The sequence below is a fragment of the Kitasatospora sp. NPDC098652 genome, from assembly GCF_044760155.1.
Taxonomy (GTDB): Bacteria; Actinomycetota; Actinomycetes; order Streptomycetales; family Streptomycetaceae; genus Kitasatospora.
The window spans coordinates 172,518-227,605 of the sequence record NZ_JBIWAQ010000009.1 but is presented as its reverse complement, the minus strand read 5'-3'; the positions used below and the strand labels follow the sequence as shown (position 1 = coordinate 227,605).

The 55,088-nt window shown below is 71.3% G+C and carries 57 protein-coding genes and 1 pseudogene (2 of these 58 cut by a window edge); 23 read left to right on the top strand and 35 right to left on the bottom strand.

Annotated elements, in window-relative coordinates; translation table 11 throughout:
* From sufD to ACIQWA_RS21395, 3 genes are all read right to left on the bottom strand, one after another.
* A protein-coding gene (gene sufD / locus ACIQWA_RS21405) for a Fe-S cluster assembly protein SufD (protein ID WP_402484579.1) crosses the window boundary here: on the bottom strand, positions 1–28 show its 5' end (the start). It extends 1,205 nt beyond the left edge of the window; the window shows 28 of its 1,233 coding nt (coding positions 1–28); it begins with the start codon at positions 26–28; its stop codon lies beyond the left edge, outside the window.
* Positions 29–90: 62 nt separating this feature from the next.
* On the bottom strand, positions 91–1,506 hold the full coding sequence (gene sufB, locus ACIQWA_RS21400; RefSeq protein WP_360236173.1) for a Fe-S cluster assembly protein SufB: 1,416 nt from the start codon (positions 1,504–1,506) through the stop codon (positions 91–93).
* A gap of 49 nt (positions 1,507–1,555) precedes the next feature.
* A complete protein-coding gene (locus ACIQWA_RS21395) occupies positions 1,556–2,371 on the bottom strand; it encodes a transcriptional regulator (RefSeq protein ID WP_360236170.1) in 816 nt (271 codons plus the stop codon).
* A gap of 164 nt (positions 2,372–2,535) precedes the next feature.
* On the opposite strand from ACIQWA_RS21395, the gene ACIQWA_RS21390 reads away from it, so the two are divergent.
* Positions 2,536–3,465: an ABC transporter ATP-binding protein gene (locus ACIQWA_RS21390; protein WP_402484576.1), complete on the top strand. Its 930-nt coding sequence runs from the start codon at positions 2,536–2,538 to the stop codon at positions 3,463–3,465.
* Between the two features lie 41 nt (positions 3,466–3,506).
* A complete protein-coding gene (locus tag ACIQWA_RS21385; RefSeq protein WP_402484745.1) occupies positions 3,507–4,241 on the top strand; it encodes an ABC transporter permease in 735 nt (244 codons plus the stop codon).
* Between the two features lie 79 nt (positions 4,242–4,320).
* Here ACIQWA_RS21385 and ACIQWA_RS21380 read toward each other — a convergent pair whose 3' ends face one another.
* Both ACIQWA_RS21380 and ACIQWA_RS21375 read right to left on the bottom strand, forming a co-directional pair.
* Positions 4,321–5,013, bottom strand: a complete 693-nt coding sequence (locus ACIQWA_RS21380; RefSeq protein ID WP_402484574.1) for an LAETG motif-containing sortase-dependent surface protein — start codon at positions 5,011–5,013, stop codon at positions 4,321–4,323.
* Between the two features lie 351 nt (positions 5,014–5,364).
* Positions 5,365–6,675 carry a choice-of-anchor A family protein gene (locus tag ACIQWA_RS21375; protein ID WP_402484572.1) on the bottom strand — a complete coding sequence of 437 codons (1,311 nt, stop codon included), beginning with the start codon at positions 6,673–6,675 and terminating at the stop codon, positions 5,365–5,367.
* Positions 6,676–6,862: 187 nt separating this feature from the next.
* Here ACIQWA_RS21375 and ACIQWA_RS21370 point away from each other — a divergent pair, with 187 nt between their 5' ends.
* Positions 6,863–7,843: a heme A synthase gene (locus ACIQWA_RS21370; protein WP_402484570.1), complete on the top strand. Its 981-nt coding sequence runs from the start codon at positions 6,863–6,865 to the stop codon at positions 7,841–7,843.
* Between the two features lie 65 nt (positions 7,844–7,908).
* Here the strand turns inward: ACIQWA_RS21370 and ACIQWA_RS21365 are convergent, their stop codons facing one another.
* From ACIQWA_RS21365 to ACIQWA_RS21350, 4 genes are all read right to left on the bottom strand, one after another.
* A complete protein-coding gene (locus ACIQWA_RS21365) occupies positions 7,909–9,057 on the bottom strand; it encodes an IS30 family transposase (protein ID WP_402484743.1) in 1,149 nt (382 codons plus the stop codon).
* A gap of 165 nt (positions 9,058–9,222) precedes the next feature.
* Positions 9,223–9,690, bottom strand: coding sequence for an NUDIX domain-containing protein (locus ACIQWA_RS21360; RefSeq protein ID WP_402484740.1), 468 nt, complete (start codon positions 9,688–9,690; stop codon positions 9,223–9,225).
* A gap of 89 nt (positions 9,691–9,779) precedes the next feature.
* Positions 9,780–10,214, bottom strand: coding sequence for an NUDIX domain-containing protein (locus ACIQWA_RS21355; protein WP_402484568.1), 435 nt, complete (start codon positions 10,212–10,214; stop codon positions 9,780–9,782).
* A complete protein-coding gene (locus ACIQWA_RS21350) occupies positions 10,211–10,765 on the bottom strand; it encodes a flavoprotein (RefSeq protein ID WP_402484566.1) in 555 nt (184 codons plus the stop codon). Before ACIQWA_RS21350 ends, ACIQWA_RS21355 begins: the two co-directional genes overlap by 4 nt.
* 82 nt (positions 10,766–10,847) lie before the next feature.
* On the opposite strand from ACIQWA_RS21350, the gene ACIQWA_RS21345 reads away from it, so the two are divergent.
* The 6 genes from ACIQWA_RS21345 to tgmC all read left to right on the top strand — a co-directional run bounded on the left by ACIQWA_RS21345 (position 10,848) and on the right by tgmC (position 15,268).
* Positions 10,848–12,032, top strand: coding sequence for a helix-turn-helix domain-containing protein (locus tag ACIQWA_RS21345; RefSeq protein ID WP_402484564.1), 1,185 nt, complete (start codon positions 10,848–10,850; stop codon positions 12,030–12,032).
* Positions 12,033–12,136: 104 nt separating this feature from the next.
* Positions 12,137–12,607: an ATP-binding protein gene (locus tag ACIQWA_RS21340; protein ID WP_402484562.1), complete on the top strand. Its 471-nt coding sequence runs from the start codon at positions 12,137–12,139 to the stop codon at positions 12,605–12,607.
* The gene (locus ACIQWA_RS21335; protein ID WP_402484560.1) at positions 12,604–12,765 is read left to right on the top strand and encodes a hypothetical protein; all 162 of its coding nucleotides are present in this window, start codon (positions 12,604–12,606) and stop codon (positions 12,763–12,765) included. Before ACIQWA_RS21340 ends, ACIQWA_RS21335 begins: the two co-directional genes overlap by 4 nt.
* A gap of 115 nt (positions 12,766–12,880) precedes the next feature.
* The gene (gene tgmA, locus ACIQWA_RS21330; RefSeq protein ID WP_402484558.1) at positions 12,881–13,153 is read left to right on the top strand and encodes a putative ATP-grasp-modified RiPP; all 273 of its coding nucleotides are present in this window, start codon (positions 12,881–12,883) and stop codon (positions 13,151–13,153) included.
* A 1-nt stretch (position 13,154) separates the two neighbouring features.
* The gene (tgmB, locus tag ACIQWA_RS21325) at positions 13,155–14,129 is read left to right on the top strand and encodes an ATP-grasp ribosomal peptide maturase (RefSeq protein ID WP_402484556.1); all 975 of its coding nucleotides are present in this window, start codon (positions 13,155–13,157) and stop codon (positions 14,127–14,129) included.
* Positions 14,126–15,268 (top strand): ATP-grasp peptide maturase system methyltransferase, encoded by a 1,143-nt coding sequence (tgmC, locus tag ACIQWA_RS21320; RefSeq protein WP_402484554.1) that lies wholly within the window; start codon positions 14,126–14,128, stop codon positions 15,266–15,268. The genes tgmB and tgmC overlap by 4 nt, the downstream gene beginning before the upstream one ends.
* 39 nt (positions 15,269–15,307) lie before the next feature.
* Here tgmC and ACIQWA_RS21315 read toward each other — a convergent pair whose 3' ends face one another.
* Positions 15,308–15,454, bottom strand: coding sequence for a hypothetical protein (locus tag ACIQWA_RS21315; protein ID WP_402484552.1), 147 nt, complete (start codon positions 15,452–15,454; stop codon positions 15,308–15,310).
* Between the two features lie 284 nt (positions 15,455–15,738).
* Between ACIQWA_RS21315 and ACIQWA_RS21310 the strand changes: the two are divergent.
* Together ACIQWA_RS21310 and ACIQWA_RS21305 are read left to right on the top strand one after the other, a co-directional pair.
* Positions 15,739–16,293: pseudogene (locus ACIQWA_RS21310) on the top strand (XRE family transcriptional regulator); the annotation flags it as partial.
* Entirely contained in the window at positions 16,286–16,753 is a 468-nt protein-coding gene (locus ACIQWA_RS21305; protein ID WP_402484550.1) for an NUDIX hydrolase, read from the top strand. The pseudogene ACIQWA_RS21310 and the gene ACIQWA_RS21305, both read left to right, overlap by 8 nt.
* On the opposite strand, the gene ACIQWA_RS21300 is transcribed toward ACIQWA_RS21305, so the two are convergent.
* From ACIQWA_RS21300 to ACIQWA_RS21290, 3 genes are all read right to left on the bottom strand, one after another.
* Positions 16,735–17,304, bottom strand: a complete 570-nt coding sequence (locus tag ACIQWA_RS21300; RefSeq protein WP_402484548.1) for an HD domain-containing protein — start codon at positions 17,302–17,304, stop codon at positions 16,735–16,737. The genes ACIQWA_RS21305 and ACIQWA_RS21300 overlap by 19 nt on opposite strands.
* A gap of 134 nt (positions 17,305–17,438) precedes the next feature.
* Complete coding sequence (locus ACIQWA_RS21295) at positions 17,439–17,585, bottom strand: hypothetical protein (RefSeq protein WP_402484546.1); 147 nt, start codon at positions 17,583–17,585, stop codon at positions 17,439–17,441.
* 117 nt (positions 17,586–17,702) lie between these two features.
* Positions 17,703–18,041, bottom strand: a complete 339-nt coding sequence (locus tag ACIQWA_RS21290; RefSeq protein WP_360236128.1) for a hypothetical protein — start codon at positions 18,039–18,041, stop codon at positions 17,703–17,705.
* Between the two features lie 72 nt (positions 18,042–18,113).
* Here ACIQWA_RS21290 and ACIQWA_RS21285 point away from each other — a divergent pair, with 72 nt between their 5' ends.
* Positions 18,114–18,755, top strand: coding sequence for a DUF2461 domain-containing protein (locus ACIQWA_RS21285; protein ID WP_402484544.1), 642 nt, complete (start codon positions 18,114–18,116; stop codon positions 18,753–18,755).
* Between the two features lie 59 nt (positions 18,756–18,814).
* Here ACIQWA_RS21285 and ACIQWA_RS21280 read toward each other — a convergent pair whose 3' ends face one another.
* The gene (locus ACIQWA_RS21280) at positions 18,815–19,762 is read right to left on the bottom strand and encodes a heme o synthase (RefSeq protein WP_360236122.1); all 948 of its coding nucleotides are present in this window, start codon (positions 19,760–19,762) and stop codon (positions 18,815–18,817) included.
* A gap of 463 nt (positions 19,763–20,225) precedes the next feature.
* On the opposite strand from ACIQWA_RS21280, the gene tkt reads away from it, so the two are divergent.
* The 5 genes from tkt to pgl all read left to right on the top strand — a co-directional run bounded on the left by tkt (position 20,226) and on the right by pgl (position 27,048).
* Positions 20,226–22,325 (top strand): transketolase, encoded by a 2,100-nt coding sequence (gene tkt / locus ACIQWA_RS21275; RefSeq protein WP_402484541.1) that lies wholly within the window; start codon positions 20,226–20,228, stop codon positions 22,323–22,325.
* A 90-nt stretch (positions 22,326–22,415) separates the two neighbouring features.
* A complete protein-coding gene (gene tal / locus ACIQWA_RS21270) occupies positions 22,416–23,558 on the top strand; it encodes a transaldolase (RefSeq protein ID WP_360236116.1) in 1,143 nt (380 codons plus the stop codon).
* 63 nt (positions 23,559–23,621) lie between these two features.
* Complete coding sequence (zwf, locus tag ACIQWA_RS21265) at positions 23,622–25,178, top strand: glucose-6-phosphate dehydrogenase (RefSeq protein WP_360236409.1); 1,557 nt, start codon at positions 23,622–23,624, stop codon at positions 25,176–25,178.
* Positions 25,175–26,263 (top strand): glucose-6-phosphate dehydrogenase assembly protein OpcA, encoded by a 1,089-nt coding sequence (gene opcA / locus ACIQWA_RS21260; protein ID WP_402484539.1) that lies wholly within the window; start codon positions 25,175–25,177, stop codon positions 26,261–26,263. Before zwf ends, opcA begins: the two co-directional genes overlap by 4 nt.
* Entirely contained in the window at positions 26,260–27,048 is a 789-nt protein-coding gene (gene pgl / locus ACIQWA_RS21255) for a 6-phosphogluconolactonase (protein ID WP_045702778.1), read from the top strand. The genes opcA and pgl overlap by 4 nt, the downstream gene beginning before the upstream one ends.
* Before the next feature lie 66 nt (positions 27,049–27,114).
* Here the strand turns inward: pgl and ACIQWA_RS21250 are convergent, their stop codons facing one another.
* The 11 genes from ACIQWA_RS21250 to uvrA form a co-directional block, all read right to left on the bottom strand.
* Positions 27,115–27,402 carry an RNA polymerase-binding protein RbpA gene (locus ACIQWA_RS21250; protein WP_030308030.1) on the bottom strand — a complete coding sequence of 96 codons (288 nt, stop codon included), beginning with the start codon at positions 27,400–27,402 and terminating at the stop codon, positions 27,115–27,117.
* Between the two features lie 205 nt (positions 27,403–27,607).
* The gene (gene secG / locus ACIQWA_RS21245) at positions 27,608–27,844 is read right to left on the bottom strand and encodes a preprotein translocase subunit SecG (protein ID WP_360236107.1); all 237 of its coding nucleotides are present in this window, start codon (positions 27,842–27,844) and stop codon (positions 27,608–27,610) included.
* Positions 27,845–27,930: 86 nt separating this feature from the next.
* A complete protein-coding gene (gene tpiA / locus ACIQWA_RS21240) occupies positions 27,931–28,716 on the bottom strand; it encodes a triose-phosphate isomerase (protein WP_402484536.1) in 786 nt (261 codons plus the stop codon).
* 4 nt (positions 28,717–28,720) lie between these two features.
* Positions 28,721–29,923 (bottom strand): phosphoglycerate kinase, encoded by a 1,203-nt coding sequence (locus ACIQWA_RS21235; RefSeq protein WP_402484534.1) that lies wholly within the window; start codon positions 29,921–29,923, stop codon positions 28,721–28,723.
* A gap of 152 nt (positions 29,924–30,075) precedes the next feature.
* Complete coding sequence (gene gap, locus ACIQWA_RS21230) at positions 30,076–31,080, bottom strand: type I glyceraldehyde-3-phosphate dehydrogenase (RefSeq protein WP_360236098.1); 1,005 nt, start codon at positions 31,078–31,080, stop codon at positions 30,076–30,078.
* Positions 31,081–31,408: 328 nt separating this feature from the next.
* Positions 31,409–32,389: a DNA-binding protein WhiA gene (whiA, locus tag ACIQWA_RS21225; protein ID WP_188308910.1), complete on the bottom strand. Its 981-nt coding sequence runs from the start codon at positions 32,387–32,389 to the stop codon at positions 31,409–31,411.
* Positions 32,380–33,465, bottom strand: coding sequence for a uridine diphosphate-N-acetylglucosamine-binding protein YvcK (gene yvcK, locus ACIQWA_RS21220; protein ID WP_402484737.1), 1,086 nt, complete (start codon positions 33,463–33,465; stop codon positions 32,380–32,382). Before yvcK ends, whiA begins: the two co-directional genes overlap by 10 nt.
* A gap of 64 nt (positions 33,466–33,529) precedes the next feature.
* Positions 33,530–34,414, bottom strand: coding sequence for an RNase adapter RapZ (rapZ, locus tag ACIQWA_RS21215; RefSeq protein ID WP_360236094.1), 885 nt, complete (start codon positions 34,412–34,414; stop codon positions 33,530–33,532).
* Between the two features lie 118 nt (positions 34,415–34,532).
* Positions 34,533–36,590, bottom strand: coding sequence for an excinuclease ABC subunit UvrC (uvrC, locus tag ACIQWA_RS21210; RefSeq protein ID WP_402484531.1), 2,058 nt, complete (start codon positions 36,588–36,590; stop codon positions 34,533–34,535).
* A 42-nt stretch (positions 36,591–36,632) separates the two neighbouring features.
* Positions 36,633–37,076: a Rieske (2Fe-2S) protein gene (locus tag ACIQWA_RS21205; protein ID WP_360236088.1), complete on the bottom strand. Its 444-nt coding sequence runs from the start codon at positions 37,074–37,076 to the stop codon at positions 36,633–36,635.
* Positions 37,077–37,199: 123 nt separating this feature from the next.
* Positions 37,200–40,208 (bottom strand): excinuclease ABC subunit UvrA, encoded by a 3,009-nt coding sequence (gene uvrA, locus ACIQWA_RS21200; RefSeq protein WP_402484529.1) that lies wholly within the window; start codon positions 40,206–40,208, stop codon positions 37,200–37,202.
* A gap of 268 nt (positions 40,209–40,476) precedes the next feature.
* On the opposite strand from uvrA, the gene ACIQWA_RS21195 reads away from it, so the two are divergent.
* On the top strand, positions 40,477–41,211 hold the full coding sequence (locus ACIQWA_RS21195; protein ID WP_402484527.1) for a maleylpyruvate isomerase family mycothiol-dependent enzyme: 735 nt from the start codon (positions 40,477–40,479) through the stop codon (positions 41,209–41,211).
* A 57-nt stretch (positions 41,212–41,268) separates the two neighbouring features.
* Positions 41,269–41,922 (top strand): MBL fold metallo-hydrolase, encoded by a 654-nt coding sequence (locus ACIQWA_RS21190; RefSeq protein ID WP_402484525.1) that lies wholly within the window; start codon positions 41,269–41,271, stop codon positions 41,920–41,922.
* Between the two features lie 72 nt (positions 41,923–41,994).
* On the opposite strand, the gene ACIQWA_RS21185 is transcribed toward ACIQWA_RS21190, so the two are convergent.
* The 5 genes from ACIQWA_RS21185 to zapE all read right to left on the bottom strand — a co-directional run bounded on the left by ACIQWA_RS21185 (position 41,995) and on the right by zapE (position 47,610).
* The gene (locus ACIQWA_RS21185) at positions 41,995–42,975 is read right to left on the bottom strand and encodes a TerC family protein (protein ID WP_402484523.1); all 981 of its coding nucleotides are present in this window, start codon (positions 42,973–42,975) and stop codon (positions 41,995–41,997) included.
* Between the two features lie 205 nt (positions 42,976–43,180).
* Positions 43,181–43,759 carry a TerD family protein gene (locus tag ACIQWA_RS21180; RefSeq protein ID WP_360236073.1) on the bottom strand — a complete coding sequence of 193 codons (579 nt, stop codon included), beginning with the start codon at positions 43,757–43,759 and terminating at the stop codon, positions 43,181–43,183.
* Between the two features lie 247 nt (positions 43,760–44,006).
* Positions 44,007–46,097: an excinuclease ABC subunit UvrB gene (gene uvrB, locus ACIQWA_RS21175; RefSeq protein ID WP_402484520.1), complete on the bottom strand. Its 2,091-nt coding sequence runs from the start codon at positions 46,095–46,097 to the stop codon at positions 44,007–44,009.
* Positions 46,098–46,141: 44 nt separating this feature from the next.
* Positions 46,142–46,450, bottom strand: a complete 309-nt coding sequence (locus ACIQWA_RS21170) for a helix-turn-helix transcriptional regulator (protein WP_360236067.1) — start codon at positions 46,448–46,450, stop codon at positions 46,142–46,144.
* 113 nt (positions 46,451–46,563) lie between these two features.
* Positions 46,564–47,610 (bottom strand): cell division protein ZapE, encoded by a 1,047-nt coding sequence (gene zapE / locus ACIQWA_RS21165; protein ID WP_360236403.1) that lies wholly within the window; start codon positions 47,608–47,610, stop codon positions 46,564–46,566.
* Between the two features lie 175 nt (positions 47,611–47,785).
* Here zapE and ACIQWA_RS21160 point away from each other — a divergent pair, with 175 nt between their 5' ends.
* From ACIQWA_RS21160 to msrB, 4 genes are all read left to right on the top strand, one after another.
* Entirely contained in the window at positions 47,786–48,577 is a 792-nt protein-coding gene (locus ACIQWA_RS21160; RefSeq protein WP_402484518.1) for a pyrimidine reductase family protein, read from the top strand.
* Between the two features lie 51 nt (positions 48,578–48,628).
* Positions 48,629–49,090 (top strand): indole-3-glycerol phosphate synthase, encoded by a 462-nt coding sequence (locus ACIQWA_RS21155; protein WP_360236061.1) that lies wholly within the window; start codon positions 48,629–48,631, stop codon positions 49,088–49,090.
* Between the two features lie 124 nt (positions 49,091–49,214).
* The gene (murC, locus tag ACIQWA_RS21150) at positions 49,215–50,603 is read left to right on the top strand and encodes a UDP-N-acetylmuramate--L-alanine ligase (RefSeq protein ID WP_402484734.1); all 1,389 of its coding nucleotides are present in this window, start codon (positions 49,215–49,217) and stop codon (positions 50,601–50,603) included.
* 22 nt (positions 50,604–50,625) lie between these two features.
* On the top strand, positions 50,626–51,036 hold the full coding sequence (gene msrB / locus ACIQWA_RS21145) for a peptide-methionine (R)-S-oxide reductase MsrB (protein WP_360236058.1): 411 nt from the start codon (positions 50,626–50,628) through the stop codon (positions 51,034–51,036).
* Positions 51,037–51,096: 60 nt separating this feature from the next.
* On the opposite strand, the gene ACIQWA_RS21140 is transcribed toward msrB, so the two are convergent.
* The 5 genes from ACIQWA_RS21140 to ACIQWA_RS21120 all read right to left on the bottom strand — a co-directional run.
* On the bottom strand, positions 51,097–52,290 hold the full coding sequence (locus tag ACIQWA_RS21140; RefSeq protein ID WP_402484516.1) for a cytochrome P450: 1,194 nt from the start codon (positions 52,288–52,290) through the stop codon (positions 51,097–51,099).
* The gene (locus tag ACIQWA_RS21135; RefSeq protein ID WP_402484731.1) at positions 52,287–52,847 is read right to left on the bottom strand and encodes a GTP-binding protein; all 561 of its coding nucleotides are present in this window, start codon (positions 52,845–52,847) and stop codon (positions 52,287–52,289) included. Before ACIQWA_RS21135 ends, ACIQWA_RS21140 begins: the two co-directional genes overlap by 4 nt.
* 136 nt (positions 52,848–52,983) lie before the next feature.
* Positions 52,984–53,337, bottom strand: coding sequence for a DUF742 domain-containing protein (locus tag ACIQWA_RS21130; RefSeq protein WP_360236052.1), 354 nt, complete (start codon positions 53,335–53,337; stop codon positions 52,984–52,986).
* Complete coding sequence (locus ACIQWA_RS21125; protein WP_402484514.1) at positions 53,334–53,780, bottom strand: roadblock/LC7 domain-containing protein; 447 nt, start codon at positions 53,778–53,780, stop codon at positions 53,334–53,336. The genes ACIQWA_RS21130 and ACIQWA_RS21125 overlap by 4 nt, the downstream gene beginning before the upstream one ends.
* Positions 53,777–55,088: the 3' portion of an ATP-binding protein gene (locus ACIQWA_RS21120; protein WP_402484512.1), read on the bottom strand. Its footprint extends 584 nt past the window's final position; only the last 1,312 of its 1,896 coding nucleotides appear in the window; the start codon falls outside the window, past its right edge; it ends in the stop codon at positions 53,777–53,779. The genes ACIQWA_RS21125 and ACIQWA_RS21120 overlap by 4 nt, the downstream gene beginning before the upstream one ends.

The window sequence follows — 55,088 nt, the reverse complement described above, 5'->3', positions numbered from 1 at the left end:
AGCCGGTGGTGTTCTGAACGTCAGCCATGGCTGTTCGTAGTGCTCTCTTCCTCAGAAATTCCGGATGGATGGCGGCGGTACGGCCGGTCGTCAGCCGACCGCGCCCTCCATCTGCAGCTCGATCAGCCGGTTGAGCTCCAGCGCGTACTCCATCGGCAGCTCGCGCGCGATCGGCTCGACGAAGCCGCGGACGATCATCGCCATCGCCTCGAACTCGGTCATGCCGCGGCTCATCAGGTAGAACAGCTGGTCCTCGCTGACCTTGGAGACGGTCGCCTCGTGGCCCATGGACACGTCGTCCTCGCGGACGTCCACGTACGGGTAGGTGTCCGAGCGGGAGATCGTGTCGACCAGCAGCGCGTCGCACAGCACGTTGGACTTGGCGCCCTTGGAGCCCTCACCGATCTCGATCAGACCGCGGTAGGAGGTCCGGCCGCCGCCGCGCGCCACCGACTTGGAGACGATATTGGACGAGGTGTTCGGCGCCATGTGCACCATCTTGGCGCCGGCGTCCTGGTGCTGGCCCTCGCCCGCGAAGGCGATCGACAGGGTCTCGCCCTTGGCGTGCTCGCCCATCAGGTAGACGGCCGGGTACTTCATGGTGACCTTGGAGCCGATGTTGCCGTCGACCCACTCCATGGTCGCGCCCTCGTACGCCACGGCGCGCTTGGTGACCAGGTTGTAGACGTTGTTCGACCAGTTCTGGATGGTCGTGTAGCGGCAGCGGCCGCCCTTCTTGACGATGATCTCGACGACCGCCGAGTGCAGCGAGTCGGAGGAGTAGATCGGCGCGGTGCAGCCCTCGACGTAGTGGACGTAGGCGTCCTCGTCGACGATGATCAGCGTCCGCTCGAACTGGCCCATGTTCTCGGTGTTGATCCGGAAGTAGGCCTGGAGCGGGATGTCGACGTGCACGCCCTTCGGCACGTAGATGAACGAGCCGCCGGACCACACCGCCGTGTTCAGCGCGGCGAACTTGTTGTCGCCGGCCGGGATGACGGTGCCGAAGTACTCCTTGAAGATCTCCGGGTGCTCGCGCAGCGCGGTGTCGGTGTCCAGGAAGATGACGCCCTGCTCCTCCAGGTCCTCGCGGATCTGGTGGTAGACGACCTCGGACTCGTACTGGGCGGCGACACCGGCGACCAGGCGCTGCTTCTCCGCCTCCGGGATGCCCAGCTTGTCGTACGTGGCCTTGATGTCCGCGGGCAGGTCCTCCCAGGACTCGGCCTGCTTCTCGGTGGAGCGGACGAAGTACTTGATGTTGTCGAAGTCGATGCCGGTGAGGTCGGAGCCCCAGGTCGGCATGGGCTTCTTGCCGAACAGCTTGAGGCCCTTGAGCCGCAGGTTCAGCATCCACTCGGACTCGTTCTTCTTCGCCGAGATGTCGCGGACGACCTCCTCGCTGAGCCCGCGCTTGGCCGCGGCACCGGCGGTGTCCGGGTCGGCCCAGCCGTACTCGTAATTGCCGAGGCCTTCGAGCTCGGGGTGCGAAACGGTGTCAGTCATGCGAGCTTCCTAACGCGCGGACGCTGAATCTTCGGTGGACGCGGAGTTTTCATGTACTGGCAGTCGGCGCCGCATCGGAACCGTGGCCCGCGGTGCGCTGGGCGGGCGACGATGCGGCACCGGGTGCCGGCACATAGGTGGTGCAGACCCCGTCGCCGTGGGCGATGGTGGCCAGCCGTTGCACATGGGTGCCCAGGAGCTGGGAGAAGACCTCGGTCTCCGCCTCGCAGAGCTGCGGGAACTGCTCGGCGATGTGCGCGACCGGGCAGTGGTGCTGGCAGAGCTGGGCGCCCGCCGGGGCCTTGGCCACGGCCGACGGGACACGCCGCACCGTGGCAGCGTACCCGTCCGCGCTCAGCGCCTGGGCAAGGGCCTCCGGGCGGTCCTGGACCTCGGCCTGCCGCAGGGTCTCCAGGTACTTCTCGGCCTGCTTGCCGAAGCGGGCGCGGGCGAAGGCGGCGACCGCCTCCTCACCCGCCTCGCCGCCGCCCACCGAGTCCGCGATCCAACGCAGGGCGTCGGCGGCGAGCTGGTCGTACGCCTGGTAGAAGGCGTCCCGGCCGGCGTCGGTGAGGGCGAAGACCTTGGCCGGGCGGCCCCGGCCCCGGCTGCCGTAGACCCGCTGCTCGCGGGACTCGACCAGACGGGCGGCGGCTAGGCCGTCCAGGTGGCGGCGGACGGCGGCGGCGGTGAGGCCGAGCCGGGTCGCCAGGTCGGCGGCGGAGGAGGGGCCGTGGTCCAGGATCGACCGGGCGACCCGGTCCCGGGTGGCCCGGTGGCCCTCCAGCAGCACCTCGGCCGCCGTCACGGGCACGTCGAAGCCGGGGGCCGACTCGGCCTCCTGCTGCGGGGTGTGCTCGCGCATGTTTTTCACAACACCAGTGTTGCGTAATTACTTCCGACAGGACAAGCCGTGATCCAGGCCTCACTCGTGTCATCTGTCACGCAGGCAAGCCTTACCTGACCTGCGTAAACGATCACCAAGGCCGATGTCCGGCCCGGGCGTTCGGCCCTCTTAGACTCGCCGGTATGAACCCCGTACCCGCGGTCCAGGTCGCCGGGCTGGTCAAACGCTACGGTGACAAGGCCGCGGTGGACGGCCTCGACCTGACCATCGCGACCGGCGCGATCACCGCCGTCCTCGGCCCCAACGGCGCCGGCAAGACCACCACCATCGAGACCTGCGAGGGCTACCGCCGCCCCGACGCCGGCACCGTCCGCGTCCTCGGCCTCGACCCGGTCACCCAGAGCGCCGCCCTGCGGCCCCGGATCGGCGTGATGCTCCAGTCCGGGGGCGTGTACGCGGGCGCGCGCGCCGTCGAGATGCTCCGGCACACCGCCAAGCTGCACGCCCACCCGCTGGACGTGGACGCCCTGGTCGAGCGCCTCGGCCTCGGCTCCTGCGGCCGCACCACCTACCGCCGGCTCTCCGGCGGCCAGCAGCAGCGGCTCGCCCTCGCGATGGCCGTGGTCGGCCGCCCCGAACTGGTCTTCCTGGACGAACCCACCGCCGGCCTCGACCCCCAGGCCCGCCGCGCCACCTGGGACCTGGTCCGCGACCTGCGCCGGGACGGCGTCACCGTGGTCGTCACCACCCACCACATGGACGAGGCCGAACAGCTCGCCGACCGCGTCGCCGTCGTCGACCGCGGCAAGGTCATCGCCGACGGCACCGTGACCGAGCTGTGCCGCGGCGGCGCCGAGGACGCCCTGCGCTTCGACGGCCCGCCCGGCCTCGACCTCGCCCCACTGCTCAAGGAACTGCCCGCCGGCGCCACCGCCGCCGAGGCCGCCCCCGGCAGCTACCGCGTCGAGGCCCCCCTCGACCCCAGCCGGCTGCTGGCCGCCGTCACCGGCTGGTGCGCGGCCTCCGGCATCCTGCCCGAACGGCTGGCCGTGCAGCGCCGCAGCCTCGAAGACGTCTTCCTCGACCTGACCGGACGGGAGCTCCGCTCGTGAGTACGTACGCGCCGAAGCCCGGCGCCGCACCCGTCGGCCGGATGCTGCTCGCCCAGACCGCCTTCGAGACGAGGATGCTGCTGCGCAACGGTGAGCAGCTGCTGCTCACCGTGGTCATCCCGACCGTGCTGCTGGTGCTGTTCTCCGCCGTGGACGTCGTCGCCGTGGTGGGCCCCGGCAAGCGGGTCGACTTCCTGGCCCCCGGCCTGCTCGCACTGGCCGTGATGTCCACCGCCTTCACCGGGCAGGCCATCGCCACCGGCTTCGAGCGCCGCTACGGCGTGCTCAAGCGGCTCGGCGCCAGCCCGCTGCCGCGCTGGACGCTGCTGACCGCCAAGACCGGCTGCGTGCTGGTCACCGAGGTGCTGCAGGTCGCCCTGCTGTCGGTGATCGCCCTGGCCCTCGGCTGGTCCCCGCACGGGCTCGCCACCCCGCAGGGGGCACTGGCCGTCGCCGCCCTGCTGGTCCTCGGCACCGCCGCCTTCTCCGGCCTGGGCCTGCTGATGGCCGGCACCCTCAAGGCCGAGGCCACCCTGGCCGCCGCCAACCTGGTGTTCATCCTGCTGCTGCTGGCCGGCGGGGTGATCGTGCCGCTGAGCAAGTTCCCGGACGCCGTGCGGTCGGTGCTGGAGCTGCTGCCGATCTCGGCGCTCTCGGACGGGCTGCGCTCGGTGCTCCAGCACGGCGCCGGGGTGCCCTGGTCGGACCTCGGGATCCTGGCCGGCTGGGCCGTCCTGGGGCTGGCCGCGGCCGCCCGGTTCTTCCGCTGGGAGTAGCGCCGCCTCCCCTTCGATGCCTGACGCCCCCGACCTCAACAGGTCGGGGGCGTCAGGCATTTCAGCCGATCATCGGGGGTCAGCCCTGGCTGCCACCGCGCCGCTTGCGGGCGAGCAGCACGAGCGCGCCACCGACCAGCAGCACGCCGCCACCGGCCGCCGCGATCATCGGGGTGGCGTCGTTGCTACCGGTCTGGGCCAGCGCCGGGGCGCTGGTGCTGGGCACCGGGGCGGGCGTGCTCTTGCTGGGGGTGGGGGTCGCCGACGGGGTCCCGCTCGGGGTGGGCGTCGCCGACGGGGTGCCGGTCGGCGTCTGCGTCGGGGTGGGGGTCGGCGTCGGGGTGGGGGTCTTGGTGGGGGTGGGGGTCGGCGTGGGGGTCGGCGTGGGGGTCGGGGTGTGGCACGGCGCGATGGTCTTGGTCTCGTCGATGTTCCACCCCTTCTCCGCCGGGGTCTCGGTGGTCTTGACCACCAGGTGGGCGACGATCGGGGCGTCGTGGTCCTTCACCGGGTACTTGCCGTGGAACTCCGCCGGGAACCCCTGGGCGTCCACGACCTTCTCGTCACCGATGGTCAGGCTGACGGTGTTCTTCACGTCAGGCTTGGGGCTGTAGTTGATCAGGTCGACCACGACCTGGTCGCAGGTCACCGACCAGGTCGGCACGTGCGCCGAGGCGTTGGTGGCCAGCGCCAGCGGCAGGAGAATTCCGGCCGCCGCCGTACCGGCGAGTGCCGCCGCGCCCATCCGAATGTGCCGCTGCTGTCGCGCCATTACCCTGTTCCCCTCCGAACGGTCTTGCGCAGCAGGCGGGTTGAAGTGGTTCGCGGTGGCCCACTACGACATGTCCGGGGGACTCTACCGGCACTCCCACACCTCGCCACACCCCGCCGTACGACCGGATTTCGTCTGTCCGTGCGTTCCTGGATGTGCTCGACCAGCCCATCACAGCCGCCACCTCGCAGAACGCGGATTCGGCAAACTTGAATGAACTTGGTCACTTTCAGCACACAACGGCGCCCCCGGTGATCAGGTTCAATCACCGGGGGCGCCCTGTCGACACGTCGACGAACGCACGTCAACGGACAGTCGGACCGCTCAGGCCTTCCAGAGCTTTCAGACCTCTCAGGCCCGCTTCGCGGCCTTGCGCCGGGCCGCGACCACGATCCCGCCACCGGCCGCCAGCACCACGGCGCCGCCGATCGCCAGCGGCAGCACCGGACCGGAGCCGGTGTGCGCCAGGTTGCCGCCCTCGTTCGACGGGGCGGACGGACTCACCGAACCCGGGGCGGCCGGGCCGCCCGTCGAAGCGGAGGCCGACGGGCTCGCCGAACCGCCCGCACTGGGCTTGCCGCTCATCGGCGCGGACGGGCTGCCCGACGGGCTCGCCGAACCGCTCGGCGTCACCGACGGCGAACCGCTCGGCACCACCGGCGGAACGGTCGGCGTACCGGTCGGGGTCGGCACCGGCGTCCCCGGCAGGCAACCGGTGAAGGGGTAGTGGTGGGTCTCGGCGCCGCCCTTGCCGGTCAGCGAGGCCGCGATCACCGAGCCGTTGACCGGGCCGCCACTGCCGAGCTCGAAGGCCGCGTTGGGCGCGAGCACCGTCCCGGCCCAGGCGGCGTTGCTGTTCTTGACCACCTTGGTCGCGGTGGGGAAGTTCCAGAGCAGCTTGGCCCGGATCGCGCCGCCCGCCGCGCTCAGGTTCTTGTCGTCCAGCAGGAAGGCCGACCTGCCCTCGTCCCACAGGTGGAAGCCGGTGGTCCCGGCCGCCGCCATGTCGTACGAGCCGCCGGTCACGTTGATGACGGTCACCGAGCCGGCCGGCACCTTGACGAAGACGTCCTTGGCGCCCTGGAGCTTCCCGGCGTCGACGGTGAAGCTGTTGTACGTGGCGTCGCCACCGGTGAAGGTGAGCTCGGTGCCCGTGGCCTGGACGGTGGCCCCGGCGGTCTGCGGCACGGCGGCCAGCGCGGTGGAAGCGGCGCGCAGCTTGGTGAACTCGGCCTTGAAGTCGATCGGCGAGGGGCCCTGGGCGATCTTGCCCTGGTGGGCCTCGACCACGGCGCCGTCGGCCTTCGAACCGTAGACGCCGTTGCCCTTCATCACCTGGGTGTTGTGGCCGGTGATCTTGCCGGCCACGACCAGGGCGTTCCGGCCGGGCAGGGCGTCGACCTCGGCGGCGGTGAGCTCCTGGCCGACGGAGAAGCCGCCGGTGAAGTCGGCGTTGCCGCCGACCGCGACGGCACCCTCGGCGTCGGGGGTGTGGGTGTCGTCGCCCTCGATGAACTCGCCGTACAGGTTGGCGACCCCGAGGTTGCGGCACTGCTCGTCGGCGGCGACGGTGCCGGCGGCCTGGGCGGCCGGCGCGATCAGGGCGGCGAGTGCGAGCGAGCCGCCGACCGCGAGCGCGGCGGCGGAGGTGGGTATGCGCATGTGCAGGATCTCCGCTTACGTGCGGGAAGTGGGATGGGCCCGGAAAAAGGTATGGACCAATCCGCACTCTTTCGGCCAAACGGGTGAATGGTCAAGACCACTGACCGCCTTGTCCGAACAGTCCGGTTTGATCGCCGGCGGCCCCACCCCGCGCCCCGCCCCAAGATCGCCCGTAAGGCCGCCTACGATGGAGCCCGTGCTGAACCCCTTCTCCCTGCTCGCCGAGCGCTGGCAGCCCTCCGCCGCGATGGTCCGGCGCGCCACGTTCGCCGCGCTGGTGATGAGCGTGGTGATCGTCGTCACCGGCGGCGCCGTCCGGCTCACCGCCTCCGGCCTCGGCTGTACCACGTGGCCCCGCTGCACCGCCGAGAGCCTGACGCCCACGGCGGAGATGGGCTTCCACGGCGTCGTCGAGTTCACCAACCGGATGCTCACGTACGTGCTGAGCGCGGCGGTCGGCTGGGCGATCCTCGCCGCGCGCTGCCACCGCCCGTGGCGGCGCAGCATGACCAAGCTCGGCTGGGCCCAGTTCTGGCTCGTGATGAGCAACGCCGTCCTCGGCGGCATCACGGTGCTGACAGGCCTCAACCCGTACACCGTGGCGCTGCACATGATCGCCGCGATGGCGCTGGTCTGGGTCGCCCTCCTCATGTGGGAGCGCGGCAAGGAAGGCGACGGCCCGGCAAAGCTCGCGGTCGCCCGCCCGATCCACCAGCTCTCCTACGTCCTGGTCACGGTGGTCGGCCTGCTCGTCGCGGCGGGCACCCTGGTCACCGGCGCCGGCCACCACCCGGGAACGCCGAAGGACAACAAGATCGTGCCGCGCATCCCGATCGACTACGACCGCCTCGCGCAGTTCCACGCAGACCTGGCGTTCGTCTCGGTCGGCCTGACCATCGCGATGATCTTCGTCTTCGCGGCCATCAAGGCCCCCCCGGCCGCCAAGGCCCGCGCGAAGGAGTTGCTCGCCGTCCTGCTCCTCCAGGGCGTCCTCGGCTTCATCCAGTACTTCACCGACGCCCCCGAGCTCATGGTCGGCCTCCACATGCTGGGAGCCTCCCTGACCTGGATCGCCGCCCTCCGCATCCCCCTCGCCCTCCGCACCCGCGAGACGGCGGAGGCCGCCGACCACCTCCCCGCCCAGACCCCCCAGACCGCCGCAGTCTGACCATCACCGAAGGCCCCCATCCAAGGGCGGTTTCTAGGGGTCGTTGCAACACATGGCCGTGTTGATCAGGCCGCGAGCAGTTTATGCAGGCGCTCGGCTGGGGTTTCCCAGCCGAGCGTTTTGCGTGGGCGGCCGTTGAGTTCGGCGGCGACGGCGGCAAGGTGCTCCGGGCCGTGGGCCGATAGGTCGGTGCCCTTCGGGAAGTACTGCCGCAGCAGGCCGTTGGTGTTCTCGTTGGAGCCGCGCTGCCAGGGACTGGCCGGGTCGCAGAAGTAGACCGGGACGCCGGTGGCGATGGTGAACGCGCCGTGCGCGGCCATCTCCGCGCCTTGGTCCCAGGTCAGCGACCGCGCCAGGTGACCGGGCAAGGTCTGGACGGTCTCCACCAGGGCATCGCGCACGTGCTCGGCGGTGCGGCCGTTCGGCAGGTGCAGGAGCAGGACGTAGCGGGTGGCGCGCTCGACTAGGGTGCCGATCGCGGAGGCACCGTCCTTGCCGATGATCAGATCGCCCTCCCAGTGACCGGGAACCGCCCGGTCCTCGGCCTCGGCCGGGCGCTCGCTGATCATGACCATCGGTGTGGAGAAGCGGGGCTGGCGGCAGTTGGCCTGCCGATGCGGCTTGCGCCGGGCGCGGCCGGAGCGCAGGGCGGCGGCCAGCTCCCGGCGAAGCTCGCCCCTGCCCTGGATGTAGAGGGCCTGGTAGACCGTCTCGTGGACCACGTGCATCTCCGGCCGCTCGGGAAAGGTGTCCCGCAGAGCCTGGCAGATCTGCTCCGGGCTCCACTTGCGGTCAAGGTGGTCCTGGATGAAGTCCCGCAGCTCGGGATTCTGCCCGATCTTGCCGCGCTTCGGGCGGGGCCGGCGGGCGTCGGCGCGGGCCTGAGCGGCATGCGGCCGGTAGGCGATGCGCTGTTGGTCTCCGCGCAGCGGCGTGCCGTTGCGGTGGACCTCCCGGCTCACCGTTGAGGGGCTGCGGCCGAGCTCGGCGGCGATCTCGCGGATGGACGCCTTCTCCCGCAGGCGGTCGGCGATGTATATCCGATCCGCCTCGCGCAGGTAGCGGGACGGGCCGGAAGCCGGCAACGCAGCCAGGACCGGCGGCCTGGCCTTGTCCTTGCCCGACGCGTTGCGGCCGTTGCGCCACCGCTTGCCCGTGCGCAGATTGATCCCGACGCGTCTGCACGCTTCCCGACTGCTCAGGCCCTGGTCCATGAGCCGGAAGTATTCCTCCCGCTCACGGACCAGGGTCCTGGTCCCCTGAGCCACCGTCCGGTTCATCCGGATCTCGAACATCGCACCCCTTGAACTGGGGTGTTGCAACGATCCTTAGAACCCAAGAAGTCGGATGGGGGCCTTCGCCGTCACGATCAACGGCGGCTAGCGCACCACGGGGATCTCTCCGGAGCGCCAGTCGGCCAGCCGCTTGCGGATGCTCGACACCATCGGCAGCCCGTCCATCTCGTCCGGGGTGAACCACGCCACCTCGTGGGACTCATCGGAGACCCGCAACTCCCCACCGATCGGGCGTCCGAGGAGGCAGATGGAGAACTCCTGGCGGACCTCTCCGTCGTCATAGGCGAACACATGGCCCGGGTCGGTGTAGGTGCCGACGATCCCGGTGATCGCGATGTCGATGCCGGTCTCCTCACGGGTCTCACGGACACCGCAACCAGCGAGCGACTCCCCGATGTCCATCCTGCCGCCGGGCAGCGCCCACATCCCGTTGTCCGTGCGCCGCTGGAGCAGGACCCGGCCCGCATCGTCGACCACGACCACGGACGCGGCCGGGACCAGCGAGTTCGCCTCGGGAGCAGTCGGGTCATTCTCGTAGTCACGCCTCGGCATCATCCACCTCATCGACTGTCTGACGTCAACGGATGCCACCCCTGGCCCGCGGGAGCGACAGCCGCCACCACGGTGGGGCCCCTACCCTGTCACAGCAGGTGCCGACCGTCATGAGTCCTGACACTCGGTGCGGCGTCGCCCCGAAGCCCGTCCAGCACACGCACGGCATAGACCTCCGCCATGCGCTCAGCGACCTCGTCCGGGGTGAGCCAGGCAACCTCGATCGACTCGTCCGAGAGCCGCGCGATCTGATTCTCCGGACTGCACCGAAAGACGAGAGCAATGACCCCTCGACGTAGGTTCTTGTAGACCCCGGTCAGCCGCTCCACGCAGACCTTGATGCCGGTCTCCTCGTAGACCTCGCGACGCACCCCGTCCTCGACGGCCTCATCCAGCTCCAGCACCCCACCTGGCAGCTCCCAGGTCCCGTTGTCAGCCCGGCGAATTGCCAACACCCGACCGTCCTCCCGCACCACCACCCGCGCGACCGACACCGAGTGGAGCTTCGCGGTGTCGCTCGTCACGTGGTCGCCCCTGAGAGCCTGCCGAACGTAGGACGGAGCAGGTCCAGGACATGGGTCCAGCTGTACTCATCGGGCGCTCCGCCGGACTTGGGCTTGTGGGGTACGGAGTCGCCTACCAGGACGCCCATCGAGCGCAGCCGGGCCAGGCTCTCCGAATACGCCGGGTGGGCTGCCAGCGCGGAATTGACGTAGGGCTGCACGACTACTGGGATCCCGAGCCCGTACGCCTCGCAGAGGATGCCGAGCGCGAGCGTGTCAGCGATCCCGAGGGCCCACTTGTTGATGGTGTTGAAGGTGGCTGAGACGACCGCGATGGCATCGGCCCCAGGCAGCGGCCGTGAACCACCGGGCGTGCGCCAGGCCGAGCGGATCGGATAGCCGGTCTGGGCCTCGATGGCTTCCTGGTCCAGGAAGCCGAGGGCGTTGGGAGTGGCGATCACCCCGACCTTCCATCCCTCGGCACGGGCAGCGGTGATCAGTTCGCCCACGCCGCCGGCGATTCCCGATGCGCAGACGATGACGTACAGAAACGGCTCACGGTGCTCGGTCAAACCTGAACTCCTGTTCGTAGGAACACATCCCGCCGCCTTCAGCGAGTATCGTCCGACTGGCTGCTACGAACGGAGTACCAGTATGCCCAGGCACATCTCCGAGCACACGGGCGAACGCATCGCCCAGTACCGCAAGCTCCGCCACCTGACCCAGCGGGAACTCGCCGCTCGCGCCCACATCTCTTACAGCATGCTGACCAAGGTCGAGCAGGGAGCCAAGCCGGCCACTCCCGCAGTGATCGCCGCGGTAGCCCGGGCGCTGTTCGTCCAGACCGTCGACCTCACCGGTCAGCCGTACATGACCGAGTTGCAGCAGGACGAACTCGATGTGCTGATCCAGCCGATCCGCGAGGCACTTGATCTGTACGACCTCGGCGTCGATCCCGAGATCATCCCCCGCTCGGTGGATGAACTGCACTCCGCCTCGGAGCAGTTGTGCGCCAAGGTCCGCGAGACCCGAATCAAGGACGCCGCCCGAGCTCTTCCAACCCTGATGATCGAGGCCACGACGGCCGCGCACGCGGCACCTTCCGAGAAGGCGTGGCAGGTACTGGCGAGCACCTACCGCACGGCCTACGACATCACCTCGAAGTTGGGCTACAGCGATCTTTGTGTCGTGGCTCTGGACCGCATGGCGTGGGCGTCCGAGCGCGCGTCCGACCCAGTGGTCGCCGGAGTTCGCCAGTACCTGCGATCGCTGGTCTACCTCCGAGCAGGCCAGTACGACATCGGGAAGCGACTCGTCGGGGTCGGCATGGGCACCCTCGAACAAGCTGACAGCAGCCGGATCCGGGACGTGGCAGTGGGGCAACTGCACCTCGGCGCCGCCATGTTGGCCGCGCGATCCGGGGACGGCGACACGGCGGCCGAACACGTTGCGGAGGCGGCGCGGATCGCCGAGGTCACCGGCGAGGCCACGCGAGTGCACTGGCTCTCGTTCGGACCGACGAACGTCGCCGTGCACCAAGTAGCGACTCTGGCCGAGCAGTACCGGTACGCAGAAGCTGTCCGAGCCGCCGAACAGGTCCAGATCCCCGCAGAGTGGCCTGCCTCGCGAGCTGCCGCACACGTCGCGGAGGTAGCGCGGGCGCAGTTGTGGATCGGGCGCTCGGAGGCGTCGTTGAAGTCCTTGCAGCATGCAAGGGAGCTGGCACCACAGCAGATGCGCTACCACCCGATGGTGCGTGAGACGGTCGCCGGCCTTCTCTCGGCCCGCCGGTCGACACCTGGCACCCTCGCGAACATGGCGCACTGGGTCGGCGTCTGATCATCACTCCCTGAGGTTGGACTATCACCAAGGAGTGATAGTCCGCCCCTTCTCCTGCGGCAATGCTCTCCGTAACGAGATGACTACGCCAAGGAGAAGCGCCGATGACCCTCCTCTCGAACGCTCTGAGAGGCGACGCGGTACTCCACCAGATCCCGGACGCGAGCACCCGCCCCCGTGCCACACCGGCGACCGTCTGCCTGCCCTACCGGCCCGAGTCAGTGGGCGCTGCTCGGCGCTTCGTCTGCGCGCAGCTGCGGGAATGGGGGCTGGACGACCTGGTGGACGACGCCGTCGTGATCGTCAGCGAACTGGCCACCAACTCCATCAAGACCGGCTGCCAGACCCGCATGCTCATCGGCGTCCGCCGTCCGAGCGACCGGATCGTCCGCATCCTGGTCGGTGACGGCTCCCGCTCGATGCCCGTGATGGTCCAGGCCGGGCCGGACGCCACGTCCGGCCGGGGGCTGTCGATGGTCCACCGGCTCACTCACGGCCGTTGGGGCGTCACGCCCCTCCCCTTCGGCAAGGTCGTCCACGCCGACCTCGCGACGCCCACGCCGAACCCCCGGTGAACTCACAACCGCCGGACAACACTTACGACTCCGACGATGCGCCGCCGCCCCCGCCCATCCCCGACCCGACCCGGGTCTGGGCCGCCTACGGGGTGTCCACCGCCGCCGGCCTGCACGTCATCACCGCGGCCCTGATCCTGATCAACCGCGCCCGCTGAACTCCCGGCCGCGCCGCCGCCCCGGCGCCGCGGCCGGGCTCACCCAGCAACTCAGCAGGTCTGCCGAGTTGCTGTTCTCGCCCTCAACCATCACACCCGAGGAGGAACAGTCCAGATGACCACCGCACCGTGGGGTACCACCCGCATGGCGCCGTACCCCGAGTCCAGGCCCATCCCGGCCCTCACGCCCGTGATCGATCCCGAAACGCAGGTCGCCGTGTTCGTGGACGAGCACGGGCGCACGGTCGAGATGGGGGCGCACGGCACCAGCACCGAGACCAGCACGCCCACGAACACGGGCGGCGGCGACGGCCAGAGCGGGCAGCAGAACGCGCCCACCGACATGGACAGCATGCCCGCGAACGACCAGGACCAGGGAACGGGCTGACATGGCACCGGATCGGCACCGGGCCAGTGTCCTGGTCCTGACCAACGCCTACGACGTGACAGCCGACGTAGTGCTCCGCATCCTGGCCGAACGCAGGGTCCCGGTCGTCCGGGTCGACCCCGGTGCCGATCTGCTCGGAGGTGCCCCGCTGACCGCCCACTACCGCACGGGCGGTCAGCGGGGCGTTCTCCGCACGCCGAGCCGGGACCTGGACCTCACCCGGGTGCGATCGGTCTGGGTCCGCCGACCCTCTCCCTACGAGGCATCCCGGGGGCTCGACGAGCACTCGGCGAGGTTCGCCAACTCACAGGCGTTCTGGGGCGTCGGCGGCATTCTCGCATCGCTCCCCGGAGCCCATTACGTCAATCACCCATGGCGCATCCGCGATGCGGAGTACAAACCCGCCCAGCTCGCCGTGGCGAGCCGGGCGGGGTTCCTGGTCCCGGACACGGTCATCACCACCGATCCCGCCGAAGCACGCCGGTTCTGCACCGACCATCCCGGTGGAGCCGTCTACAAACCGCTGTGGGACAGCCGCTTCCGCGCCGAGGACGGCACCGCACGGACGGTGTGGGTACGGGAAGTCGACCCCACCGAGATCACCGACGCCGTATCCGTCTGCCCGCACCTGTTCCAGGCCAAGGTGGACAAGGCCTTCGACGCACGGGTCACCGCCGTTGGCGACAGACTGTTCGCGGTCCGGATCGACAGCCCGGATCTCGACTGGCGCCACCGACAGGACCTGATGACGTGCGCACCGATCGAGGTACCCGAGCCGGTCGCTCGCGCGATCACTGCCTACCTCGCCGAACTCCGCCTTACCTTCGGCGCGTTCGACTTCGCCGTGACCGCCCGCGGCGACTGGAGTTTCCTGGAGTGCAACCCAAACGGCCAATGGGCGTGGCAGCCCGCGGCGAGCACGGCCGCGATCGCCTGCGCCCTTGCCGACCAGTTGGAGAGAGGTCCCGACGCATGAGCACATCGGCTCAGCTCCGCGCAGCCCTGGTGGACAGCCTCACCGGGGATGACGAGGTCACCGACCCAGCGTGGGAGGACGCCGCCAGAAGCGTCCCCCGGGAGCTGTTCGTCGGATCCTTCTTCGTGCCGGTACCGGGGAGCAATCCGACCGCCTACCGCGCCGCTCACCGGCACGAGCCCGAATGGCTGGAGCACGTCTACAGCAACGAAACGCTGGTCACTCAACTCGACGGGCGGACCCGCCCCGAGGACGTGCCCGACGGGACCGCGACCGGCACCCCGTCCTCCTCGTCCACCCTGCCGTCCCTCGTCCTGCGCATGTGGCACCAACTCGGCGTCGAGCCCGGCCACCGGGTGCTGGAGATCGGCACCGGAACCGGCTACTCGACTGCCCTCGGCGCACACCGCCTCGGGGACGCCGCCGTCACCAGCATCGAGTACGACCCGAAAGTGGGCGCGGCCGCAGCGGCAGCCATCACCGCAGCGGGCTACGCACCCCGGCTGGTCGTCGGTGACGGACTGCTCGGCGATCCGAACGGCAGCGGCTACGACCGACTGATCGCCACCTGCGCAGTCCGCTACGTCCCTCCCCCGTGGCTGCACCAGGTGAAGCCCGGCGGGCGGATCCTGGCCACGCTCTCCGGCTGGTCCTTCGGCTTCGGCCTCGCCCTACTGACCGTGACCGGCCCCGGCGAAGCCACCGGCCGCTTCCTGCCCGGCTACACCAGCTTCATGATGGCCCGCCCCCACGACCGGCCACCCCGTCAGAGCCTGTCCCTGCTCCCGGGGGACGAACGCCCTACCCGGATCGACCCCGAGGTCATCAGCACCTGGACGGGCAGCTGGGTCGCACAGCTCGCAGCGCCCTCGGCCGAGCGGATGGGAGCCGGCGGACACCAGATCCTCTCGGACGTGGCCACCGGCTCACAGGCCCGGACCGTGCCCAACCCGGACGGTGGGTGGACCGTGATCCAGCGCGGCCCGCTCCGGCTCTGGGACCAGGTGGAAAGCGCTGTCGCAGCCTGGCAAGCGGCCGGCGAGCCGCACCAGGAGGGCTTCGGGATCACCGTCTCAGCAGCGGGGCAACGCGTCTGGATCGGTCACGAGGACGGCCCCGGCTGGAACCTGCCCATCTGAAACGGCGAACGCCCCCCGTCGACCGGTGCAGCGCCGGGCCTACTTCGGCCTGCGGCGGGCGCGGACCGTCGCGGCGGCAATCGCCAGCGGGAAGGACAGCAGGAAGAGCGTCACCGCGGGCCACAGCGGGTCGCCGTCGACGATCGCGTTCACGAGCGTGCGGAGGCCGACGACGATGAAGTGCATGCGCGCACCATAGCGCCGCCGCTCGCCGGTCTGTCCGGCGCCCTGACCAGCGACAACGGCCCGGCTCCCCCGCACGGGGAGCCGGGCCGTTCGCTGGCTGCGGGATCAGATCTGGATGCCGGCCATGCGCTTCCACTCGTACGGGCCGGTCTTGACCTTGAGGCCCAGCTCGCCCTCGAAGTTCTCGTGCAGGGTGAGCCCGGCCAGCTCCGCGGCGCGGCGGCCGACGGCGTAGGTGGGGGCGACCTGGTCGCCCCAGGCGCCGTCCGCGCCGACGGACCGTCGGGTCGGGCACTGAACTCGTCGGCACCTACCCGAACCGGGCCAGCGTGCCCCGTGAGACCTGGCTGACTCTGCTACAGGAGGCCCGGCAACAGATCGACGTACTCGTCTTCTCCGGGACGTTCTTCGCCCAGTCCAACCCCCACGTTGCCAGGATGCTCGCCGAGCGCTCAGCCGACGGGGTCCAGGTCCGGCTGTGCTTCGGTGACCCGCAGGGGCAGGCCGCCGCCGTACGAGGCCGTGAGGAAGGCATCGGCGACACCCTTGCTGCCAAGATCCGCGCCTCCCTCACCTACTACCGCCCCCTGCTTCTGGAAGACGGCTGCGAGGTGAGGCTCCACGACGCCACGCTGTACAGCTCCCTCTTCCGATACGACGACAACCTGCTGGTCAACCCGCATGTCTACGGCCAGCCGGCCAGCGCCAACCCCCTGCTGCACCTCAAGCGACTGGACTCCACCGGCTGGTTCGACAACTACGCTCAGAGCTTCGAAGCCGTCTGGACCGGCGCACGGTCATGGACGCCCGACCAGGAGGGGACCACCGCACATGGGTAGGACCGAGTACTACAACGACCCCGACGCCCCCAAGGCCAACACCCTCATCCCCGCCAGCAATCTGCTCGTCGTCGACGACTCCGGCGCCATCCTGCTGCAGCGCCGTCGGGACACGGGCCAGTGGGCCCTGCCCGGCGGTGCCCAGGACATCGGTGAGACCGCCGCGGAGTGCGCCGTGCGCGAGTGCCTGGAGGAGACCGGCATCCAAGCCGAGATCAGCGGCTTTCTCGGCGTCTACACCAACCCGAACCACATCGTCGCGTACACCGACGGCGAGATCCGCCAGCAGTACGAGAACACCTACATCGGCCGCCCGATCGGCGGAGAGCCCACGATCAACGACGAGGCCGACGACGTCCGCTTCGTCCGACCCTCCGACCTCGACCGGTACAACATCCACCCCAGCATGCGCCAACAGATCGGCGACTACCTCGCCGGCACCTACCCCCACCTCGGCTGAGCCACCAGCTCCGCCTCGACCCGCGCCACGGCCGCGAGGATTTCTGGCGACGCACGCCGGATGAACCGCCCCACCGTGCTCTCCTCCCCGTAGCGACCGAGGATCTCCGCCAGGCGTGCCCCAACCGTGGTCGGTCCACCATCGGGCGTCGTGGTCATGTCACACCACACCAGGGCGTCGACCAGCCGCTGGTCCTCCAGCAGCGGGAACTCGACCTCCAGTACCTCCCGGAGGCCGCGTTCCTCGGCTTCGAGCAGCGCGAACGAGTGGTTCGCCACCAACCGCGTGAGCTGGTCATCAGCCCCATGGGCATCACGGAGGAACCGCGCGCCGTCGAGCGGGTGGAACCCTGTTGTCGCCAGCCTCGGCGCGTAGCCGACATCGTGCAGCAGAGCTGCACGGACCAGAAGCCCGGCCTCCCGGCCGAGAATTCCTCCGAGGCGGCGGGCTCGCTCTGCCACCCCTTGAGTGTGCGCCCAGCGGCGGGGCAGTGGCTCGGCCAGCTCACCCCTCGCCACCGCTCTGGCCCACGAGGTCGGTTCTTCGCTCATGCGTCGATGGTTTCCCGTGCCGATCGCCACCACGCATGGGATCAACCGATCCACGGTCGATCGAACCGCAATCGCCTGTTCTGAGTTGGACAACGGCCCGGCTCCCCCGCCCGTCGACCGGTGCGGCGCCGGGCCTACTTCGGCCTGCGGCGGGCGCGGACCATCGCGGCGGCGATCGCCAGGGGGAAGGACAGCAGGAAGAGCGTCACCGCGGGCCACAGCCGGTCGCCGTCGACGATCGCGTTCACGAGAGTGCGGAGGCCGACAACGATGAAGTGCATGCGCGCACCATAGCGCCGCCCCTCGCCGGTCGGCCCGACGCCCCTGACCAGCGACAACGGCCCGGTTCCACCGTTTCTAGGGGGAACCGGGCCGTCGGCCTTCGAACCGGGGGGCGATCAGCCGCCGAGCTGGAGGCCGGCCATGCGCTTCCACTCGTACGGGCCGGTCTTGACCTTGAGGCCCAGCTCGCCCTCGAAGTTCTCGTGCAGGGTGAGCCCGGCCAGCTCCGCGGCGCGGCGGCCGACGGCGTAGGTGGGGGCGACCTGGTCGCCCCAGGCGCCGTCCGCGCCGACCACGACGATGCGGGTGGCCACGCCGCCGACGTACTCGACGACCGCGTCGGCGCTGCCGCCGTGCTGCTGGGCGAAGCTGGTGAGGTGCTTGGCGATGCGCTTGGCGCGGCGCTCGGTGCGGGCGTCCGACGCGGCGGCGGTGGCGGTCTCTGCGCTGCTCATGCCCGCATGCTACCCACCGGTACGCGACCTGGCGACGGGAGCACCCTGTGCACCGGGACACATACTCACACCATGACGTTCAATGGCTGGCCGGCCGAGGCGCTCGACTTCTACGAGCACCTCGAAGCCGACAATTCCAAGACCTTCTGGCAGGCCCACAAGGAGCAGTACGACGAGGTCGTACGGGCACCCATGGAACTGCTGCTCGCCGAGCTGGAGCCGGAGTTCGGGCCGGGGAAGATCTTCCGCCCCAACCGCGACGTCCGGTTCAGTGCCGACAAGTCCCCGTACAAGACGCACATCGGCGCGTACCTGGAGGCCGGCGGCTACATCCAGCTCTCCGCCGACGGCCTGGCCTGCGGCAACGGCATGTACCAGCTCGCCCCGGACCAGCTGGACCGCTACCGCGCCGCCGTCGCCGAGGACGTCAGCGGCGCCGAACTGGAGCGGGTGATCGCCCGGGTGGAGAAGGACGGCCCGCACGTCCACGGCCGGGACTCCCTCAAGACCGCCCCGCGCGGCTTCCCCAAGGACCACCCGCGGATCGAACTGCTCCGCCACAAGGGCCTGGTGGCCTGGCAGGAGTGGCCGCCCGCGAAGTGGCTCGGCACCCGCACCGCCCACACCCGGATCACCGCCTTCCTGCGCGCCTCCCAGCCGCTCAAGGACTGGCTGGACGACCACGTCGGCCCGTCCGAGCTACCCGGACGGTGAAACGCGAAGGAGCCCCGGTCCGCAACGGACCGGGGCTCCTTCCTCGACAAGCCGCTACATCACTTCACGAACGGATCGATCGCGCACACCACGAACAGCAGCGACAGATAGGTGATCGACCAGTGGAACAGCCGCATCTCCTTGAGCTTGGCGCCCACGATCCCGGCCTTGGCCCGCCCGTACAGCGCGTGCGCCTCCCGCAGCCAGAACCCGCCGAGCAGCACCGCGGCGACGGGGTACAGCCAGCTCATGTGCCCGAGCGGCCAGACCGCCAGCGAGACCGCGACCATCACCCAGGAGTAGGCGACGACCTGCTTGCCGACCGCCACGTTGCCCTTGACGACCGGCAGCATCGGCACGCCGGCCCGCTCGTAGTCGTCGCGCACCTTCATCGACAGCACCCAGGTGTGCGGCGGGGTCCAGAAGAACACCACCAGGAACAGCGCGACCGCCGCCCAGGACACCGAGTCGGTCACCGAGGACCAGCCGATCAGCACCGGCATGCAGCCGGCGATGCCGCCCCAGACGATGTTCTGCGAGGTGCGCCGCTTGAGCCCCAGCGTGTAGACGAACACGTAGAACAGCAGCGCGCCGAGCGCGAGTCCGGCGGAGAGCCAGTTGACCCCGAAGCCGAGCAGCAGGGTGGAGAGGACGCCGAGCGCGATGCCGAAGACCAGGGCCTCGCGCGGGGACACCATCCCGGTGACGATCGGCCGCCGCTCGGTGCGGGACATCAGTGCGTCGATGTCGCGGTCGATGTACATGTTGAGGGCGTTGGCGCCACCCGCCGAGAGGTAGCCGCCGACCACGACCTTGAGCACCAGCAGCATGTTCGGCACACCCTGCTGGGCCAGGAACATCACCGGCACGGTGCTCATCAGCAGCAGCTCGATGATCCGCGGCTTGGTCAGTGCGACGAACGCGCCGACACGGGCCCCGATGGGCCGGTGCGCAGGAGTCGCCCCGGTGACCCCGGCGGGACGGGTTTCGACGGCGGTCACTAACACCCCAACTGAAGATGAAACTTCGCAGGCGTCCACAGGAACGAAGGGTCCCGAATCGTCCGCTCTGCGCGTACCACGACACCATAGACGCTCCATACATCCCAACCGGCTCCGGGGTCCCCCGGCGGGGCGGACGGCCCGCCCCCGGGTCAACCGACTGGGTGAAGCCACGAAGCGCCTCCGCGGCGCCCGCGCAACCCGTCCCGACCACCCGGGCGGCGCGCCCAGCCGAATCGGGAGAGCCTGGGACGAAACGGATCAGAACGCCCTAGTGGGAATCACCATGCGGAAATCCCGGTTGTCCCGGCACGGAGGGTGAGCCCCGGCCCGGACGGTAGGCTCGCACGCAGAAGCGGGATCTACCCTCCGTGACCGGCACCATCCACAGTCGGGACCACAGCGCCGTGGCCGACCCGGTCCCCATTCACGGGGTCACTCTTCACAATGGAAGGAGCCCTGAGACAGGGTGAGCACTGCGCCGAAGAACGCATTCGAGTGGAGCGACCTGGACGAGCGCACGGTTGACACGGCGCGGGTCCTGGCGATGGACGCTGTCCAGAAGGTCGGCAACGGGCACCCCGGGACGGCCATGTCGCTGGCCCCGGCCGCCTACCTGATCTTCCAGCGCTTCCTGCGCCACGACCCGACCGACCCGGCCTGGGTCGGCCGCGACCGCTTCGTCCTCTCCCCCGGCCACACCAGCCTGACGCTCTACACCCAGCTGTACTTCTCGGGCTACGGCCTGGAGCTGGACGACCTCAAGGCCTTCCGCGTGGCCGGCAGCCGCACCCCGGGCCACCCGGAGCACGGCCACACCGCGGGCGTGGAGACCACCACCGGCCCGCTCGGCCAGGGCATCGCGAACGCGGTCGGCATGGCGATGGCCGCCCGCTACGAGCGCGGCCTGTTCGACCCGGAGGCGGCGGCCGGCGAGTCCCCCTTCGACCACACCGTCTGGGCCATCGTCTCCGACGGCGACCTGGAGGAGGGCATCTCGGCCGAGGCGTCCTCGCTGGCCGGCCACCAGAAGCTGGGCAACCTGGTCGCCCTGTACGACGACAACCACATCTCGATCGAGGGCGACACCGAGACCGCCTTCTCCGAGGACGTCCTCAAGCGCTACGAGGCGTACGGCTGGCACGTCCAGCGGGTCACCCCGAAGGCCAACGGCGACATCGACGTCGAGGCCCTCGCCGGTGCGCTGGCCGCCGCCAAGGCCGAGACCTCCCGCCCGTCGCTGATCGCGATGCGCACGATCATCGCCTGGCCGGCCCCGGACGCCCAGAACACCGCCAAGGCGCACGGCTCCGCGCTCGGTGCCGCCGAGATCGCCGCCACCAAGAAGGTCCTGGGCTTCGACCCGGAGAAGACCTTCGAGGTCAGCGACCAGGTCATCGAGCACGCCCGCCAGGTCATCAAGCGCGGCAAGGCCGCCCGCGACCAGTGGCAGCAGGGCTTCGACGCCTGGCGCGCGGCCAACCCGCACCGGGCCGCCGAGTTCGACCGCATCCAGGCCGGCGAGCTGCCCGAGGGCTGGAAGAAGGCCGTCCCCTCCTTCCCGGCCGGCAAGGACGTCGCCACCCGCAAGGCCTCCGGCGAGACCCTCAAGGCGCTCGGCGCGGTGATCCCGGAGCTGTGGGGCGGCTCGGCCGACCTCGCGGAGTCCAACCTCACCACCATCGACGAGGACAGCTCCTTCCTCCCCGAGGGCAACCCGCTGAAGTCGGCCAGCCCGTACGGCCGGACGATCCACTTCGGCATCCGCGAGCACGCCATGGGCTCGACCATGAACGGCATCGCCCTGCACGGCAAGACCCGTGTGTACGGCGGCACCTTCCTGGTCTTCGCCGACTACATGCGCCCGGCCGTGCGCCTGGCCGCGCTGATGAAGCTGCCGGTCACCTACGTCTGGACGCACGACTCGATCGGCCTCGGCGAGGACGGCCCGACCCACCAGCCGGTGGAGCACATGGCCTCGCTGCGCGCCATCCCGGGCCTGGCCATGGTCCGCCCGGCCGACGCCAACGAGACGGCCGTCGCCTGGCGCACCGTGATCGAGCGCCAGACCAGCCACCCCGGCCCGGTCGGCCTCGCGCTCACCCGCCAGAACGTCCCGACCTTCGACCGCGAGGTCTTCGCCTCCGCCGAGGGCACCGCCAAGGGCGCCTACGTGCTGGCCGAGGCCGGCAACGGCGACCCGCAGCTGATCCTGCTGGGCACCGGCTCCGAGGTCCAGCTGGCCGTCCAGGCCCGCGAGGTCCTGGAGGCCGAGGGCATCGCGACCCGCGTGGTCTCGGTCCCGTCCTTCGAGTGGTTCCAGGAGCAGGACCAGGCCTACCGCGACAGCGTGCTGCCGCCGTCGGTCAAGGCCCGCGTCTCGGTCGAGGCCGGCATCGCCCAGGGCTGGCGCGAGCTGGTCGGCGACCACGGCCGGATCGTCTCGCTGGAGCACTTCGGTGCCTCCGCCGACTACAAGGTGCTGTTCGAGGAGTTCGGCCTGACCGCCGAGCGCGTGGTCGCCGAGGCGCACAACGCCCTGCGCTCCCTCGAAGCCGTCAACCGCTAACGCGTCCGGGCCGCGTGCCCGCCCGCACGCGGGCACGCGGCCCCCTCTGACTACCCCACGAAGCAGAAGAAGACGAAGGACTGAAGCACCATGACTGACGCACTGAAGCGCCTCAGCGACGAAGGCGTTGCGATCTGGCTGGACGACCTCAGCCGCGCACGGCTGAACTCCGGCAACCTGGCCGAGCTGGTGCAGAACAAGCACGTGGTGGGTGTCACCACCAACCCGACCATCTTCCAGAAGGCCATCGCCGGCAGCGGCGACAGCTCCTACGACGGCCAGCTGCGCGACCTCGCCGTCCGCGGGGTCACCACCGACGAGGCGATCCGCATGATCACCACCTCGGACGTGCGCGACGCCGCCGACGTGCTGCGCCCGGTCTACGACGCCTCCAACGGCCGCGACGGCCGGGTCTCCATCGAGGTCGACCCCCGCCTGGCGCACGAGACCGCCCCGACCGTGGCCGAGGCCAAGCAGCTGTGGTGGCTGGTCGACCGCCCGAACGTCCTGATCAAGATCCCCGCCACCAAGGCCGGCCTGCCGGCCATCGCCTCGGTCATCGGCCTGGGCATCAGCGTCAACGTCACGCTGATCTTCTCGCTGGAGCGCTACAAGGCCGTCATGGACGCCTACCTGACCGGCCTGGAGGCCGCCAAGGCCAAGGGCCTGGACCTCTCCCAGATCGAGTCGGTGGCCTCCTTCTTCGTGTCCCGGGTGGACACCGAGATCGACAAGCGCCTGGACAAGGTCGGCGGCGAGGCCAAGGACCTGCGCTCCAAGGCCGCGCTGGCCAACGCCCGCCTCGCCTACCAGGCGTACGAGGAGGTCTTCGGCTCGGTCGACGGCAAGACCGCCGGCAGCGCCCGCTGGAAGGCCCTGGAGGCCGCCGGCGCCAAGCCGCAGCGCCCGCTGTGGGCCTCGACCGGCGTCAAGGACCCGGCCCTGCCGGACACCCTGTACGTCACCGAGCTGGTCGCCCCGGGCACCGTCAACACCATGCCCGAGGCCACCCTGGACGCCACCGGCGACCACGGCGTGGTCACCGGCAACACCATCGTCCCCAACTACGCCGACGCCAAGGCCGTCCTGGACGCCATCGCGGCCGCCGGCGTGGACTACGACGACGTCGTCCAGGTGCTGGAGGACGAGGGCGTGCAGAAGTTCGAGCAGTCCTGGCAGGAGCTGCTCGACACCGTCACCGCCTCGCTGGCCTCCTTCGCCAACGAGCAGTGACCCCCGCTCACACAGCCAGCGCACGAAAGCGGAGCACACCAAGTGAGCACTGATTTCCCCGAGTTGACGTCGGAATCGGACGCGGACGACCTCCCGGCCGCCCCCGTCAACCCGCTTCGTGACCCCTCCGACCGGCGGCTCCCGCGCATCGCGGGGCCGTCCGGCCTGGTCATCTTCGGGGTCACCGGCGACCTGTCCCGCAAGAAGCTGATGCCGGCCATCTACGACCTCGCCAACCGGGGTCTGCTGCCGCCGGGCTTCTCCCTGGTGGGCTTCGCCCGCCGCGAGTGGGAGGACGAGGACTTCGCCAAGGAGGTCCACGACGCGGTCAAGGAGCACGCCCGGACCCAGTTCCGGGAGGAGGTCTGGCAGCAGCTCGCCAAGGGCATGCGCTTCGTCCAGGGCACCTTCGACGACGACGAGGCCTTCGACAAGCTGCGCGAGACCATCGAGGAGCTGGACAAGGCCCAGGGCACCGGCGGCAACTTCGCCTTCTACCTGTCCGTCCCGCCGAAGTTCTTCCCCACGGTCGTCCAGCAGCTCAAGAAGCACGGCCTGGCCGACCCGCCGCAGGGCTCCTGGCGCCGCGCCGTCATCGAGAAGCCCTTCGGCCACGACCTGGAGAGCGCCCAGGAGCTCAACAAGGTCGTCCACGAGGTCTTCCCGCGCGACGAGGTCTTCCGGATCGACCACTACCTGGGCAAGGAGACGGTCCAGAACATCCTGGCGCTGCGCTTCGCCAACCAGATGTTCGAGCCGATCTGGAACCGGTCGTACGTCGACCACGTGCAGATCACCATGGCCGAGGACATCGGCATCGGCGGCCGGGCGGGCTACTACGACGGCATCGGCTCCGCCCGTGACGTCATCCAGAACCACCTGCTCCAGCTGATGGCGCTCACCGCCATCGAGGAGCCGGCGTCCTTCCACCCGAAGGCGCTGGTGGCCGAGAAGCTCAAGGTGCTCAGCGCCGTCAAGCTCCCGGCCGACCTCGGCCGGCACACCGTGCGCGGCCAGTACGCGGCCGGCTGGCAGGGCGGCGAGGAGGTGGTCGGCTACCTGGACGAGGACGGCATCGACCCGGACTCCAAGACCGACACCTACGCGGCCATCAAGCTGGAGATCAACAACCGCCGCTGGGCGGGCGTCCCGTTCTACCTGCGCACCGGCAAGCGGCTGGGCCGCCGGGTCACCGAGATCGCGGTGGTCTTCCAGCGCGCCCCGTACCTGCCGTTCGACTCCTACGCGACCGAGGAGCTGGGGCAGAACGCCCTGGTCATCCGGGTCCAGCCGGACGAGGGCGTGACGGTGCGGTTCGGCTCCAAGGTGCCGGGCACCTCCTTCGAGGTCCGGGACGTCACGATGGACTTCGCCTACGGCGAGTCCTTCACCGAGTCCAGCCCGGAGGCGTACGAGCGGCTCATCCTCGACGTGCTGCTGGGCGACGCCAACCTGTTCCCGCGCCACCAGGAGGTCGAGCTCTCCTGGCAGATCCTCGACCCGATCGAGAAGTACTGGGACGCCCACGGCAAGCCCGCCCAGTACGCGGCGGGCACCTGGGGCCCGGCCGAGGCGGACGAGATGCTCGCACGAGACGGCAGGAGCTGGCGGCGGCCATGAAGATCGACCTCACCAACACGACGTCCAGCAAGATCAACGCCGCGCTGATGGAGGCGCGCCGGGCCAGCGGCTCCACCGCCGCCGGCATGGTGCTCACCCTGGTCATCGTGACCGACGAGGGCAGCGCCTACGACGCCCTCAAGGCCGCCAACGAGGCCTCCCGCGAGCACCCGATGCGCACCCTCGCGGTGATCAAGCGCGCCGGCCGCTCGCCCCGGGCCCGCGCCGAGACCCGGCTGGACGCCGAGATCCTGGTCGGCTCGGACGCCGGCTCCGGAGAAACGGTCATCCTGCGCATGCACGGCGAACTCGCCCTGCACGCCCAGTCGGTGGTCCTGCCGCTGCTGCTGCCGGACGCCCCGACCGTGGTCTGGTGGCCGGACAACGCGCCGCTGCACCCGGCGCAGGACCCGCTGGGCGCGCTCGCCCAGCGCCGGATCACCGACGCCGTCACCGCCGAGTCCCCGGTCGGCCAGCTCGCCCAGCGCTCGCAGAGCTACACCCCGGGCGACACCGACCTGGCCTGGACCCGGATCACCGGCTGGCGCTCGATGCTGGCCGCCGCGCTGGACCAGCGGCCGGCCGCCATCACCTCGGTGGTGGTCGAGGGCGAGTCCTACAACCCCAGCGTCGAGCTGCTCGGCCTGTGGCTGCTCAACCGGCTGAACGTGCCGGTCGAGCGGGTCGTCACCGGCGGCCCCGGCATCACCGCGGTGCACCTGCGCACCAAGGACGGGGACATCACCCTGGACCGCCCGGACGGCCTGATGGGCACGCTCTCCATGCCCGGCTCGCCGGACCGCCAGGTGGCGCTCAAGCGGCGCGAGACCTCGGAGCTGATCGCCGAGGAGCTGCGCCGGCTGGACCCGGACGACATCTACTCGACGGCCGTGCGCACGTCCGTCGAGCGGCTGCGCGAGCCCTCGGAGCAGACCGCTCCGGCGGCCGCGGCCGAGCCCGTCGCCGACGCGGCGGCCGCGGCCGCCGACGCCGCGGTGGCCAACCCGGCCCGGGTGACCGCCGACGCGGAGAAGTCCGCCGCGAGGAAGGCCGCGGGCAAGCGCGCCGCCAAGGGCAGCGCATGACGGCCGCGACCCCGCAGCTGGTCGTCCACCGGGACAAGGAGCTGATGGCCCAGGCGGCCGCGGCCCGGCTGATCACCCGGATCGTGGACGCCCAGGCCGCCCGCGGCACCGCCTCGGTGGTGCTCACCGGCGGCCGCAACGGCAACGCCCTGCTGGCCGCGATCGCCGCCTCCCCGGCGCGCGACGCGGTCGACTGGGGCCGGCTGGACCTGTGGTGGGGCGACGAGCGCTTCGTCCCCGCCGCCGACCCGGACCGCAACGCCGTCCAGGCCCGCGCCGAGCTGCTGGACGCCGTCCCGCTCGACCCGGCGCGGGTGCACGAGATGCCCGCCTCGGACGGGGTGGACGGCTCGGACGTGGAGGCGGCCGCCGCCCGCTACGCGGAGGAGCTGGCCAAGGCCGCCGGACCGGGCGACCGGCTCGGCGTGCCGGCCTTCGACGTGCTGCTGCTCGGCGTCGGCCCGGACACCCACGTCGCCTCGCTCTTCCCGGAGCACCCGGGCGTGCGGGAGACCGAGCTGACCGTGGTCGGCGTGCGCGGGGCCCCCAAGCCCCCGCCGACCCGGGTCTCGCTCACCCTCCCGGCGATCCGGGCGGCCCGCGAGGTCTGGCTGCTGGCCGCCGGCGAGGACAAGGCGGGCGCGGTCGCGCTGGCCCTGTCCGGCCCCGGTGAGCTCCAGGCGCCCGCCTCCGGCGCGTACGGCCGCAGCCGGACCCTGTGGCTGCTGGACCGCGCCGCCGCCGAGCGGATCCCGCCGCAGCTGTACCCGCCGGCCTCGGCCTAGGGGCCGCGGAGAACGCCGAAGGGCGCCCCCGTCACTCGACGGGTGGCGCCCTTTGTCGTCAGCTCCTCAGATCTCGCCGCGCAGCTTGGCCAGCGCCTCGGCGAGGATCGCCTCGCCGTCGGCGTCGGTGCGCCGCTCCCGGACGTAGGCGAGGTGGGTCTTGTACGGCTCGTTGCGCGAGGGAGCCGGCGGGTTGTGCTCGTCCTGCCCGGCCGGGAAGCCGCAGCGCGGGCAGTCCCAGGTGTCCGGGATGACGGCCTCGGCGGCGAAGCTGGGGCGCGTCTCGTGCTTGTTGGCGCACCAGAAGGAGATCCTGTTGCGCGGAGCGGACTCGCCGCGCTCCGCCTCCCCCATCGGGCCTGCCCCGACCCTGCTCCCACGGATGGCGTTGCCACTTGCCACGGTCTGACTCCCTGCGTGCTGGTGCGCCGACCCGCCGCGGTGCGCGTCGGTGGCGAAAGTCGTCCTAGTGTAAGCAGGACTTAAGGTTCCGCCACCATCGCCTCCGCCCCCGACCGTCCCAGGATAGGCGCTCGGGCGACGGGGCGTCAGGGCTGTGTCAGCTCTTGTACTTCAGGATCAGGCCCAGCGCGATGATCGAGGCGAACCAGCCGATGCCGACCACGATGGTGATGCGGTCCAGGTTGCGCTCGGCCACCGCCGAACCGCCGCCGGTGGACATCGCACCGCCGCCGAACATGTCCGACAGGCCGCCGCCCTTCCCCTTGTGCAGGAGCACCAGCAGGATCATCAGCAGGCTGAAGATGATCAGGGCAATCGAGAACCCGAGAACCACGACCGGACCAACTCTCTCGTATCTTCGGCGACGGGGCCGGGCCGCTGTCGGCGGTCCGGCCCCAAAGCCTACGTTGCTGCGCGGCGTTAGCCTACTGCCTGCTCACGGTAGCGCACGATCTTGACGAACTCGTCGGCGTCCAGCGAGGCACCGCCGATCAGGCCGCCGTCGATGTCGGGCTTGGCCATCAGGCCGGCCACGCTCGACGACTTGACCGAACCGCCGTACAGCACACGGACCTTGTCGGCCAGCTCGGCGCTGTACAGCTCGGCCAGGCGGGCCCGGATCGCGGCGCAGACCTCCTGCGCGTCCTCCGGGGTGGCCACCTCGCCGGTGCCGATCGCCCAGACCGGCTCGTAGGCGACCACGATCGACTCGGCCTGGTCCGCCGGGACGCCCTCCAGGGCACCGTCCAGCTGGGCCAGGGTGTACGCGACGTGGGTGCCGGCCTTGCGGATCTCCAGCGGCTCGCCGATGCACAGGATCGGGGTGACCCCGGCCCGGTAGGCGGCCTTGACCTTGGCGTTGACGATCTCCTCGTCCTCGCCGTGGTACTGGCGGCGCTCCGAGTGGCCGATCACCGCGTAGGTGCACTGGAGCTTGGCCAGCATCGGGCCGGAGACCTCGCCGGTGTAGGCGCCGCCGTCGTGCTGCGAGATGTCCTGCGAGCCGTACTTGATCTTCAACTTGTCGCCGAAGACCAGGGTCTGCACCGACCGCAGATCGGTGAACGGCACCAGGACGGCGACCTCGACGGCCTCGTAGTCCTTGTCGGCCAGCGCGAACGCCAGCTTCTGGGTGTGCTGGATGGCCTCGAGGTGGTTGAGGTTCATCTTCCAGTTGCCCGCCATCAGCGGGAGACGCTCAGTCATGCTTTCAGCCTTCCAGGGCGGCGAGACCGGGGAGGGTCTTGCCCTCCAGGTACTCGAGGCTCGCGCCACCGCCGGTCGAGATGTGCCCGAACTTCGTCTCGTCGAAGCCCAGGATGCGGACGGCCGCGGCGGAGTCGCCGCCACCGACCACGGTGAACGCGTTGCTGTCCAGCAGGCCCTGCGCGACGGCCTTGGTGCCGTTCGCGTAGTTGGGGTGCTCGAAGACGCCCATCGGGCCGTTCCAGAACACCGTGCCCGCGTCGGCCAGCTTGGAGGCGTACAGCTCGCGGGTCTTCGGGCCGATGTCCAGGCCCTCCTCGTCGGCCGGGATGGCGTCCGCGGCGACGACCGTGGGGTTCGCCGGGGCCTTGGTCTTGAGGTCGGGGAAGTCCGGCGAGACCAGGACGTCCACCGGCAGCACGAACTCGACGCCGCGCGCCTCGGCCCGGGCCAGGTACTCCAGGCAGACCGGGATCTGGTCCTCCTGCAGCAGCGAGATGCCGACCTCGTGGCCCTGGGCCTTGAGGAAGGTGTACGCCATGCCGCCGCCGATCAGGATCCGGTCGGCCTTCTCCAGCAGGTTGTCGATCACGCCGAGCTTGTCGGACACCTTGGCGCCGCCGAGCACGACGACGTACGGGCGCTCGACGTCCTCGGTGAGCTTCTTGAGCACGCCGACCTCGGTGGCGATCAGGTCGCCGGCGGCGTGCGGCAGCAGGGCCGGCAGGTCGTACACCGAGGCGTGCTTGCGGTGCACGGCGCCGAAGCCGTCGCCGACGTACAGGTCGGCCAGGGCGGCCAGCTGCTCGGCGAAGGCCTTGCGCTCGGTGTCGTCCTTGCTGGTCTCACCGGCGTTGAAGCGCAGGTTCTCCAGCAGCGCGACCTCGCCGTCGGCCAGCGCGGCGACGGTGGCCGCGGCGGACTCGCCCACGGTGTCGGTGGCGAAGGCGACCGGCTTGCCGAGGATCTCGCCGAGCCGCTCGGCGACCGGGGCGAGCGAGAACTGCGGGTCCGGCGCACCCTTGGGGCGGCCGAGGTGGGAGGCGACGACGACCTTGGCACCGCGCTCGACGAGCTTGGCGATGGTCGGCGCCACGGCGCGGATCCGGCCGTCGTCGGTGATCGTGCTGCCGTCCAGCGGGACGTTCAGGTCGGCGCGCACGAAGACGCGCTTGCCGGCGACGTCCAGGTCTTCGATGGTCTTCACGGGTTCTTCTGTCTCCTGGGGAGATGGTTGATGCGCAGAGGCGGCACGGCGCAGGGGCCGCCTGAGAAGTCCTTGTACGCAGAACGAGGGCCCGGTCGGCACGTTGTCGCCGTCCGGGCCCTCGCCCCTACATCACGTCAGCTCCCACTGCGTCAGAGCTGGCCACCGACGAGGGTGACCAGGTCCACGACGCGGTTCGAGTAGCCCCACTCGTTGTCGTACCAGCCGAGCACCTTGACCTGGTTGCCCTGGACCATGGTGAGCTGCGAGTCGAAGATGCAGGAGGCCGGGTCGTTGACGATGTCCGACGACACGATCGGGTCCTCGGTGTAGGCCAGGATGCCCTTGAGGGAACCCTCCGCCGCCTTCTGGAAGGCCGCGTTGACCTCCTCCTTGGTGACCTCGCGCTCCAGGGTGACGACCAGGTCGGTGATGGAGCCGGTCGGGACCGGGACGCGCAGCGAGGTGCCGTCCAGCTTGCCCTTCAGCTCCGGCAGGACCAGGGCGGTCGCCTTGGCGGCACCGGTCGAGGTCGGGATGATGTTCTGCGAGGCCGCACGAGCACGGCGCAGGTCCTTGTGCGGGAAGTCCAGGGTCACCTGGTCGTTGGTGAACGCGTGGACCGTGGTCATCAGACCCTTGACGATGCCGAACGCCTCGTTCAGCACCTTCGCCATCGGCGCCACGCAGTTCGTGGTGCAGGAGGCGTTGGAGATGATGTGGTGGTTGGCGGCGTCGTACTTCTCGTCGTTGACACCCAGGACGATGGTGACGTCCTCGTCGGTGGCGGGCGCCGAGATGATGACCTTCTTCGCGCCGGCGGCGAGGTGCTTCTTCGCGGCCTCGGCCTTGGTGAAGATGCCGGTGGACTCGACGACGATGTCGGCGCCCAGGGCGGCCCACGGCAGGTTGGCCGGGTCACGCTCGGCGGTCACCTTGAAGGTGTGGCCGTCGACGGTGATGCTGTCCTCGGTGTGCGAGACCTCGCCCGGGAAGGTGCCCAGGGTGGTGTCGTACTTGAGCAGGTGAGCCAGGGTCTTCGTGTCGGTGAGGTCGTTGACACCGACGATCTCGATGTCCGCGCCCTGGGCCTTGACGGCGCGGAAGAAGTTGCGGCCGATGCGGCCGAAGCCGTTGATGCCTACCCGGATCGTCACGAACCGATCTCCTCGTTAGGTACGCCGGCGCTGAGCCGACGGGGATGAGATTTGGGAAGTCCCCGACCGCCTACGACCCTACCTCTCCCGACCCTGGGAGGGCACATCGCGCCACCTGGCAAGACGTGGCGTGGCGTGTGTCCGGGCCCTCCGTCCCCGCCCGCCGGGGCCGTTGGTCCTGGTCAAGTGGTCTTGACCAATTTCGGATCGCCGCCCGAGCCCGCCCGAGCCCGGTTGGACCCCGTCCGCCCCCGTCCGCCCCCGTCCGCTCCCGGACACAGCTGCGGCCGGTGCCCGGAATCCGGACACCGGCCGCAGCGGTTCGGAGCTAGTTCAGCGCCATCTCGTCGGTCAGGTTGGCCTCGGTGCTCGGCAGGCCCAGCTCGGCCGCCCGCTTGTCGGCCATCGCCAGCAGGCGGCGGATCCGGCCGGCCACCGCGTCCTTGGTCAGCGGCGGGTCGGCGAGCGCGCCCAGCTCCTCCAGCGAGGCCTGCTTGTGCTGCATCCGCAGCTGGCCGGCCGCCGCCAGGTGCTCGGGCACCTCCTCGCCGAGGATCTCCAGCGCGCGCTGCACCCGGGCACCGGCCGCCACCGCGGCGCGGGCCGAGCGGCGCAGGTTGGCGTCGTCGAAGTTGGCGAGCCGGTTGGCGGTGGCCCGGACCTCGCGCCGCATCCGGCGCTCCTCCCAGGCGAGCACCGACTCGTGCGCCCCGAGCCGGGTCAGCAGCGCGCCGATCGCGTCACCGTCGCGGATGACCACCCGGTCCACCCCGCGCACCTCGCGGGCCTTGGCCGGGATGCCGAGCCGGCGGGCCGCGCCGACCAGGGCCAGCGCCGCCTCCGAGCCGGGGCAGGTGATCTCCAGCGAGGAGGAGCGGCCCGGCTCGGTGAGCGAGCCGTGCGCCAGGAAGGCCCCGCGCCAGGCGGCCTCGGCGTCGCAGGTGGCCCCGGAGACGACCGCCGGGGGCAGACCCCGGATCGGCCGGCCGCGGCCGTCCACCAGGCCGGTCTGGCGCGCGAGCAGCTCACCGTCCTTGACCACCCGGACGACGAAGCGGCTGCCGCGCCGCAGGCCGCCGGGCGCCATCACCACGAGGTCGGAGGAGTGCCCGAAGATCTCCAGCAGGTCCTTGCGCAGCCGCCGCGCCGCCGCGCCGGTGTCCAGCTCCGCCTCGATCACGATGCGGCCGCTCACGATGTGCAGCCCGCCCGCGAACCGCAGGATCGCCGACACCTCAGCCTTGCGACAGCAGGCCCGGGTGACCGGGAGCCGGCTGATCTCGTCCTTCACCGCTGGAGTCATCGCCATGGCCCGATCCTTCCATGTGTCCGGAAAATCCGGTCGTACGCGGCTGCCAACAGCTCCGGGTCGTGTCGCGGGGTGCCGTCGGTGCGGGCCACCGTGCCGAGCACCAGAGCGGCACCCATCCGCTCGGCGGCCTTCTCCAGTCCGGCCAGGTCCGCCTGGCCGAAGGCGCCGCCCGTGACGGCGCGCTCGTCCACCAGGATCGCATCCACCACCAGGTCGGGAGCGTGGTCGGCGATGACCTCCAGGTGGCGCTGCGGGGTGAAGCCCTCGGTCTCCCCGGGCTGCGGGGCCAGGTTCAGCGTGAGCAGGCGGCGGGCGCGGGTCTCCACCAGCGCCTTGGCCAGCTCGGGCACCAGCAGGTGCGGCAGCACGCTGGTGAACCAGGAGCCGGGGCCGAGCACCACCCAGTCCGCCTCCCGGACCGCCGTGACCGCCTCCGGGACGGCCGGCGGCTCGTCCGGCAGCAGCCGGATCGACTGCACGGTGCCGGGGGTGACGGCCACGTCGGCCTGGCCGCGGACGGCCGTGACCTCGGCCGGGCGGGCCGGGTCGTGGCCGCGCACGGTGGCCTCGATGTCCAGCGGCACCGCCGACATCGGCAGCACCCGGCCCTGGACGTTCAGCAGCCGGCCGACCCAGTCCAGCGCCGCGACCGGGTCGCCGAGTTTCTCCCAGAGCGCCACGATCAGCAGGTTGCCGACGGCGTGGCCGCCCAGCTCGCCGTTGCCGGTGAAGCGCTGCTGGATCACCTCGGACCAGGTGCGGCCCCAGTCGTCGTCCCCGCACAGCGCGGCCAGCGCCTTGCGCAGGTCGCCGGGCGGCAGCACCCCCAGCTCCTCGCGCAGCCGCCCGCTGGAGCCGCCGTCGTCGGCGACGGTGACCACCGCGGTGAGGTCGCTGGTGAGCCGGCGCAGCGCGGACAGCGAGGCGGACAGGCCCTGGCCGCCGCCGAGCGCGGTGATCCGGGGGGCCGGATTGGCCCGGGCGGGACTGCTCCGCGGCCGACCCGGCGACGGGCCGGCCGCCCGCTCCGCGGTCCTGCTCTGCAGCTGTCGCCCGGGCACGTATCCCGCCACAATCACCTCGCGTTCCTCGGCCCCGCCACCGGCACCGCCGGCGGCCCGGCAGGGAAGGCGGCGGTTACTCCCGACCCATGTCACGGTGGACGAGCACCGTCTCGACTCCGTCGGCGATGAGACGCTTGGTCAGACGCTCGGACATGGCGACGCTGCGGTGCTTGCCACCGGTGCAGCCTACGGCAAGCGTCATGTAGCGCTTCCCCTCCCTGCGGTAACCCTCGGTGACGATGCGCAGCAGCTCGGCGTAGCCGTTCAGGAACTCGTTGGCACCGGGCTGCTGGAACACGTAGTCGGCGACGTCCGAGTCGGTGCCGGTACGGGCCCGCAGCTCGGGCACCCAGTGCGGGTTCGGCAGGAAGCGGCAGTCCACCACCAGGTCGGCGTCGACCGGCAGGCCGTACTTGAAGCCGAAGGACATCACGGTGGCGCGCAGCTCGGGCTCGTCGTGGTCGGCGAACTGGGCGTCCAGCTTGGCGCGCAGCTGGTGCACGTTGAGGTTGGAGGTGTCGATCACCAGGTCGGCCTCGCCGCGGAGGTCGCGCAGCAGGTCGCGCTCCTGGGCGATGCCGTCCACGATCCGGCCGTCGGCCTGCAGCGGGTGCGGGCGGCGCACGCTCTCGAAGCGGCGGACCAGCGCCTCGTCGGAGGAGTCCAGGAAGACCACCCGGAGCCGGACGCCGCGCTTCTCCAGCTCGTCCAGCGAGGTGAGCAGGTCGTCGAAGAACTGGCGGCCGCGGACGTCCACGACGACGCCGATCCGGGCGACGTTGCCCTGGGAACGGGCGCCCAGGTCGACCATGGTCGGGATCAGGGCCGGCGGCAGGTTGTCCACCACGAACCAGCCCAGGTCCTCCAGGCACTTGGCGGCGGTGGAGCGGCCGGCTCCGGACATGCCGGAGATGATCACCAGCTCCGGCGCGTTCTCGGCCACGTCTGACACGGTCACTTCGGTTCCCCGCTCTCGGTCTTTCTGCTGGGGAGAACGCGCACGGCACGGCCGCTCTTCCCCGTCCCGGACAGTCGGGCGGGGTCGGGGCGCGCCGACAGACGGGCGGCGTCGGCCGTCATGGCGTCTCCTGGGATGGTGCGGTCTGGGGTGCTGCGGCCACCGGCTCGGCGGCCTCGTCGGCCCCGTCCTCGATGATCTCGCCGGTCGCGGTGTTGACCGCGGGTGCGGCGGGTGTACGGGACGACAACGCCGCCGCAACAGTTTCCGCGGTGCGGCGCCCGATGCCGGGTACCGCGCAGAGCTCGTCCACGGTGGCGGCCCGGAGCTTCTTCAGCGAGCCGAAGTGCTTGAGCAGCGCCTGGCGGCGAGTCTCGCCGAGGCCCGGGACGGAGTCCAGCTCCCCGGCGGTGAGTCGCTTGGAACGCTTGGCGCGCTGGTAGCCGATCGCGAAGCGGTGGGCCTCGTCGCGGACCCGCTGGAGCAGGTAGAGGCCCTCGCTGGAGCGGGGCAGCACGACCGGGTCGTCCTCGCCGGGCAGCCACACCTCCTCCAGGCGCTTGGCGAGGCCGCACAGCGCGACGTCGTCGATGCCGAGCTCCGCCAGGGCCCGCTGGGCGGCGGCGACCTGCGGCTGGCCGCCGTCGACCACCAGCAGCTGCGGCGGGTAGGCGAAGCGCTTGGGGCGGCCGTCCTCGGTGCGCGGGCCGTCGCCCGGCTGGTCCTCGTCGGGCTCCTCCGGGACGGCCCACTCGCCGGTCTGCTCGCGCTCCTGGAGGTAGCGGCGGAAGCGGCGGCTGATCACCTCGTGCATCGAGCGGACGTCGTCCTGGCCCTCGAAGCCCTTGATCTGGAAGCGCCGGTACTCGCTCTTGCGGGCCAGGCCGTCCTCGAAGACGACCATGGAGGCGACCACGTCCTCGCCCTGGAGGTGGGAGATGTCGTAGCACTCGATCCGCAGCGGGACGGAGTCCAGCTCCAGCGCGTCGGCGATCTCCTGGAGGGCGCGGCTGCGGGTGGTGAGGTCGGAGGCGCGCTTGGTCTTGTGCAGGGCCAGCGCCTGTTGGGCGTTGCGCTGCACGGTGGCCATCAGGTCCTTCTTGTCGCCGCGCTGGGGGATCCGCAGGTCGACCTGGCTGCCGCGCAGCCCGCTGAGCCACTCCCGGACGGGGGCGGCCGGTTCGGGCAGGGCGGGGACGAGCACCTCGCGCGGGACGGACTCGTTGCGCTCGTCCGGGCCGGCGCCGCCGTAGAGCTGCTGGAGGGCGTGCTCGACCAGGCCGGCGGTGTCCACGTCCTCGACCTTGTCGGTGACCCAGCCGCGCTGGCCGCGCACCCGGCCGCCGCGGACGTGGAAGATCTGGACGGCGGCCTCCAGTTCGTCCTCGGCCACGGCCAGCAGGTCGGCGTCGGTGGCGTCGGCGAGCACGATGGCGTTCTTCTCCATCGCGCGCTTGAGGGCGCCGATGTCGTCCCGTAGCCGGGCCGCCTTCTCGTACTCCATCTCGGCCGCGGCCTCCTGCATCTGCTCTTCCAGCCGGCGCAGGTAGTTGCCGGTGCGCCCGGCCATGAAGTCGCAGAAGTCCTCGGCCAGCGCCCGGTGTTCGTCCGCGGAGACCTTGCCGACGCAGGGCGCGGCGCACTTGCCGATGTAGCCGAGCAGGCAGGGGCGGCCGACCTGCCGGGCGCGCTTGAACACGCCGTTGGAGCAGGTGCGGACGGGGAAGACGCGCAGCAGCAGGTCGACGGTCTCGCGGATGGCCCAGGCGTGCCCGTAGGGGCCGAAGTAGCGCACGCCCTTCTTGTGCGCCCCGCGCATCACCTGGACCCGCGGGTACTCCTCGTCGAGGGTGACGGCGAGCTCCGGATAGCTCTTGTCGTCGCGGTACTTGACGTTGAACCGGGGGTCGAACTCCTTGATCCAGGAGTACTCCAGCTGGAGCGCCTCGACCTCGGTGGCGACCACGGTCCACTCCACCGAGGCGGCGGTGGTCACCATGGTCGCGGTGCGCGGGTGCAGACCGGCGAGGTCCTGGAAGTAGGACGACAGCCGCGGCCGCAGGCTCTTGGCCTTGCCGACGTAGATGACCCGGCCGTGGGCGTCACGGAACTTGTAGACGCCCGGGGAGGTCGGGATCGCACCCGGCGCCGGGCGGTAGGTGCTCGGGTCAGCCATGGGTCCACCGTACCGAGTTCGGCTGGAAGTCGATCAACTGCTTCAGCTCGGGGTCACCTTGAGGTTGCCGCCCTCGACCGTGACCGCGTAGGAGGGCAGCGGGGTGGGGGCCGGGCCGTCCTGCACCGCGCCGTCGGCGATGGCGAACCGGCTGCCGTGGCAGGGGCACTGGATCTGCTGGTTCTTGACCTGGTCCACGATGCAGCCGGCGTGGGTGCACTTGGCGCTGAACGCCTTGTACTGGCCGGCGGTCGGCTGGGTGACGACGATCTTCTGCTCGCGGAAGACCTTGCCGCCGCCCTCCGGGACGGCCGAGGCCGGGCCGAGGTCCACCGGGCCCTTGGCGGCGCTGCCGGCGTCCGAGGAGCCGGCGGAGGAGCTGCAGCCGGTGACCGCCACGGTGCCGCCGGCCGCCAGCACGGCCGCGGCTCCGCAGAGCAGGGTGCGGCGGGAGGTGGCGGGGCTGGTCTCGGGGGCCTCGGACATCGGTGCGCTCCTACGGTGTGCTGCTGCTGCGAGGGACCACGGAAGTCTATGCCGCACCCGCCCCGCCGCTGCCGGGATGTCCGGCAGCGGCGGGAGGTCCGGGAGCGGCGGGGCGGCTCGGGCCTACTTCTTCGCCGCGGCGGCCCGCTTGGCCGGGGCCTTCTTGGCGGCGGCCGCCTTGGCGGGCGCCTTGGCGGCCGTCGCGGTGGCGGCCTTCTTCGCGGCCGTCGCGGTGGCGGCCTTCTTCGCGGCCGCCTTCCTGGCGGGAGCCGCGACCGGGGCGTCGGCGAAGTCGCCCGGCAGGATGTCCCGCAGGAACTTGCCGGTGTGGCTCTCCGGGACGGCGGCGATCTGCTCCGGGGTGCCCTCGGCGACCACCGTGCCGCCGCCGGAGCCGCCCTCGGGGCCCATGTCGACGACCCAGTCGGCGGTCTTGATCACGTCGAGGTTGTGCTCGATCACGATCACCGTGTTGCCCTTGTCGACCAGCCCGCTGAGCACCTTGATCAGCTTGCTGATGTCCTCGAAGTGCAGGCCGGTGGTGGGCTCGTCCAGCACGTAGACCGTCCGCCCGGTGGAGCGCTTCTGCAGCTCGGAGGCGAGCTTGACGCGCTGCGCCTCGCCGCCGGAGAGCGTCGGCGCGGACTGGCCGAGCCGGACGTAGCCGAGGCCGACGTCGTTGAGCGTCCGCAGGTGGCGGGCGATCGCCGGGACGGCCTCGAAGAAGGCCAGCCCCTCCTCGATCGGCATGTCCAGCACCTCGGCGATGGACTTGCCCTTGTAGTGGACCTCCAGCGTCTCCCGGTTGTACCGGGCGCCGTGGCACACCTCGCACGGGACGTAGACGTCCGGCAGGAAATTCATCTCGATCTTGATGGTGCCGTCGCCGGTGCAGTTCTCGCAGCGGCCGCCCTTGACGTTGAAGGAGAACCGGCCGGGCAGGTAGCCCCGGACCTTGGCCTCCTGGGTCTCCGCGAAGAGCCGGCGGACGTGGTCGAACACCCCGGTGTAGGTGGCCGGGTTGGAGCGCGGGGTGCGGCCGATCGGCGACTGGTCGACGTGCACCACCTTGTCCACCAGGTCGGTGCCGGTGATCCGGGTGTGCCGGCCGGGCACGCTGCGGGCGCCGTTCAGCTCCCGGGCGAGGTGGGTGTAGAGGATGTCGTTGACCAGCGTCGACTTGCCGGAGCCGGAGACACCGGTGATCGCCGTGAAGGTGCCGAGCGGGAAACCGACCGTGACGTCCTTGAGGTTGTGCTCGCGGGCGCCGTGCACCGTCAGCTGGCGCTTCCTGTCCCGGTCGCGGCGGGCGGCCGGGATCGGGATGGAGCGCTTGCCGGAGAGGTACTGCCCGGTCAGCGACTCCTTGTTGGCCAACAGCCCCTTCAACGCGCCGGAGTGCACGACCTTGCCGCCGTGCTCACCGGCGCCCGGGCCGATGTCCACCACCCAGTCCGCGGTCTTGATGGTGTCCTCGTCGTGCTCGACCACGATCAGGGTGTTGCCGATGTCGCGCAGCCGCACCAGCGTCTCGATCAGCCGGTGGTTGTCCCGCTGGTGCAGGCCGATGGACGGCTCGTCCAGCACGTACAGCACGCCGACCAGGCCGGAGCCGATCTGGGTGGCCAGCCGGATGCGCTGGGCCTCGCCGCCGGACAGGGTGCCGGCCGCGCGGTCCAGCGAGAGGTAGTCCAGGCCGACGTCGACCAGGAAGCGCAGCCGCTCGTTGACCTCCTTGAGGACCCGCTCGGCGATCTGCTTGTCCCGGTCGTTGAGCTTCGTCGCGCCCAGGAACTCGGCGCAGTCGCTGATCGACATCGAGGAGACGTCGGCGATCGACCTGTCCTCGACGGTGACCGCGAGCACCACCGGCTTGAGCCGGGTGCCCTGGCAGGTCGGGCAGGGCACCTCGCGCATGTAGCCCTCGAAGCGCTCCCGGCTGCTGTCGCTCTCCGCCTCGGTGTGCCGGCGCTGGATGAACGGGACGGCGCCCTCGAAGCCGGTGCTGTACGAGCGCTCGCGGCCGAAGCGGTTGCGGTAGCGGACCTGCACCTGGTGCTTGTGCCCGTACATCAGCGCCTTCTTGGCGCGGGCGGGCAGCCCGGCCCAGGGGATGTCGGTGCGGAAGCCGAGCTCCTCGCCGAGCGCGTCGATCAGGCGCTGGAAGTACTCCTTGGCGTGCCCGGCCGACCACGGGTGGATCGCGCCCTCGTCGAGCGAGCGCTCGACGTCCGGCACGACCAGCTCCGGGTCGACCTCCATCCGGTTGCCCAGGCCCGAGCAGTCCGGGCAGGCGCCGAACGGCGAGTTGAAGGAGAACGAGCGCGGCTCCAGCTCCTCGAACGACACGTCGTCGTACGGGCAGTAGAGGTGCTCGGAGTACATCCGCTCGCGCTCCGGGTCGCCCTCGGGGAGGTCGACGAAGTCGAGCACGACCATGCCGCCGGACAGCCGCAGAGCCGTCTCCACCGAGTCGGTGAGCCGCCGCTTGGCGCTCTCCTTCACGGTCAGGCGGTCGACGACCACCTCGACGGTGTGCTTCTCCTGCTTCTTGAGCTTCGGCGGCTCGGCGAGCTGGATCGTCTCGCCGTCGACCCGGGCGCGCGAGTAACCCTTGGACTGGAGGTCGGCGAAGAGGTCGACGAACTCGCCCTTGCGCTCGCGCACCACCGGGCTGAGCACCTGGAACCGGGTGCCCTCGGTGAGCTCCAGCACCTTGTCGACGATCGCCTGCGGCGACTGCTTGGCGATCGGGCGGCCGCAGTGCGGGCAGTGCGGCTTGCCGATCCGGGCGAACAGCAGGCGCAGGTAGTCGTAGACCTCGGTGATGGTGCCGACGGTCGAACGGGGGTTGCGGTTGGTCGACTTCTGGTCGATCGAGACGGCCGGGGAGAGGCCTTCGATGAAGTCGACGTCGGGCTTGTCCATCTGCCCGAGGAACTGCCGGGCGTACGAGGACAGCGACTCGACGTAGCGGCGCTGGCCCTCGGCGAAGATCGTGTCGAAGGCGAGCGAGGACTTGCCGGAGCCGGAGAGGCCCGTGAAGACGATGAGGGAGTCGCGGGGCAGGTCGAGCGAGACGTTCTTGAGGTTGTGCTCGCGAGCACCGCGGACGATGAGGCGGTCGGCCACTGCTTCTGGCGCCTTTCTCCGGACGAGAGGGCTTGCGGTGTGTGGGGTGTTCTTCTTCCAGGATGCGGCAGCCAGCCTATAGCTCAGACGTTCGAATCTCGACTTCGTCCAGCGGAGTCCACCCGAACGAGTGAGAGCGCCCGCCGGGCCGTCCGTATCCGGACCGAAAAACCCCTGCTCAGGACCGGGGACCGGGCGGTAGCGTCGGCTGGTCAACGAGCGAGGCCCCCTCCGGGCAACGCACCGCCCCGTACAGAAGGTAGATCCGATGACCGACCCGCAGTCCGCAGCCGCGATCGCCGCCGAGCACCTTGCCCTGGTGAAGGACGGCACCCGGGCACTGCTGGAAACCGTCGCCGGGCTGGCGCCCGAGGCCCTCGCCGAGCCCTCCGCGCTCCCCGGCTGGACCCGCGGCCATGTGCTCGCCCACGTCTCCCGCAACGCCGACTCCCTGGTCAACCTGCTGACCGGCGCCCGCACCGGCACCGACATCCCGCAGTACGCCAGCGAGCACGCCCGCGAGGACGGCATCCAGGAGGGCGCCGGCCGCCCGCTGGAGGCCCAGCTCGCCGACCTTCGAGAGTCCCACCAGCGCTTCCTCGCGGCCGCCGCGCTGATGGCCCCCGAGGACTGGGCCGCCGAGGTGCGCCACCGCTCGGGCGCGGTCTTCCCGGCCTGCGACCTGGTCTGGAAGCGGCTCGGCGAGCTGGAGTACCACCTGGTCGACCTGGACGGCGGCTACCGCCCCGCCGAGTGGCCGGAGCTCTTCGCCGTCACCGAGTTCCGCAAGCTCGCCACCAAGCTGGCCGGCGCCGACCTGCCCGCCGTCGAGCTGGTCGCCGAGGACACCGGGGACAAGGGCCTGATCGGCACCGGAGCGGCCGCCCTCACCGTCCGCGGCCCCGTCCGCGCCCTGCTCGCCTGGCTCTCCGGCCGCTCCGCCGGCACCGACCTGGCCCGCACCCCCGACACCGCCCTCCCCCAGCTTCCCCCGCTGGGCTGAGGGCGCGAGGATGATCCCGAACCCTGTTTCAGTCGGACCCTGACGAGGAGCGGACGGATGACGTACCACGGAGCGGTCAAGGTCGGCGGGCCGCCGGACGTGCGCGAGCTGGCCCACCTGATCATCACCAAGGTGGCCGTGGGCCCGTACGACAACAACGCGTACCTGCTGCGCTGCCGGGCCACCGACGAGCAGCTGCTGATCGACGCGGCCGCCGACGCGCCGGTGCTGCTGGAGACGGTCGGGGACGACCTGGCGACCGTGGTCACCACCCACCGGCACCACGACCACTGGGGCGCGCTGGCCGAGGTGGTCGCCACCACCGGGGCCCGCACCGCCGCCGGGGAGCACGACGCCGAGGGCATCGACGTGCCGACCGAGCTGCGGCTCGCGGACGGCGACACCCTGCGGGTCGGCGAGGTCGGCCTCACCGTCCGCCACCTGGTCGGGCACACCCCCGGCGCGATCGTGCTCATCTACGACGACCCCCAGGGCCACCCCCACGTCTTCACCGGCGACTGCCTCTTCCCGGGCGGCGTCGGCAACACCTGGGGCGACCCGGAGGCCTTCAAGACCCTCTTCCGGGACGTCAACGAGAAGATCTTCGACGCCCTGCCGGACGAGGCCTGGGTCTACCCCGGCCACGGCAACGACACCACCCTCGGCACCGAGCGCCCACACCTCGCCGAGTGGCGCGACCGCGGCTGGTGACCCGCCCCCGGACGCGGCGGGGCCCCGCGACGCAGTGCGCGTCGCGGGGCCCCTTCGCGTCGTTCGAGCGGGTCAGGCGTCCAGCTTCTCGGGCTCGTGCTCGGCCTGCTCCTGCTTCTTGGAGGCCATCAGGCTGGTCACCGTGGTGACGGCCAGGACGACGACGATGAAGCCCAGCGAGAACGGGATGCCGATCTCCGGGACGTTCGCACCGGCCTCGTGGGCGGCGTGCAGGACCAGCTTCACGCCGATGAAGCCGAGGATCACCGACAGGCCGTAGCTCAGGTGGACCAACTTCTTGAGCAGGCCGCCGATCAGGAAGTACAGCTGGCGCAGCCCCATCAGGGCGAAGGCGTTGGCGGTGAAGACCACGTACGGGTCCTGGGTGAGGCCGAAGATGGCCGGGATCGAGTCCAGGGCGAACAGCACGTCCGTCGTACCGATCGCCAGCATCACGATCAGCATCGGGGTGATCAGCCGGCGGCCGTGCTCCCGGACGAACAGCTTGGTGCCGCGGTAGTCGTCGGTGGCCGGGAAGCGCCGGGTGATCGACTTGAGCAGCCGGTTCTCCTCGAACTCCTCCTCTTCCTCGTCGGCCCTGGCCTCCTTGATCAGCTTCCAGGCCGTCCAGATCAGGAAGGCGCCGAAGATGAAGAACACCCAGGAGAACTGCGTCACCAGCGCCGCACCACCGGCGATGAACACCGCCCGCAGCACCAGCGCGATGATCACACCGAACATCAGCACACGCTGCTGGTAGATCCTGGGCACCGCGAACTTGCCCATGATCAGGATGAACACGAAGAGGTTGTCGACACTGAGCGACTTCTCGGTGATGTACCCGGCGAAGAACTCACCGGCCGGCTGCGCGCCGGAGTGCCACCAGAGGAAACCGCCGAAGAGCAGCGCCAGCACGACCCAGACGGCCGTCCAGATCCCGGCCTCCTTGATCGAGACCTCGTGCGGCTTGCGCCCCCCGATGAAGAAGTCCGCCACGATCAGTGCGATCAGCACACCGATCGTGGTGACCCACATGGTGATGGAAACGTCCACTACTGCTCCTCCGGCAGGTAGGCGAGACAGTCATCGTCACTGCCGGAGGTCTCTTCCGCCCTTCGGGCCAGCGCCCCGGGGTGCCACGACGGGCATCCGTGATGACGGGGTCGGCTGTCGAGGAATACTCCCCTCCGCTGCCATCGAGAGTAACAGGAGAGGCAAGGAAAGGTAAAGAAGGTAAAGGCCGCCCCGGTCGGAGCGGCTAGAGGAACGGCTCGATCGCCGGCAGCAGGTCCTGGAAGGTCCGCCCCTTCGCCGGGGCGCCGATCGCCTGCATCTCCCAGCCGCCGTTGCCGTCCCGGACCACCTTCGCCATGATCTGCCCGGTGTGCGGCCCGCCGCCCGCCAACTCGTACCGGGCCAGCTCCACCCCGGTCGCCTCGTCCACCAGCCGGCAGTGCGCCTGGCTCACCTCGGCGAAGGTCTGCCCGGTGTACGAGCTGACCGTGAACACCACCTGGGTGATGTGCGGCGGCACGTGCAGCAGGTCGACCAGGATCGCCTCGTCGTCCTCGTCCCCGGAGCCGCCCTCCAGGTTGTCCCCGGTGTGCCGCACCGAGCCGTCGGTGGACTCCAGGTGCTGGAAGAACACCACGTCGGACGGGGTCCGCTCGGCGTACAGCAGGGCGGAGGCGTCCAGGTCGATCTTCCTGGTCCGGCTGCCGAACAGGCCCCGCTTGGGCGCGGCCTGCCAGCCCAGCCCCATCCGCACCACGGTCAGGGCGGCGCCCGCCCCCTTCTGGAGGCTGACCCGCTGCCCCTTGGCAAGGTTCACCGACACGACGTTGTCCTCTCTGCCGGCCGCGCGCTCGCTGCCGCACGGCTCCCCGGTGGAACACCCCGTCGCCGTCCCCCGGCTGAGGCCCCCTCTGCTTCCGGCCCGCGACCCCGTCCCGAGGGCGCGATGCCGCAGGCCAGCCTAGGGCCTGCGGCACCCGCGACTCCTCCGGGTTACCCGGTTTGTGGCAAGGATGAGACACCGCGGGGCTTGACCGGTGCCGATCCGGCCAAGCCCCGCACGGCGGGCCTCAGGCCACGCCCGCCTCGCGCATCTGCCGCAGCTCCTTCTTCAACTCCTTGACCTCGTCGCGCAGCCGCGCCGCGACCTCGAACTGGAGGTCTGCGGCGGCCGTGTGCATCCGGTCCGTCATCTCCTGGATCAGCTCCGCCAGCTCGGCGGCCGGCAGCGACTTGGCCGGCTTGCGCCCCGCGCCCAGCGCCGGCACCGGGGCCTTGCCCTTGCCCTGGCCCCGGTAGCCGCTGGAGAGCAGCTCGTCGGTGTCCACGTCCTCCCGGGCGAGGGTGTCCAGGATGTCGCCGATCTTCTTCCGCAGCGGCTGCGGGTCGATCCCGTGCTTCTTGTTGTAGGCCTGCTGCACGGCCCGGCGCCGGTTGGTCTCGTCGATCGCCTTCTCCATCGACGGGGTGATCCGGTCCGCGTACATGTGCACCTGGCCGGAGACGTTGCGGGCCGCGCGGCCGATCGTCTGGATGAGCGAGGTGCCGGAGCGCAGGAAGCCCTCCTTGTCCGCGTCCAGGATCGCCACCAGCGACACCTCGGGCAGGTCCAGGCCCTCGCGCAGCAGGTTGATGCCGACCAGCACGTCGTACTTGCCCGCCCGCAGCTCCCGCAGCAGCTCCACCCGGCGCAGGGTGTCCACGTCGCTGTGCAGGTACCGGACCCGGATGTCCAGGCCCAGCATGTAGTCGGTGAGGTCCTCGGCCATCTTCTTGGTCAGCGTGGTGACCAGGACGCGCTCGTCCCGCTCGACCCGCTTGCGGACCTCGTGCACCAGGTCGTCGATCTGGCCCTCGGTCGGCTTGACGATCACCTCGGGGTCGATCAGCCCGGTCGGGCGGATGATCTGCTCGACCTGGCCGTCGCCGCGCGACAGCTCGTACGCCCCGGGCGTCGCCGACAGGTACACCGTCTGCCCGATCCGCCCCAGGAACTCCTCCCACTTGAGCGGACGGTTGTCCATCGCCGAGGGCAGCCGGAACCCGTGCTCGACCAGCGTGCGCTTGCGCGAGGCGTCGCCCTCGTACATCGCGCCGATCTGCGGGACGGTGACGTGCGACTCGTCGATGACCAGGAGGAAGTCCTCCGGGAAGTAGTCCAGCAGGGTGTTCGGCGGGGAGCCCGGCTCGCGGCCGTCGAAGTGCATCGAGTAGTTCTCGACGCCCGAGCAGGTGCCGATCTGGCGCAGCATCTCGATGTCGTAGGTGGTGCGCATGCGCAGCCGCTGGGCCTCCAGCAGCTTGCCCTGCTTCTCCAGCCTCCCGAGCGTCTGCTCCAGCTCCTGCTCGATGCCGGTGATCGCCCGCTCCATGCGCTCGGGGCCGGCCACGTAGTGCGAGGCGGGGAAGACGTAGATCTGCTCGTCCTGGCTGATGATCTCGCCGGTGAGCGGGTGCAGGGTGTAGAGCGACTCGATCTCGTCGCCGAACATCTCGATCCGGACGGCGAGCTCCTCGTAGACCGGGAAGATCTCGATGGTGTCGCCGCGGACCCGGAAGGTGCCGCGGGTGAAGGCCACGTCGTTGCGGGCGTACTGGATGTCGACGAAGCGGCGCAGCAGCACGTCGCGGTCGATCTCCTGGCCGACCTTGAGCGGGACCATCCGGTCCACGTACTCCTGCGGGGTGCCGAGGCCGTAGATGCAGGAGACGGAGGCGACCACGATCACGTCGCGGCGGGTGAGCAGCGAGTTGGTGGCCGAGTGGCGCAGCCGCTCGACCTCCTCGTTGATCGAGGAGTCCTTCTCGATGTAGGTGTCCGTCTGCGGGACGTACGCCTCCGGCTGGTAGTAGTCGTAGTACGAGACGAAGTACTCGACCGCGTTGTTCGGCAGCAGCTCGCGGAACTCGTTCGCCAGCTGCGCGGCCAGCGTCTTGTTCGGCGCCATCACCAGGGTGGGGCGCTGCAGCTTCTCGATCATCCAGGCCGTGGTGGCCGACTTGCCGGTACCGGTGGCACCGAGCAGCACGACGTCCTTCTCCCCCGCCCTGATCCGCCGTTCCAGTTCGGCGATCGCCGCCGGCTGGTCACCGTTGGGTTGGTAGGGGCTGACGACCTCGAAGGGCGCCACGGACCGCTCAATACTCGTGATGGGACGCACGCCTCCACCGTACGACCCACCAGTGACAACCGGTGCCGCTTCCCTCAGGCCGCGTGCGCCTCGAAGGTCATCGCGGGCTCGTGGGCCGGATCGATGCGGACGACGGAGTCGAAGGCGGCGGCCAGCCGCTCGATCAGCGGCAGGGTCGGGTCGACGCCGCTCTCCTCGATGCTCTCGACCGTCTCCTCGTCCAGCCCCACCCGCTCGGCGAGCTCGGCGAGCGTCCACCCGAGCGCGGAGCGGCGCGCGTACACGGCCTCGGCCAGCGCCATCCGCCGCCCGGCCGCCCGGTACTCCTCACTCTCGCGGTGCTCCGGCGGTACGACCCAGCGGGTGTGGTAGCCGCTGCTCATCGCTGCTCCTCCCGGATCTCGATCTGGTAGCTCGCCCGGGACCCGTCGCCGGTCATGCCTCTCCCCCTTGCTCGGCAGTGGGTACAACTGCCGAGCAAGCGGGAGGTCACGGCTCAGGACTTGGCGCTGTCGCGGGCCAGGGCGACGAGGCGGGAGATGGCGCGCAGGTACTTCTTGCGGTAGCCGCCGCGCAGCATGTCCTCCGGGAAGACCTGGTCGAAGGGCAGACCGGAGGCGGTGATGGGCAGCTCGCGGTCGTACATCCGGTCGGCGAGGACGACCAGGCGCAGCGCGGTGGACTGGTCGTCGACCTGGCGCACGCCCCGCAGGCAGACCGCGCTGACGTCGTCCAGCAGCGCGCCGTAGCGGCTGGGGTGGACGGCGGAGAGGTGGGCGAGCAGGGCGTCGAAGTCGTCCAGCGAGGCGCCGGGGGTGCGGGCGGCGACGGCCTCGACGGTGTCGTCGGGGTACGGCGGCGGGGCGTCGGGCAGGCCGCGGTGGCGGTAGTCCTGGCCGTCGATCCGCATCGGGCGGAAGTGGGCGGACAGGCCCTGGATCTCGCGCAGGAAGTCGGCGGCGGCGAAACGGCCCTCGCCGAGCTTCTCCGGCAGGGTGTTCGAGGTGGCGCACAGCTTGACGCCGTTCTCGACCAGCCGGCCGAGCAGGGTGGAGACCAGCACGGTGTCGCCCGGGTCGTCCAGTTCGAACTCGTCGATGCAGAGCAGGGTGTGCCCGGAGAGGGTCCGGACGGCCTGCTGGAAGCCGAGCGCGCCGACCAGGTTGGTCAGCTCGACGAAGGTGCCGAAGGCCTTGGGGCCGGGGGCGGCGTGCCAGAGCGAGGCGAGCAGGTGGGTCTTGCCGACGCCGTAGCCGCCGTCGAGGTAGACCCCGGCCGGGCCGGTGGGCGCGGGGGCGGAGCGGCGGAACCAGCTGCGCTTGGGCGCGGAACCGTTTCCTCCCCCGAGGGTGCCCGCGAACTGCTCCAGGACCTGGACGGCCTCGTACTGGCTGGGCTGGCTCGGGTCCGGGAGGTACGTTCCGAAGCTCACCGCGGCGAACCGGGGCGGCGGGACCATCTCGGCGACCAGCCGCTCGGCGGGCACGACGGGGCGGCGTTCGGTGAGTGCGATCGGGGCGCCGGCCGGGCTCTCGGCGGCTATCGACTCGGTCGCGGGGGCGGGGTGGGAGGCTGCGGGCACGTTAGTAGAGGGTACGCCTGGTGCCCGCGCCCTCCGAACCCGCTCCCGGGCCGTTCCGGCCGGCCCGCGCCGGCCGCTCCCGGCCGCTCCCCGCAGCACCCGGCCCCGGCCGGCACCGCGGTGGAAGACTGGGGACATGCAACAGTTGATCAGCCCGCTGGGCGCTCCGGTCGCCGATCCGTCCGACCTGGAATCGCTCGCCGCCGTCTACGCGTACCCCGACCAGGTGAATCGGGGGCGCCCGTGGCTGCGGGCCAACATGGTGGCGGGGCTGGACGGCGGTGCGCGGCTCGACGGCCTGTCCGAGGGCCTGTCCGGGGACGCCGACAAGCGGATCTTCGGCGTGCTGCGGGCCCTGTCCGACGTGGTGCTGGTGGGCGCCGAGACGGTCCGGGCGGAGGGCTACCGGCCGGCCCGGGCCCGGGCGGAGTTCGCGGCCGCGCGGGCCGCGGCGGGGCAGTCCCCGGCCCCGGCGATCGCGATCGTGAGCCGCTCGCTGGACCTCGACCTGGCCGCGCCGCTGTTCACGGAACCGCTGGTCAGGACGGTGGTGATCACCGTCGAGGACGCCCCGCAGGAGCGCCGCCGGGCGGTCGCCGAGGTGGCCGACCTGGTGCTCGCCGGGCGCGGCTCGGTGGACCTGCGGGCGGGCGTGGCGGCCCTGGTGGAGCGGGGCTGGACGCGGCTGCTGACCGAGGGCGGCCCGCGGTTGCTGGGGCAGCTGGCGGCGGCGGGCCTGCTGGACGAGCTGTGCCTGTCGCTGGCCCCGCTGGTCACCGGCGGCGACGCGCCGCGCATCGTCCGCGATGCGGAAATGCCGGACGTGCAGCGGATGCGGCTGGTCTCATTGATCGAGCAGAAAGGATTCCTCTTCACTCGCTACCTGCGTCACCTGGGTTCGGATGACCCCGTGACCCCCCGATCGTGATCCCGTTATGCGATGCCGGGGCCCGGGGGCCGGCCACTGGAAGGGACTCACGTGTTCAAGACGGTACTGATGATCGAAAAGGCGCTCTCGGACGCGGACGTGGAACTCGTCACCACGCTCCACAGCGACGAGAAGGTGTCCTTCGTCGTCCTGATGCAGCCGCGCGGCAAGCAGGACGAACTGCTGCGGGCGCTCGACGACGTCGCCCTCGGCCACCTCGACAAGGTGGTGCACGAGCACGACGAGTCCGAGAACGCCCCCACGGTGGCCGGCGAATCGCTGGAGCACAGCCTGCGCCACCTGCGCGCGGCCGGGGCGGAGGCGATCGGCGAACTGGTCGAGGAGAAGCCGCTGGACCGGCTGCGCGCGGCGGTCGGGGAACACCGGGCGGACGAGGTGGTGGTGCTCACCTCGCCGCACTTCGTCGAGGAACTCTTCCACCGCGACTGGGCCTCCCAGGCCCGCCACAAGGTGGGGGTGCCGGTGCTCAGGCTCTTCGCCAGCGACTCCTGACTCCGCCCGCCGGTGGTGCAGAATCGTCCTTGCGGTCCGCCCGCGAGGACGATTCGCATCCCGTCCGCCTGCCCACCAGATCCCGCCCGTACGGAGCCACGCCTTGAACGACGCCGCGCACGACCTGCACGCCCCGCACTTCATCGGCATCGGCGGCGCCGGGATGTCCGGCCTGGCGAAGATCCTCGCGGTGCGCGGTGCCAGCGTCTCCGGCAGTGACTCCAAGGAGTCCGAGACCGTCCTCGCGCTGCGCGCCCTGGGCGCCACCGTGCACGTCGGCCACGCCGCCGAGCACGTGCCGGACGGCGCCAGCAGCATCGTGGTCTCCAGCGCGATCCGCGCCGACAACCCCGAGCTGGTCACCGCCCGCGAGCGCGGCATCCCGGTGGTGCACCGCTCCGACGCGCTGGCCGCGCTGATGGGCGGCCGCCGGGCGCTGGCGGTGGCCGGCACCCACGGCAAGACCACCACCACCAGCATGCTCGCCGTCGCCCTCGGCGAGCTGGGCCTGGAGCCGTCCTACGCGATCGGCGGGGACCTGGACGCGCCCGGCTCCAACGCCCAGCACGGCACCGGCGAGATCTTCGTCGCCGAGGCCGACGAGAGCGACCGCAGCTTCCACAAGTACGCGCCCGAGGTGGCGATCGTGCTCAACGTGGAGCTGGACCACCACGCCAACTACGCCTCGATCGACGAGATCTACGAGTCCTTCGAGACCTTCGTCGGCCGGATCACCCCCGGCGGCACCCTGGTCGTCTCCGCCGACCACGACGGCGCCCGCGAACTGACCTCCCGGGTGGCCGCCCGCGAGGGCCTCAACGTGGTCACCGTCGGCGCCGCCGAGGACGCCGACCTGCGCGTCCTCTCGGTGGTCGCCCACGGCATGACCAGCGAGGTCACCGTCCTGCTGGACGGCGAGGAGCTGACCTTCACCGTGTCGGTGCCCGGCCGGCACTACGCCCACAACGCGGTGGCCGCGCTGGCCGCCGGCGTCGCCCTGGGCGTCCCGGCCGCCGACCTGGCCAAGGCGCTCGGCGCCTACACCGGCGTGCGCCGCCGGCTCCAGCTCAAGGGCGAGGCGGCCGGCGTCCAGGTGATCGACTCCTACGCCCACCACCCCACCGAGATGACCGCCGACCTGGAGGCGATCCGGGAGGGCCTGGAGGGCGGGGGCCGCGTCCTGGTGGTCTTCCAGCCGCACCTGTTCAGCCGCACCCAGCAGCTCGCCGAGGAGATGGGCCAGGCCCTGGCACTGGCCGACGCCTCGGTGGTGCTGGACATCTACCCGGCCCGCGAGGACCCGATCCCCGGGGTCACCAGCGAGCTGATCGTCGACGCCGCCCGCCGGGCCGGCGCCGACGTCACCCCCGAGCACGACTTCGCCGCCGCCCCCGCCCTGCTGGCCGGCCTGGCCCGCCCGGGCGACCTGCTGCTCACCATGGGTGCCGGCGACGTCACCAACCTGGGGCCCGAAATTCTCCGGCACCTCGCGAACGTTGCTTCCAACGTCTGACGTACGCCGAGCGGGAGTCGTGATGAGCTACGAGATCGAGAAGACCGAGGCCGAGTGGCGCGCCCAGCTCAGCCCCGAGGAGTACCACGTGCTCCGCGAGGCGGGCACCGAGCGGCCCTTCGTCGGCGAGTACACCGACACCAAGACGGTCGGCGTGTACGCCTGCCGGGCCTGCGGGGCGGAGCTGTTCAGCTCCGAGACCAAGTTCGACAGCCACTGCGGCTGGCCCTCGTACTACGCGCCGCTGGCCGGGGACCGGGTCGAGTACATCGAGGACACCTCGCTCGGCATGCGCCGGGTCGAGGTGCGCTGCGCCCGCTGCGGCGGGCACCTGGGGCACGTCTTCGAGGGCGAGGGCTACGGCACGCCGACGGACCAGCGCTACTGCATCAACAGCGTCTCGCTGACGCTGCGGCCGGCCGAGGAGGGCTGACCGCCCTCGCCGAGGGCCCGGACCGCTGCGGCGGCCGGGCCCTCGGTGCTGTCCGACCGGCTAGCCGGCGACCGGCGCGAAGCGGACCGGCAGGTGCACCAGGGCGCGGTGGAACGGGCCCGGGCGCCAGAGCAACTCCCCCGCTGGGGTGGCCAGTTCGAGGTCACTGAGCCGGCTGGTGAGCTGCTCGATGGCGGTGATCGCGATCAGCAGGGCCGGGTCCCGGGCCGGGCAGGCGTGCGGGCCGGCCGCCCAGGCCAGGTGGGCGCTCTCGCCGCTGCGCAGCTCGCCGCCGTCGGTGGTCGGCGCCGCCTGGGAGTTGGCGGCCGCGTACGAGACCAGCACCAGCGAGCCGGCCGCGATCTCGCGGCCGTGGAAGGTGATGTCGTACCGCGGGTAGTGGGCCGAGAGGTTGGCCAGCGGCGGTTCGTGCCACAGCACCTCGTCGATCGCCTGGTGGGCGGTCATCGCGCCGCCGAACAGCGAGCCGGCGTAGCGGGCGTCGGTGAGCAGGCGCAGCAGGGCGTTGCCGATCAGGTTGGTGGTCGGCTCGTGCCCGGCGATCATGGTCAGGGTGATCTGCCGGATCACCTCGTCGTCGTCCAGTCCGACCGGGTGGGTGACGAACCAGGAGGCCAGGTCGTGCCGGGGGCGCTCGCGGCGCTCGGCGACCATCGCGGTGACCACCGCGACGAGCTTGCCGTACGCGGCGCCGGCCCGGGCGCCCGACTCGATCAGCCCGGTGATCGCGGCCACCACCTCGGCGTGCTCCTCCTCCGGCACGCCGAACCCGGTGGTCAGCACGAAGGCGGGCAGCTGACGGGCGTACTCGGCGATCAGGTCGGCGCTGCCGACCGCGGCGAAGCGGTCGATCAGCCGGTGGGCGACCTCGGCGATCTGGCGCTGCAGCCGGTGCGGTTCGAGCAGGGCTAGGCCGTCGGTGATCACCGCGCGGTAGCGGGCGTGCGTCGCGCCGTCGCTGAACAGCGCGGTGGGGCGGTAGCCGAGCACCGGCAGCAGCGGGGAGTCCGGCGGGAGGGTCGCCTGCCAGGCGCGGGAGTCCTTGGAGAAGGTGTCGGTGTCGCGCAGCAGGTCCAGTGCGGCCTGGTAGTCGGTGACCAGCAGGGCCTCGACACCGGGGGCGATCTCGACCGGGGCGACGGCGCCGTGGCGGCGCAGCCGCTCGTACGCCAGCTGGGGGTCGGCGGCGAAGACCGGGCCGTAGATCGGGGTCGGTCGGGTCTCGACGGTCACGGGCGTTCCTGGGGATCGGTGACGGTGGCGGGCAGGGTGTCCAGGACGTGCTCGGCCAGGGCGATCAGCGCGTCGAGGCTGCTGCCGCGCTCGCGCGCGTCGCACAGCAGCAGCGGGGTCGCGGCGTGCAGGTCCAGGTGGGCGCGCAGCACCTCGGGCGGGTGCTCCGGGGAGTCCGGGAAGGTGTTGACGGCGACGGCGTACGGCAGGCCCTGCTCCTCGACCATGTCCATGATCTCGAAGGAGTCGGCCAGCCGGCGGGTGTCGGCGAGCACCAGCGCGCCCAGGGCGCCGCGGGCGATGTCCTGCCAGAGCGGGAAGAAGCGGCGCTGGCCGGGGGTGCCGAACAGGTAGAGCACCGTGTTGCCGGGCAGGGTGAGCCGGCCGAAGTCCACCGCGACGGTGGTGGTGGTCTTCTCCGGCAGGCCCGCCAGGTCGTCCACCGGTCGGCCGGTCTCGGTCATCGCCTCCTCGGTGTGCAGGGTGGCGATCTCGGAGAGGGTGCGGATGAGCGTGGTCTTGCCGACCCCGAACGGGCCGGCGACCACCAGTTTCATCAGCAGTTGGTCCCGGTCGGGCAGGTAGCCCACCCGGCTCGACCGCCCGGCCGGGAGGCCGTGGTCGGAACCGGGGACCTGGCTGAGGCCCGGGCCCGGGCCGGGGCCGGGGACCTGGCCGGGGCCGGAACCGGGGTCACCGGAGCGCACGGAGTCCAACGAGGAGCCTCTCGACGATGGAGCGGTCGGTCTGCTGGGCGCGCGGGATCGGCGCGCGGGCGCGCAGGCAGCCCGCCTCGACCAGGTCGGCCGCGAGGAAGACGGTGGCGCTGACCGGCAGGCGCAGGTGCGCGGCGGCCTCCATCACGGTCAGCGCGCCGGGGCGCAGCAGTTCCCAGAGCCGGCGGTGCTCCGGGTCGAGGTCGGCGGGCGGTTCGGCGCGGTCCGCGAACAGGACGGTCAGCCGCTCGAAGCCGTCGGTGCCGGGGCGGCTGCGGCCGCCGGTGGCCAGGTAGGCGGGCACCATCCGCCTGCGGGGGACGGCGCTCATGACCCGGTCGGGGTGCCCTGCGCGCCGGCCTCCTGCTGCCGGGACGGGCTGGCCAGGGCCCGGCCGAGGGCGGCGACCTGGAGCTGCATCTGGTAGGCCACGTTGCCGAGTTGGGCGTCCGGGGCGGTGAACACGGCGAGCGAGGTGTTCTCCCCGGCGGGGACCACGATGGCGTAGCCGAGGTCGGACTCCACCACGGTCTGGGCCAGCCGGGGCCGCTCGACGTCGGTGAAGGCGGTGGTGAAGGCGCGGGCCGCGGCGTGCACGGTGGCGGTCATCGCGGCGACCCGCTCGGCGGAGGCCCGGCCGAGGCCGTCGGAGGCGGCCTCGACGAGGCCGTCACCGGTGGCGACCACCGCGTGCAGCACCCCCGGGAGCTCCAGCAGCGGGTTCAGCACCCAGGAGATCTCTTCGGTGGCGGTCGGGCTGGGCGAGCTGCTCACTGCTCGGCTCCTTCTAAGGTCGGTCCGGTGGTGTGGTCACCGGTGTCGCGGCCGGCGGTGGTGTCGCCGGTGCTGCGGGTCTCGCCAGTGCTGCGTGTGTCGCCAGTGCTGCGGGTCTCGCCGGTGCTGCGGGTCTCGCCGGTGCTGCCGGTCCCGTCGGTGCTGGGGGTGTCGCCGGTCGCCGTGCTGCCGGGGGTGCCCGGGGCGGCCTGGGCCGCCGCGGCCCGGCCGGAGTCGGTGCCGCGCTGCAGGGCCTGCCAGTGGGCGGCGGCCCGCTCGGGGGTGCGGACGTACGGTGCGGGCTGCTCCCCCGGGCCGCCCGCGGCCCCGGCGGCGGGTGCCCCGCCGGACGCTCCCCCGGCGGCCGGTGCCCCGGGCGCCGCCCCCGGTTCCTCGCCGGTGCGCGGGCGGCGGCGGCGCCGACTGGGCAGGCCGCTGCCGTCCCCGTCGGGGGTGGCCCCCGCCTCCGGGTCGGGCACCACGTGGATGGCCGGCGCCGGGTGCGGCCCGGGCTGGTTGTGGCGGTCGGCGAGCACCGGCGGGCCCTGCTCGTCGGCGTCGCGCATCGGCGGGACGGCCGCGACGGTGGGCGCCGGAGCCGGGCCGCTGCCGGCCCGCAGCGGCAGCGGGGTGAGCACGGACAGCGGCTGCTCGTCGTCCACCGTGGTCACCAGCGCGGCCGGGATGCGCAGGAGGGTCCGCATGCCGCCGTACGGCGAGGGCTCGATGTGGCAGGTGAAGCCGTACTGGCGGGCCAGCTTGCCGACCACCGCGAAGCCGGTCTTGGGCGGGTTGCCCAGCTCGGTGAGCAGCACGTCCGCCGGGCCGGCCAGCAGTCGGCGGGCCCGGCGCAGCTGGTCCTCGTCCATGCCGATGCCGCTGTCGTCGACGATCACCAGCGCGCCGCGGCCGCCCTGCTGGACGGTGACCGGGACGTCGGTCTCCGGGTGGGAGTAGGCGGTGGCGTTGGCGAGCAGTTCGGCGATGGCGATGGCGATCGGCTCGGCGGCCCGGGCGACCACGGCCAGCCGCTGCTCGCGCAGGTGGTTGGCGACCTTGATCCGGGCGTAGCCGGGCACCCGGGAGAGCGCGCCGACGACCACCTCGGCGAGCGGGGAGTCGGTCCGGGCCAGGCCCGGCCAGGCCTCGCAGAGCACGGCGACGGTCTGGATCCGGCGCAGCGCGACCTCGTTGCGGAAGTCGACCTCCAGCAGCCGGGGGTCGTCGTTGTCGTGCTGGAGCTGCTGGACCAGGCTCTGGATCTGGTAGAGCAGGGTCTGGATCCGAGAGGTGGCGCCGCGCATGGCG

What these genes read in the sequence shown, in the direction of transcription:
- sufB (WP_360236173.1), bottom strand. Translation starts at nt 1,506, where the DNA reads ATGACTGACACCGTTTCGCACCCCGAGCTCGAAGGCCTCGGCAATTAC.
- ACIQWA_RS21395 (WP_360236170.1), bottom strand. Translation starts at nt 2,371, where the DNA reads ATGCGCGAGCACACCCCGCAGCAGGAGGCCGAGTCGGCCCCCGGCTTC.
- ACIQWA_RS21390 (WP_402484576.1), top strand. Translation starts at nt 2,536, where the DNA reads ATGAACCCCGTACCCGCGGTCCAGGTCGCCGGGCTGGTCAAACGCTAC.
- ACIQWA_RS21385 (WP_402484745.1), top strand. Translation starts at nt 3,507, where the DNA reads ATGCTGCTCGCCCAGACCGCCTTCGAGACGAGGATGCTGCTGCGCAAC.
- ACIQWA_RS21380 (WP_402484574.1), bottom strand. Translation starts at nt 5,013, where the DNA reads ATGGCGCGACAGCAGCGGCACATTCGGATGGGCGCGGCGGCACTCGCC.
- ACIQWA_RS21375 (WP_402484572.1), bottom strand. Translation starts at nt 6,675, where the DNA reads ATGCGCATACCCACCTCCGCCGCCGCGCTCGCGGTCGGCGGCTCGCTC.
- ACIQWA_RS21370 (WP_402484570.1), top strand. Translation starts at nt 6,863, where the DNA reads ATGGAGCCCGTGCTGAACCCCTTCTCCCTGCTCGCCGAGCGCTGGCAG.
- ACIQWA_RS21365 (WP_402484743.1), bottom strand. Translation starts at nt 9,057, where the DNA reads ATGGACCAGGGCCTGAGCAGTCGGGAAGCGTGCAGACGCGTCGGGATC.
- ACIQWA_RS21360 (WP_402484740.1), bottom strand. Translation starts at nt 9,690, where the DNA reads ATGCCGAGGCGTGACTACGAGAATGACCCGACTGCTCCCGAGGCGAAC.
- ACIQWA_RS21345 (WP_402484564.1), top strand. Translation starts at nt 10,848, where the DNA reads ATGCCCAGGCACATCTCCGAGCACACGGGCGAACGCATCGCCCAGTAC.
- ACIQWA_RS21340 (WP_402484562.1), top strand. Translation starts at nt 12,137, where the DNA reads ATGACCCTCCTCTCGAACGCTCTGAGAGGCGACGCGGTACTCCACCAG.
- tgmA (WP_402484558.1), top strand. Translation starts at nt 12,881, where the DNA reads ATGACCACCGCACCGTGGGGTACCACCCGCATGGCGCCGTACCCCGAG.
- tgmB (WP_402484556.1), top strand. Translation starts at nt 13,155, where the DNA reads ATGGCACCGGATCGGCACCGGGCCAGTGTCCTGGTCCTGACCAACGCC.
- tgmC (WP_402484554.1), top strand. Translation starts at nt 14,126, where the DNA reads ATGAGCACATCGGCTCAGCTCCGCGCAGCCCTGGTGGACAGCCTCACC.
- ACIQWA_RS21315 (WP_402484552.1), bottom strand. Translation starts at nt 15,454, where the DNA reads ATGCACTTCATCGTCGTCGGCCTCCGCACGCTCGTGAACGCGATCGTC.
- ACIQWA_RS21305 (WP_402484550.1), top strand. Translation starts at nt 16,286, where the DNA reads ATGGGTAGGACCGAGTACTACAACGACCCCGACGCCCCCAAGGCCAAC.
- ACIQWA_RS21300 (WP_402484548.1), bottom strand. Translation starts at nt 17,304, where the DNA reads ATGAGCGAAGAACCGACCTCGTGGGCCAGAGCGGTGGCGAGGGGTGAG.
- ACIQWA_RS21295 (WP_402484546.1), bottom strand. Translation starts at nt 17,585, where the DNA reads ATGCACTTCATCGTTGTCGGCCTCCGCACTCTCGTGAACGCGATCGTC.
- ACIQWA_RS21290 (WP_360236128.1), bottom strand. Translation starts at nt 18,041, where the DNA reads ATGAGCAGCGCAGAGACCGCCACCGCCGCCGCGTCGGACGCCCGCACC.
- ACIQWA_RS21285 (WP_402484544.1), top strand. Translation starts at nt 18,114, where the DNA reads ATGACGTTCAATGGCTGGCCGGCCGAGGCGCTCGACTTCTACGAGCAC.
- tal (WP_360236116.1), top strand. Translation starts at nt 22,416, where the DNA reads ATGACTGACGCACTGAAGCGCCTCAGCGACGAAGGCGTTGCGATCTGG.
- opcA (WP_402484539.1), top strand. Translation starts at nt 25,175, where the DNA reads ATGAAGATCGACCTCACCAACACGACGTCCAGCAAGATCAACGCCGCG.
- pgl (WP_045702778.1), top strand. Translation starts at nt 26,260, where the DNA reads ATGACGGCCGCGACCCCGCAGCTGGTCGTCCACCGGGACAAGGAGCTG.
- ACIQWA_RS21250 (WP_030308030.1), bottom strand. Translation starts at nt 27,402, where the DNA reads ATGGGGGAGGCGGAGCGCGGCGAGTCCGCTCCGCGCAACAGGATCTCC.
- tpiA (WP_402484536.1), bottom strand. Translation starts at nt 28,716, where the DNA reads ATGACTGAGCGTCTCCCGCTGATGGCGGGCAACTGGAAGATGAACCTC.
- whiA (WP_188308910.1), bottom strand. Translation starts at nt 32,389, where the DNA reads ATGGCGATGACTCCAGCGGTGAAGGACGAGATCAGCCGGCTCCCGGTC.
- uvrC (WP_402484531.1), bottom strand. Translation starts at nt 36,590, where the DNA reads ATGGCTGACCCGAGCACCTACCGCCCGGCGCCGGGTGCGATCCCGACC.
- ACIQWA_RS21205 (WP_360236088.1), bottom strand. Translation starts at nt 37,076, where the DNA reads ATGTCCGAGGCCCCCGAGACCAGCCCCGCCACCTCCCGCCGCACCCTG.
- ACIQWA_RS21195 (WP_402484527.1), top strand. Translation starts at nt 40,477, where the DNA reads ATGACCGACCCGCAGTCCGCAGCCGCGATCGCCGCCGAGCACCTTGCC.
- ACIQWA_RS21190 (WP_402484525.1), top strand. Translation starts at nt 41,269, where the DNA reads ATGACGTACCACGGAGCGGTCAAGGTCGGCGGGCCGCCGGACGTGCGC.
- ACIQWA_RS21170 (WP_360236067.1), bottom strand. Translation starts at nt 46,450, where the DNA reads ATGAGCAGCGGCTACCACACCCGCTGGGTCGTACCGCCGGAGCACCGC.
- ACIQWA_RS21160 (WP_402484518.1), top strand. Translation starts at nt 47,786, where the DNA reads ATGCAACAGTTGATCAGCCCGCTGGGCGCTCCGGTCGCCGATCCGTCC.
- msrB (WP_360236058.1), top strand. Translation starts at nt 50,626, where the DNA reads ATGAGCTACGAGATCGAGAAGACCGAGGCCGAGTGGCGCGCCCAGCTC.
- ACIQWA_RS21135 (WP_402484731.1), bottom strand. Translation starts at nt 52,847, where the DNA reads ATGAAACTGGTGGTCGCCGGCCCGTTCGGGGTCGGCAAGACCACGCTC.
- ACIQWA_RS21130 (WP_360236052.1), bottom strand. Translation starts at nt 53,337, where the DNA reads ATGAGCGCCGTCCCCCGCAGGCGGATGGTGCCCGCCTACCTGGCCACC.